The following is a 57,671-nucleotide window of genomic DNA, read 5'->3' on the forward strand; positions in this document are numbered from 1 at the left end:
AGCTTGTTCCATTGGCAATACAGCCATTGGAGAGGCTTTTCGATTAATTCGTCATGGCGGAGCCGATGTCATTATTGCTGGAGGAACAGAAGCGGCTGTAACCGAAGTGTCACTGGCAAGCTTCGGTAATGCGACAGCGTTGTCTACACGAAATGAAGCGTTCCAAGCAGCAAGCCGTCCATTTGATGCAGGGAGAGAGGGTTTTGTCATGGCGGAGGGTGCTGGAATTCTGGTTGTGGAATCACTGTCTCATGCTCTAGCAAGAGGGGCGAATATTCTTGCCGAAGTGATAGGATATGGTGCCAGTTCAGATGCGTATCATATGGTAGCTACCCATCCGGAAGGACGGGGTGCATATCTGGCGATGAAAGCATCACTGAAAGAGGCTCAGATTGGACCTGAAGACATTGATGTGATTAACGCTCATGCCACCAGTACGGAGGCAGGTGATCTGTCTGAGACAAGAGCGATTAAGCAACTTTTCGGGACAGGTGCCTATGATATTCCAGTCACAGCGAATAAGTCCATGACGGGACATATGCTTGGTGCAGCAGGTGGTGCGGAGGCGATCTCACTTATTCAAAGTCTGCGGCATGGCATCATTCCTCCAACCATCAATCAGGAGCAGAGGGACCCCGAATGTGATCTGGATTATGTGCCAAACGAGGCAAGAAAAGCGGATTTGCGGATTGGGATGTCTAATTCCTTTGGTTTTGGCGGTCATAATGCGGTTATAGTTCTTCAAAAATATTCATCTTAAGCAGAAAGAAAGCCGTAGGCAAAGAACAGCACTGCCTGATGGGCTGCGCTGTTCTTTGCTTACTTATGGATCACTCGTAAACACTGTACCTTGGTTAACGGCCGAGTGGTTGTACGCCTCAGGAAGAGAGAGATGTTGATTCCGCCATGCCTTTGCTGCCCCGATTCAACCAGCTCACACGCCAGCGGGATTGCATGAAGAGAACCAGGAACAGGGAAGCTGCTGCAATCAGGCTAAGAATGACAAAACCTGGTGTATAAGATTGATAGCTGCTGTACAGTTGACCGAGAATCAGTGGCAGTGCATACCCGCCCAATCCGCCAGCGGCACCTACAATACCTGTCATCAGGCCAATTTCATTGCCGAAACGTTGGGGAACCAGTTGGAACACGGAGCCATTTCCGGCTCCCAGACACATCATACCGAGGAACAACATGACTACTACCACAGGAAGCGGTGGCATGAAGGATACTCCGATCAACATGATGCAGGCTCCTGTATACAGGAAAGTCAGCATACGTGTTCCGCCAATTTTGTCCGCCAGATAACCCCCTACAGGCCGGAAGAAACTGCCTGCGATTACACAGAAGGTGGTAATGTCTGCGGCACGAACAGGAGAGAGCCCATACTGGGTGTTGAAGAAGATGGTGAGATAGTTACATAATCCAACGAAACCACCAAAGGTTACACAATAGAAGGCACAGAATACCCAAGCATCTTTTTGTTTAAGCAGACTTCCATATTGGGCCAATTTCTTGGGTTCAGGCCGGTTAGGACTATTCTTGGCAAAGATTGAAAAGAGGATGAATACAATAACAATCGGTATAATAGCAAGTCCGAACACAACTTCCCAGCTGCCAAAATGCGTAGCCAAGCGATTGGCAAACAACGTCGCGAGTACGGTTCCGCTGTTACCCGCCCCGGCAATACCCATGGCCAGACCCTGATGCTCCTTGCCATACCATTGGCCTGCCAGAGGTAGCGCAGCAGCAAAGGAGGCGCCTGCGACACCAAGCAAGAGTGCCACCACGTACAGTTGGCTTAAAGAGTCGACCCATAACCAGCCGAGTAACAAAGGAACTAAGGTGACGAGCATCCCGATCTGTGCGGTCAGTTTCGGACCAATATAATCAGACATGAAGCCAAGCACAAGGCGCAGGATGGAACCGCCGAGAATAGGCAATGCGACCAGATTGGCCTTTTCCAGCGGAGTCATCGGATAATCCAACGCTATGACAACTGCGAGTGGACCAAGCATCCCCCATATCATAAAACTGATGTCAAAATACATAAACGCCCCGAAGAGAGTGGGCTTATGCCCGCTTTTCCAAAAACTTTTGCTCTCCATCATCCATCATCGCTCCTCATCCAATTGAGATCTTCGTGATTTGTCTATGTGCTTGTTGAGGCAGAAAAAGGCCGCAATTCGTCCAGATCTGAACGATTTGCGGCCCCGTTGCCGACAGGCGGTACACGTCATTGTGTTCCCGCATCTGAGTTGATCACAGCACTGTGATTTTGATTCAAATTATAATCAAGAGAAAATGTGTATGTCAATAAAAATTACATGATATTTTAAATAATTCATTTTTTAATCGTTATTCGCACTTTTAATGTTAATTTAGTTGACATTAGATTGAGATTCCCTTAATCTGAATCTAATATGAATCCACACAAAGGCGTGTGGATTCCGGAGGCAACGGTGCCCTTTTCCGAATCATGGAGAAGGGATTTTTCTGTTTATTTTCAGGTGAGAGAGATAGGGGGCAGCCCATGAGTAGAAGCAAACTGGTGATTATCGGGAATGGCATGGCTGGAGTGAAGTGTGTCGAAGAGATTATCGCACTGGAGCCTGATACGTATGAGATTGTAATCTACGGCAATGAACCCCGTCCCAACTACAATCGGATCATGTTATCAAAAGTATTGCAGGGTGAGCATTCGTTACAGGATATCATTATCAATGATTGGACTTGGTACGCCGAGCATCATATACGGCTATGTACAGGTGAAACGGTACACCGCATTGATACCCGTGGAAAATATATAGAGACGGAATCCGGACTAAAAGAAACCTATGATGTCCTGATTCTGGCGACAGGGTCTTCACCTTTTATCCCACCGATTCCGGGAATTGATAAAGAGCGGGTCATGTCCTTCCGAACGATTGACGATTGTACGCGCATGTCTGATTATTCTAAAACCTATCGCAAGGCCGCCGTCATTGGTGGTGGATTGCTTGGGCTGGAGGCTGCGCGCGGGTTACTGCATCTGGGCATGGAAGCTGTGGTGGTACATAACGCACCTTACATTATGAACCGGCAGTTGGATCAGAAGGCTGCCACGATGCTTCAGGAGGAACTTGAAGGGCAGGGTATGTCCTTTCTTTTGACCAGAAATACGCAAAAAATCACCGGACGATCGCAGGCGCAGGGGCTGCTCTTCACAGATGGTTCCAAGCTTGAAGCACAGGTTGTCATTGTCGCTGTAGGAATTCGGCCAAATGTGGACCTGGCCAGACGAAGTGGAATCGCCACCAATCGGGCAATTTTGGTAGATGACTATATGCGCACTAGTGTACCGGATATCTACGCAGTTGGGGAATGTGCCGAACATCGTGGAATCAGTTATGGTCTGGTGGCCCCCTTATACGAACAGGGGAAGGTGCTCGCACGTACGCTCTGTGGGCAGGAAACGCCTGAATACAAAGGATCTATTCCCTACTCACAGTTGAAGGTATCGGGGGTTGATGTTTTCTCGGCAGGCGAGATCAGTGGGGAAGGCATGCAGACCGCAATTCAACATCTGGATGGCATTCAAGGCACATATAAAAAAGTACTGATGCAGGCTGGCAAAGTGCGCGGAGCCATTTTATTTGGAGATACAACCGAAGGAACGGCATTGCTTGGACTTGTACAACGAGGCGAAGATGTGGCGGAATTGGCTCCGCGTGAAGGGGCTCCGGACCCGGCTGAGATGGCTGCTGCGGCATTACCGGCTCAGGAGACCGTATGTGCCTGCAACAATGTGACCAAGGCTGCGATTATGAAATCTATTCAGGAACAGGGTCTCGAGACGGCAGATCAGGTGAAGGAGCAGACCAAGGCGTCAGGTTCATGCGGTGGCTGTCGCCCGATGGTGGCTGCTCTGTTGAAACATACGCATAACCTGAAAAATAACAGGGGTACTGGCGTGGTAGCTACACCGGATAAACCTGCTCCAATGCCTGTATGCAGTTGTACGGAGCTTGGGCATGCAGAGTTGAAGGAAATACTGGCTGACATCGAGTTTCTGGAGACAGGGCTACCAGACATATCTTTGATCTTGCAAAAGCTGGGTTGGGGTTCGGAGCTTGGTTGCTCGGTATGTCGCCCCGTAATTCATTATTACTTACAGGTATCCAATCGATCGATTAATGACAGAGAGATCATGAATACGGAATATCGGATAGTTAAACGGAATGGAAATCAGGCTGAACTTTCAAGGGATGATGAGATCGAAGGTCACTCAGAGGTTCAGGTGCGCTGGGATGATCAGATCCCGCTTTCATCCTATGCAAGAGATGCCAGGGGGCTGGCTGCACAGCTTCGTGCGAGTTGGATCGGCGCTGCAATGCCGTCGCCGGTGAATATGGGAGTTGCACCAGGGCCCGGTTCGTTGGTGAGCGCACTGGTGCAGGATATTGGCTTGCTGGCTTCACCAGCTGGGTGGGAGATCTATGCAGGCGGTCATGCAGAGCATCCGGTCAAACAAGGTGGCTTGCTCGGCGTGGCTGAAACAGAGGTGCAAGCGGCCACACTTGCATCAGCCTGCCTTCAATGGTATCGCCAAACCGCTTGGTATGATGAGCCGTTATGGGCATGGACGGAACGATTGGGATTCATGTCGATTCGGGAAACGCTGCTGGATGACCAGTTACAGAAGGAACTTGCAGCTACACTTCAAGCTGATATATAGATGAAAGGCGGAGATGGAAAGATGGGATTATCCGTGAGTTCAGAACCAGCAGCCTCCAAGCTGTATGTAAAGGAGACCCAGTGTCCGTATTGCAGTGTGCAGTGCAAGATGACTGTTGAAGAACTGGCTGCACCTGTTGCAGGCCAGCGTCGTGGTGAGTATACGGTTCAGGGTGTTCCGAATGAAGCCTCTCAGGGCAGGTTGTGTGTGAAGGGTATGAATGCTCATCAACATGCACTCAGTGGTCAACGATTAATGCATCCGCTCATTCGTCGTAATGGCGAGCTTGAACCCTGTTCCTGGAAGGAGGCCATTCAGACCATCGCAGAGCGGTTCCAGGACTTGAAGGATTTATACGGAGCAGATACGGTCGGAGTATACGGAGGCGGATCTCTGACAAATGAAACAGCCTATCTGCTCGGCAAGTTTGCCAGAGTTGCATTGGGGACAAAATATATCGACTATAATGGACGGTTCTGCATGTCAGCTGCGGCTTCAGCTGGCAGTAAAGTGTTTGGGATGGACCGTGGATTGACGTTCCGTCTGTCCGATATTCCCAAGGCAGGTTGTATAGTACTCGCAGGTACCAATATTGCAGAATGCCAACCTACCCTTCTGCCATACTTCAATCAAGCGAAGGAGAATGGAGCCTTCGTTATCGTTATTGATCCACGCAAGACGGCAACCGCTGCCATTGCCGACCTTCATTTGCAGGTGAAGCCTGGCATGGATGCTCTGCTGGCGGATACCATGTTGAAGGTGATTATGGATGCCGGATTGGTGAACCCTCATTTTATAGACGAACGAACGCATGGTTACGATCAATTGATACAAGGGTTGGCTGATCTGCAACTCGAACAGGCGGAAAAAGCGTGCGGGGTTGATCTGGCGCTGATTCGTCAGGCGGCGATGACATACGGTGAGGCAGAGACAGGCATGATCATGACAGCACGTGGTGTGGAGCAGCAGACGGATGGACATATGGCAGTGAGACACTTTTTGAACCTGGTGCTGGCAACTGGCAAAATTGGTAGAGAAGGCTGCGGATATGGTGCCATCACAGGTCAAGGCAATGGGCAGGGCGGACGGGAGCATGGGCAGAAGGCTGACCAGCTACCGGGTTATCGATCCATTGTAAATGAAGCCGATCGTGCCTATGTGGCATCCGTCTGGGGTGTGGACCCTGCAAGTTTGCCAGGCAAAGGTGTATCCGCCTACGAGATGATGGAGAAGGCCCATGATCAGGAGATTCGGGCGTTGCTTGTAATGGGCTCCAACCCGGTCGTATCCAACCCCAATGTGCGTTTGGTGGAAGAAGGTCTGCGCAAGCTGGACTTTCTGATCGTGGCAGACATGTTTCTGTCCGAGACAGCGCGAATGGCTGATCTGGTTCTGCCGGTTACATCTTATATGGAGAATGAAGGTACATTGACCAATCTGGAGGGGCGTGTTCTGCTCCGTGAACAGGGGCGGCCTGCGCCGGGAGAAACGCTTGATGATTGGGATATATTATGCCGGATTGCCGCGCAATTGGGTAGAGCTTCTTATTTTGAATATGACACTGCTGAGGATATCTTTAATGAGCTTCGGGTGGCGAGTCGTGGCGGAGTGGCTGATTACTATGGCATTACCTATGAGCGTTTGCGTAACGAGAAAGGGGTATACTGGCCGTGTTCTGCCCTGGAGGATCAGGGAGAAGGGCTGCTGTTCGGTGAACGATTCGCTCACCCGGACGGCAAAGCGGCATTCACATTTGAATCCAGCCCGGGCTGGAATGATATATCTTCCGAGTTCCCCTTAATTCTCACCAATGGGCGTGTGCTACCTCATTATCTTACAGGGGTGCAGACACATCGAAGTCCGGCACTGGCAGCTCGTGAATTGGAGAACTTTGTTGAACTTCACCCGGCTACCGCTGCCCGTTATCGTATTCACGATGGAGAGTGGGTAGAGATTCAATCGACGTACGGAAGCTTCACGGTTCGTTCGCGCATCAAGGATTCCATTCGGGAGGATACCTTGTTCGTGCCGATGCATTGGGGCGGCATTCAGAATGTGAATCGGGCCACCAGACCAGAGCTAGATCCGTTCTGTCGGATGCCTGGCTTCAAGACAGCAGCTGTAACCATTCGACCGTTGCGTCTGGCGAGATGACTCATAAAATTACAGGTTACCGGCGACATAAACTGTTCTAATGGTAGCTTAGCGGCTGCGCAGTCCATATTTATATGACACTGTGCGGCTTTTTTTGCGTATATGTACGCAAGTAGGCCCTAGTTCCGTGGTTCCACGTAAACATGAGGATTGGCTCATGAATATGGATTGAATTTTAGTTATGATGTTCATTAGGGGTACATATGTACGTATTTTATATTTTATTTAGAGACTGATAATCATTTCGAGTTTAGGTTATTCCGCATCGTGGTATAGATATCGGGGCTTATGGAAGCTTCTTCAAATAGAGCAGGATAAGGGAGGGAATGCAGTGAACGTATGGATAACGGTAAAAAGTCTGGGAAAGCGCAAGCCGGTACTTGCCAAGCAAGCTGCCGAACTTCCGGAAACAACTCATACGTTAAGGCAGCTCATTGAGAACATGGTGGCTGTACAAGTAAAAGCGCTTCAGGAAAAGAAACAACAGGCAGAATTGTTCGCCTACCTGATGCCGGATGATATTGACGCGCAAGGAGCGGTGGGGAAAGTCGGGTTTGGCGCAGTATACAATGAGGGTGTTCCTGATCTGGAAGTTGCGATGGAGACAGCTATAACCGCATATGAGGATGGGTTGTACAAAGTGTTTCTCAACGATGAAGAATTGCAGGAACTGGATGAGTCACTTGTTGTAAAAGACGGAGATAACGTGGTGTTTATTCGTTTTACAATGCTAGCCGGACGTCTGTGGTAGAGAACGATGAAGGAGGAGAACAGGATGAATCAGGAAGAGCAAGTACAGGTGTATATGGATGGATTGCAGGAAAGAGCCAAGTCGTTAACAGGGGTACAGCTTGAGCTGGCAGGCTATGTTGTGGAGATCGCCGGGTCTACGTATTTACGTGGAGACGAAAAGATGTTTTTGAATACTGATAAGTTGCTTGGAAGGTTGGCTGCAGAAACACAGAAACCATTATTCGAGCCACTACTGGATGTGCTCCAGCATCTGGCGAGCGAGTCATTGGTTGCACGATTCCGTTATATCGCAGAGCGTGCGACTCGTTTCCCATACAGTAACAACTATGAACGCCGCCCTTTCCGCACATCCGATCCGGAGCAGCATGTAGAACAAGTCATCCGTAAACTGATGGGATTGTTCCGTATGGAAATGAAAAATTTCTCGCTGGAAGAATATGTGTCACTTCGTGAGTACAAGCTGGATTATTTGCATGAGATCCGTTGGGTCCTGGCGGATTGTATCGCTTATGAACTGGATCATCAGGGCGGAGATATGAAGCAGGCGCTACATGATATTATCTATGGTGACAATCAGACGGCGCTGTTAACCCATGAAATGATCAAAGGTATATTCATGAGCGATCAGGCGGATGCCTATCAGATGGTGGGTGAGCTACTCGTTGCAGCAAGGTTGCAGGAAGGGCTTCGCCAAAGCATTGTGGAGCGGATGGATGAAGGGACACTGGAAGCCTATATTTACATATTAAAAATCATTATCGACAACAACCTGATTCGTTTCAGTTCCGTGGTAAGAGCGCTTGCCGTATGGACGGGGATCGGTATAGAAGCAGCCAACCAGCGTGTTGCGGCACAGTTGATTGAACAGGCCTATCAGGCGCTTGTGCAACCAGAAGTACGCGAGGCCTGGCAGCAGGAAGCTAACGCCAACAAACTCTTTATCAGTCTTTGGGCGACAGCGGTCATTGAAGAGAATGAATTGAAGAGCAAGATAATCGAGATTATGGATCAAGGTCAGTTATATCAGAAGATTGTTGCTCAATATGTACTGGCTAACAGCCAGAACAGGGAGCTTCGTTTGGACATTGCACGTCGTTATCTGGAGGCGCAGGATACCGAGTTGATGCACTGGATTGTGACCAACTATGATGCGATGTATATGTACAACTGGAGTTTCGAGAATGGAGAGAATCAGCGTAGCGTCTACGTGTGGCCATTGCCTGCTCTTGGAGATAAGGGCTTGCGGCGTCAGGATTTTGATCGGTTCAAACAGATGCTGGCTGCCATTCCAAAAGGCGGGTCAGGTGGACCATCGGGTGTACTTGAGTATGTTCACTACCGGATTGATACGGATGATGTAGTCAAGAAAATGTTATATTTGGCCGCTTATGATATGGACCCGGAATGGATCGGGGAGGTCATCGCAATCAAGGACCGTTTAAGCCCGGAACTGCGCGGAGAACTGTTGTCCCAGTTTGTTCAGCATCCCAATAATGAGGTGCAAAGACAGTTTGTGTTTGAGAGTTTGTCTGATAAAAGCATCAGTAATCGGGAGAGTGCACTCGCCAAAGCGAAGCTGCTCACGTTGACGGTTGATGAGATGAAACAGATGGAGGCGTTGATGAAGCTCAAAACAGGCTCACTTCGTCAGAAGGTCATCCATGTATTGTTACTGCAACCCGTGGACCAATTGGAGGTCTCGCTGAAGCGACTTTTGCAGGCCAAGAGTGAACTGCAGCGCTTGGGTGCGCTAGAATTATTGACCGAGATTGCGGCAGATCCAGAGCGGATAGATCAGCAGGAGCAATTGCAGCCATTGGCGCAGCTGATTGAGACACCCACTGCCAAGGAACAGAAACTACTGGATAAGCTGACTGATCAGGGGAGTCGTTTCACAGTTTCTAATGGATTTGGTTTATTTGATCCGAAGCGACGTGAGTCATTGCTGGATGAGAAGCGTGATCTCAAGGGCCATAATCCGAAGGATATCTTTACACTCTCTCTGGATAAGACCAGACCATTTCTGGAGGGACTTAGTGAATTAGTGCATGAACACAGGGATTATGAGTATCAAGTGGAATACTACGCTGGCTATAAAGACACATTGTTAGTCGGAGCGAGTCTTCGCTCCAAGGTTCCGTATGGAGAGCGGAATGAAATGAAGCAGATGGAACAGTTCCCGCTTCATGACGTATGGGAGAACTATATTCAACATGCCGAGTTCAACAGTGTGGAACTGATGCAACTATACATGGCTATACAGCTCGGGGAGTTCAATGGCAATTTGAGCGACCATTACAGTTATTTCCGTGAGCAGTATGACTATGACGAATTGCAGAAGATTCCGTTATTGGAAGGCTGGCGCAAGTCGTTTGCCGAACGGATCTATCCTCTGGATGACATCGAAAAGCTACAGCAGATGCTGGATTCGTTAACGTATAAGGATCAGGTAGTGGCACTGATATCGGCGGCATTTCAGGATAGCGATCCGATCGACACGTTTGAAATAGCTGAGAAAACCTGGGCCTCCATCATCGCAAGTATGCCTGCTGATCGACTCGAAAAAGAGTCAGGCATGCTTCATATTCTGACTGGACCTTGGAATTATGTAGTTCGTGGCAAAATCCATGACGATAACAGCTTCAAACGTTTCTTCCAGACAGCTTACCAGTTCACCAGTCTTGTAGAGAGTAGTCAACCGCTGTCTTTACTGTCACTTGAAGATTTCCTGCGTGCGTACCAGTTGAACCTGATTGATGATCAAGAGATATATCGACAGGTGCTGGTCGGTGGGAATCGTCTGTTGTTTATTCGGGACTTAACATCCACTCGTACAGAAATGATCGCGAGTGATCCGAAGCTTGTTCAATTGCGAGATGCGGTGGTCGATCGCATTCTGGAGATTGAGCTGACCCGGGGAGAACTCTCTACAGAAGTAAGCACACTTGCCATGAAATTGGATCGAATTGAAGGCATGGAACACTGGGTACATCTGGTCTCGGCGATGGATCAGGATACATTTGTCCGTGGATATATCTATAGTTATGGAGACAACACAACACGTAAAGAGACGTTTAGCTATTTAATTCAGAATTGTCATCCACGGGATGGAGAAGATGAGAAGCGTCTTGGGGAGTTGCTCCATAAGTATCCGGTGAATGAGAAAAAATTGCTGGAAGCAGCCATGTACGCCCCGCAGTGGATGGAGATTGTAGCGAAACATCTGGGATGGGAAGGTCTACGCAGTGCAGCCTGGTACTTCCATGCCCATATTAATGAACGCTTTACTGCCGAGAAAGAAACCATCGTGGCCCACTATTCTCCAATCTCACCACAGGACTTTAATGAAGGTGCGTTTGATATCGCATGGTTTGAAGAAGCCTATGCTGCTGTCGGAGAGGAACGATTCAATCTGTTATACGATTGTGCCAAGTACATTTCCGGGGGATCTAACCACCGCAGATCCCAATTGTTCGCAGATGCTGCACTGGGCAAGCTTCGATTGGACGATATGCGTGAGTCCGTGTCAGACAAGCGAAACAAGGATCATTTGTTAACCTACAGTTTGATTCCATTCGCTGTAAATCGCGAACAGGATCTGCGTGAGCGATACGACTTCATTCAGAAGTTCCTGATGCAGAGCAAACAATTCGGTGCGCAACGCCGTGCCAGTGAAGGTGTGGCATCGCAGATTGCACTGGGCAATCTTGCTCGTAATGCAGGTTATGCCGATGTTACGCGGCTGATGTGGGACATGGAAGCACGTAAGTTGGATGAGATGAAATCCTTCTTTGAACCTCATGCATTAGATGCTGACACGACAGCACAATTGATCATTGATGAGGAAGGCCAACCCGAGATGGTTATCGTTAGCAAAGGGAAGACACTCAAATCTGTACCTGCCCGGTTTAAAAAAGATGGATATATCGCTGAACTGAAAGAGCTGAAATCGGATCTGGTGGATCAGTATCGCCGGGCACGACAGGAGCTGGAACGTTCGATGACTGCTGGAACATCCTTTACACGTCAGGAAATTGCCAGTCTGATGCAAAATCCGGTTATACAACCGCTGGTAAGAACACTTGTATTCCAGTCAGGTGACAAGACGGGAAGATTCGATGTATTATCCAATGGTTTGGTTGCACCAGGACCGGAGGGTACGGTCCATGCACTAGCGGAACAGGATCAACTGTTGATTGCTCATCCGCTTCATCTGTATCAGAGCGGAAGCTGGAGTGAATTCCAGCGGGATCTGTTCACCCGTCAGGAGCGTCAGCCGTTCAAGCAGGTATTCCGTGAGCTGTATCTTCCTAACGAGGACGAATTGGCTAATGGTACGGTGTCCCGCCGATATGCGGGGTATCAGATTCAACCGAAAAAAGCAGTAGCTCTGCTTAAAGGACGCCAATGGACTGTCAGTTATGAGGAAGGTCTGCAGAAGGTAAGTTATGAGCATAATCTGATCGCGAATCTCTATGCTATGGCAGATTGGTTCTCACCAGCAGATACCGAAGCACCTACCTTGGAGACGGTGCAGTTCTACGATCGCAAGAGCTACAAACCTGTAGCGCTGCAAGATGTGCCGCTGACGTTCTTCTCGGAAGTTATGCGTGATATCGATCTGGTGGTCAGCGTTGCACATGTGGGAGGCGTAGATCCGGAAGCCAGCCTGACAACAATCGAGATGCGTCACGTCATTGTGAACGAGTCGTTGCGTCTGCTGAAGATCGACAATGTACGTTTGGACGGGAATTACGCACGAATTGATGGTGAATTGGGTGAGTATGCTGTTCATCTGGGGAGTGGTAATGTGTTTAAACAAGCAACAGGTGCACTTCATATTGTTCCGGTGCACAGTCAGCATCGGGGTCGAATCTTCCTGCCATTCCTCGATGAAGATCCGAGAACAGCTGAGATTTTGTCCAAGGTGATGTTGCTCGCCGAAGATAAAAAGATCAAGGACCCGCAGATTCTTGCACAGTTACAGAACTAGAAGTGATTGAACAGAAGTGAGCCGTCCCTCTTGGGGCGGTTTTTTATTTGCTACTCCGATTTCAATGTAACTTCGAATCTCAATATAACGAGTGTAGAACAAGAATCATGGATGGAAAGTGAACAATATGGAGCAATTCCAACATAAAGGCAGCTGAAGAACCTGTTAAAAGGGACCTCAGTTGCTTTTATATTTTTGGATATTTCAATGGACCGGATTGGTTCCGTTTTCAAATAGACTTAGGACCCAGAGTGTGTCGACATATTCCTTAATCTGATAATTAATTGCATTAATTGGTTGATCGGGAGTGGGTCGAACCGACTGTTTTTAAAAGTAAAGAATTTGTTCTAAAGTAGTTACGGAAATGTAAATAATTCGTTTTCTTGTTTTGTTATCTGAATTATTAATATGGTGATTCCAAAGAACTAGGCTTGTTCCAATCGGTCATTTACCAAATTTAAGGGGATGTAATTCATGATCATGTCGGCTATCGTTAGGAAGCGAAATCTGCTGACTTGCTTGCAGGCTGCAGTTTCAGAAGCCATGTGCAGGACGACCTGAATGCTTGAAAGACTGGGATCAAGCCAGTTCGCATTCCCTTGTATACATGTATTCAATATGTGCACAAGAAAAATGATCAAGAGAGAAGGAGAACTTACAACATGAACAGAAGACTCAATCTGATTTTCCTCAAACGATGGTTTATGTTATTAATCATCGTGGCGGTTGCGGCTATGCCGCTGCACGCCTTCGCCGCGGAGGCGGAATCTGGGGCCAATCGGCCTTGGATGAACAAATCTCTATCAGCGGAAGAACGCACCGAGCTGCTGCTCAAGGAGATGACGCTGGAGGAGAAAGTTGGATTCGTAACCGGTAAAGTAAATAACTATTATGGTTTCTATAATGATGAATTGGAGCGCCTCGGCATTCCGGCATTACAGATGGCAGATGGACCCGCAGGAGTACGTGTGGCTAACCCGGATGTGCAGGACAAAAAGTCCACGGCATTGCCTGCACCCATCGCGCTTGCCGCTTCCTGGGATACCAATCTGGCCAAGAAATATGGCGATCTGATCGGTCAGGAAGCACATGATACAACACATAATGTAGTGCTCGGCCCTGGGCTGGATATTGCACGTACACCATGGGGTTCCCGGAACTTCGAATCTCTCGGGGAAGATCCGCTACTGGCTTCCGGCATGGGTGCAGCGTATGTGAACGGGATTCAAAGTAATCCAGTTATCGCTACAGCGAAACACTATATCCTGAACAACCAGGAGACGGAACGTTTCACGACCAATGCAACAGCCAGCGAACGTGCCATTCAGGAAGTCTATGCACGTCCGTTCCAGGCGATGGTCGAAAAAGCGGATCTTGGTTCAGCAATGTGTTCATTTAACCAGGTGAACGGTACATATGCTTGTGAGAACAAGGAGATGCTGACCAATGTCCTTCGGGATCAGTTTGGCTTCGAAGGGTTTGTCATGAGTGACTACGGTGCAAACTTCAGCACAGCCAAGTCCGCCAATGCGGGTCTGGATCTGGAGACACCGGGAGAGCCTTACGGCAAATGGGGAGACAAATTGCTGGAAGCCGTGAACAATGGCGAAGTCAGCGAGCAAACCGTTGATGAGAAGGTTAGACGCATTTTGCTTCAAATGTTCGATAAAGGGCTGTTCGATAACCCTGTAACGAATACACAAATCAATGCTAAGAAAGACGGCAAACAGGCACGTGAAATTGCAGAAGAGAGCATGGTTCTTTTGCAAAACAACGATAATGTGCTGCCGCTGTCCAAGAAAAACGTGAAATCCATCGCTGTCATCGGTCCGGATGCAGATAACGCATCTGCTGCTGGTGGAGGTAGCAGTCTGGTTAATCCGACGTATACTGTAAGTCCACTTCAAGGCATTCGTAACCGTGCCGGTAACGGTGTGGATGTAAAATATGCTGCCGGAACGGATCCTATCTCCGCAGGAGATGCATTTAATGGACCATCCGCCGTACCTTCTACTCTTTTATCACCAGCGGATGCTCAGGAAAGTGAAAGAGACTATGGTACAGATCGTGCGGAATACGGTCTGCGTGCTGAATACTGGACGAATAAAGATATGGAGGGTAATCCTTCTTTGGTCCGTACAGATAATCAGGTCAACATGAATCTTGGATTCTACAACTATGAAGGTTTTAACGCACAGTCTTCCAAGCTTCCAGTGACACCTACGAAATTCAATGCCAAAATGTCTGCTCGTTGGACAGGGGCGATCACAGCACCTCAAACGGGTGAATATAAACTGTCCCTGACCAGTCTAGGTTCTGCGAAACTGTATGTGGATGATAAATTACTCGTAGACAATCAAGGTGAAACATTGAGTACAACGAAGAAAGAAATCACATTCAAAGAAGGTGAGTCCCACAATATTCGAATTGAGTATCGTACGGATTTCCCGGTACAGACCAATCATGATATGGGTGCACAGGTTCGTTTCGGCTGGGAAGCTCCAGACGACGCTGTGGATATTAAAATGCAAAAAGCAGTTGAGCTGGCGAAAAAATCCGATGTTGCCGTCGTGGTAACTCGTACGTATGACAGTGAAGGTTACGTCGACCGTTCCGACCTGGAGCTGCCGAATAACCAGGAGCAGCTGATCCGCAAGGTAGCAGCAGCCAATCCCAAAACGATCGTGGTGCAAATGAGTGGTCGCGCTGTTGAAATGGATTCCTGGCAAAAAGGAGTGCCATCCATCGTTCAGGCTTGGTATGCAGGTCAGGAACAAGGTAATGCAGTGGCACGTGTGCTGTTTGGTGATGTGAATCCATCCGGTAAGTTGCCAGTGACGTTCCCATCAGATGATTCCCAGACCCCGGTATCCACTGCGGAACAATTCCCGGGTGTGAATGGGGTGGGTAACTACTCCGAAGGTATCTTTGTAGGCTACAAAGGATATGACAAAGAAGGCATGACACCGGCGTTTGCCTTTGGACACGGACTGTCTTATACCGATTTTAATTATCGTAATCTGCATGTGAAAAACACAGGTAAAGGCGATAAGGAAACTGTAGAAGTATCGCTGAATCTGCGTAATACCGGTAAAGTTGCCGGTGCAGAAGTTGTACAGGTCTATGTTGGCAATCTGCCAACCAAAGTCGAGACCCCGGAGAAACAACTTGCTGGCTGGGCGAAGGTTGATCTGAAAGCAGGCAAGCAACAACGGGTCAACATTCAACTGGATCGCAGCGCATTGTCCTATTGGGATGAAACATCGCATGAATGGGTAATGCCTAAGGGTAAAGTCCAAGTGTATGTTGGCAGTGCATCGGATGATATCCGTCTGACAGGCAGTGTGAATATCGGAAGCAAGTCCGGTAAATAAAGTTCAATAAGGGAGATTGGAAGGTTTTTCTCCCGGCGAAGTTATTTCGTTAAATGCAGTTTGTTCTACTTCATATAGATTAGGAAAATGAGTCGTGGCCTAGTGGCCGCGGCTTTTTCCGCAATGGAAGGAGAGTGAAGCATGATAAACATAGGTTGGCGAGAATATCCCAAACGATGGATGATCCTGTTGATCGCTGCTGTTTGTTTTGTCGGTATAGGAATCTGGCTTATCTTCAACCGAAGTGAACAACCCGCTCCGCCACCGGTTGTGGACAAACAGAGAACGGCCGAAGTTTGGTTAACCACGGGAGATCAGCAAAATCTGCTTGCACGACAGAAGCCCATTCCAATCACCGATCACCATGATGCAGACCCAAGTTCTTCAGTTTCTTCAACGCAGGAGCCAGACATTTCTTCGTCGGCGTTCACCATACAGATTGACCCGGACAAGACGTATCAGACCATGGCTGGTTTTGGCGCAGCGATGACGGGTTCATCGGCACATCTGATCAACGAGCTCCCAGAGGAACAGCAAGAGCAACTGCTGAAGGAACTGTTTACAACAGAAGGGCTGAACATGGATATGGTGCGTCATACGATTGGTGCCTCCGATTATTCGGTAGATGAAACAGGTGTGGCTTCGAGTTATACCTATGATGATATCGAGTCTGGCAAGGACTATGACATGGATTCCTTTTCGATCGAAAAGGATCAGGAAGTTGTGAATATGCTGGAGCGTGTAGCTGATTTGAAACCGGATCTTAAAGTGCTGGGCACACCGTGGACGGCCCCGGCCTGGATGAAGTATGGGGAGAAGACTACTAACGGTTGGTATCTGGATTACAACGATCCCCAGGTGTATGAAGCGTACGCGAGCTATTTTGTGAAGTATATCAAAGCTTATCAGGCAAAGGGCATTCCCATCTACGGGATGACGTTGCAAAATGAACCGGAGTTCACCTCGGATAAATATCCGAGTATGAGTATGGGATCCGAAGAACAAGCGATGTTCATTCGCGATTATCTCGGCCCGGCGTTACAGGATGCAGAACTGGACACGCGAATCATCGCGTATGATCATAACTGGGATCAGGCGGTTGAATATACCAGCAAGGTGCTTGGTGATGAGCAGGCTGCTGCATATATCGATGGATCTGCTTTCCACTGTTATGCAGGTGATCCATCTGCCATGTCGGAAGTGCATGAGCGCTTCCCAGACAAAAATATTTATTTTACCGAATGTAGTGGTGGGGAGTGGAGTCCTGATTTTGGCGAGAATCTGAGCTGGCAGATGTCCAATCTCATCATTGGTGCACCTCGCAACTGGGCAAAAAATGTGCTGCTCTGGAACATCGCACTCGATCCGCAAGGTGGACCTACGAATGGTGGCTGTGAGAACTGTCGTGGGGTTGTGACGATTGACTCGGAGAATAATGAAATCATTAGAAATGTCGAGTATTATGCGTTAGGCCACATCAGCCGTTATGTACGTCCGGGAGCTTTGAGAGTTGCTTCCACGCAAGAACAGGGCAAGATCGAGAACGTAACCTTCCGCAATCCGGATGGAACGATGGTGCTGGTTGCAGCTAACACGGGTGAGGCAGAAGTTTCCTTTGATGTAGTCATGAGCGGAGATTCGTTTCGATATATACTGCCTTCCCAATCGGCAGCAACCTTCCGTTGGAAGCCAAAAACGGGGGTAGAACGTTGACTCAAGATTGGAAATTATGGGTACAGATTGAATGATGGACATGGTAAAATAAACGTAGAGTTATTTCAAATTTGATGTATTAAACAAGTCCGATCCCAGGATCGGGCTTTTACATAACCTTTTACTTTTAATAGAAAAGGAGCATACGTTGGACATGTTAGTCGTTGAATATCGGGAACAGGATCATGACAAGTTGGTCGAGATCTGGGAGAGTTCTGTTCGGGCAACACATTGGTTAACCACGGGATATAATGACCACGAAGAGGAGTGTGCAGGATGACACAGATCAAGGTGACACCGGAACAACTGGAGACGGTCAGTGGGCAGTTCGCTCAGGCACATCAGCAATTATCGGGCTTCATGTCCACATTGGACGGCAAGATGAGTGTCATGCGCAGCAACTGGGATGGCATGGAGCGTGAGCGTTTTTATAACGATTATTCAACGGCTCAAGGCACGATGAAATCTGTTCTGGAACTGGTTCTGTCCATTCAGTCGGAGCTTAAGAAGATTGCCGAGCGTTTCCGCACGACAGATGAAGAGGCGGTGAGCCAGGCAATCATGACGGCGCTGACCGCAGCGCGGGCGCTATCAACCATGGGCAAAAATAAAGGCGATGATCTGGACAAAACGCCAGGTCCACCAAAGAACATGGATGAATGGGATGAGAAGGATGCCGAGAAATACCAGAACTATGAGGAAATGCTGAAGAAAGCCAAAGAGATGGGTGACGAAGAACTGGCGCAGCAGATTCAGGCCAGTATGAACATCATTCGGCTTCAGTACGAAGATGTAATCTATCAGACTGACCCCAATACTGGCAAGACGGTAAAAATAACCGAGGATTCCATCGTAGGTACGTATCAGGTGAAAAGCGACAAGGGCGAAACGACCACCATCAGTCTGGATAAACAGGGCAATGTGGTGGACTATAGCAAGGATACGGAAAAATATAGGTATTCGGAGCAAACGCACACGACCAGTCAAGGCGAGCATCTCTTTGGCAAAGCAGCACAAACGGCTACAGCCTACGGGATTGGTCTGCTGCTCACAAGCAAGACGGGCTCTGCCTTTACAGAACATGCCCACTGGACTTGGTTCTTCGTTCGTTGCGGACAAGTTCCTGTTCTCTGTGCCGGAAGAAGGCGAGACACGTACGATGATTTACCGTACCAATAAGGAGACGGGCAAAATTGAGAATATGATCGTGGTCACGCGCGGCGACAACGATATTGAATATACTCCGTGGCGGGAGTACTTCTAAGCCACGGATGGGTTGGCAAGCGGGCAACACAGGGCAACCTGATTGCGGCCTGCTTGCCGACCCACCCCCTGGAGCCATGTGATTGTGTATCACATGGCTATGCGTGTGGAGGGCAGGCGGCTTATCCGTGAGCCTGCCTATAGAGAAACACCCCGGCAACCTTTTCCCTGAGATGGGAAGGATGCCGGGGTGTTTTGGATTCTTCTTACCGATTAGCCACGGTCGAAGGACCGGGCCGGAAGGAGGGCTTTTTTTGCCAGAGATTAATGTGTCTCTTCATCCAGAAACGGTTTGTTCACCGCATAATACATGAAGCCCATCAGCAGCACACCACCCACCAGATTACCCAAGGTCACGGGAACCAGGTTGTGAAGCACACCTTCAAATGAGATCGTCCCCGGGTGATTCAGCACAAGTGCAATCGCGAACGTACACATATTGGCGATGCTGTGCTCGTATCCCGAGATGAAGAAGCAGAACACAAAGAGCATCATGGCAAACATTTTGGCTCCATTCTCCTTCATGAACATCGGGACAAAGAACGCCATACATACAAGCCAGTTACACAGGATTCCCCGGAAAAAGAGCTGCATGGTTGGAACTTCCATCTTATGCTCCACCACGCTTAACAGAAAACCGTTCACCTGAGACGAGTCGAACAATCCGGTCAGGTAGATTAACAGGGCAAACACAGCTGCGCCCATCAGGTTACCACTATAACTCGCAATCCACAGTTTGATCACTTCGAACCAGCGCAGTTTCTTGCGCAACGCCGCATACGTGTAATAAAACGTATTGCCCGTGAACAGGTCACCCCCGCCATAGGCGATCAGAATGATGGCCGCGCCAAACGTAATTGCCGCCATCGGATAGGTAAACGGGGACTGCTCCATATAAAAGAAGTTACCTGTCTTAAACGCCACGATGACGCCGAATCCGATAAACATACTGGCCAGCATGGAGCGTGCAAGGTACCTGATTAAACTTTGTTTGTAAATCTTGTGTTTCTTCAGAGCTAGTTGTTCCACGTTGCGTAAAGCTTCCGTTTCCATAATTCTCCTCCAATAGCATGGTGTCTTGCTTACCATTATAACGAAATTATGGAAATTGGGGAGGGTAAACTTGGTTTATTGATTATTACTTCCTTGTTTCAATTGCAGTACCCGCATTGCAGAAGAACCAAAATCAGGATCGGATTGAAGTGATTCTAGCGCGGATGCTGCACCATTAACTTGTTGATGTGCAACAAGAATAGCAAAGGCCGCTCCTCTGACCAATATGTTTTCTTCACCACTGATTTCGTTAAAATCAGGGTGTTCATTGTTGTTATTATGATTCATATCAGACATGTCAGACATATCCTATCGTTCATCTCCTGAAGAATATTAAGATTGGGGTGGAAGAATGATTGGACGGGAAGCCAAGGCTTCTTCCACAATCTGTTCAGGCGTCAGGTCTCGATCATCCCAGAAAATCAGATTACTGATCTCCGCATGTGGTACCTGCTGCTGTAGCTCCGTCAACATGTCATCCAACTCGGCTTCCGTTCCTTCAGAGATCAGTTTGCGGACCAATTCTACCAAATGTAATCTATTGTCCATATCGATACCTCCTGAATGATTCATAGCGTGAACAAATTAGTCATTTCATGGGTTGATTCAATGGATCATACGTAATGAGCGCCGGAAAAAAATTGGGCTCAAGCATCAGACTAATGCGTTGTTCGTCTTGATCAGTATAAGAAATGATATAGTTTCCGAAATGAGACTCGTAGATGAAGTCTTGGAATTGAAAGGAATGTTCGGGATACTTTATCTTCACATATAACGTAGTAACTCCTCGGGCTAAGGTTTCTTTTAACATAGGAATTTGGGCCACAATGATAATAGTAATAAGAACAATTAGTATACGTTTAGCGAGACCGGTCAGATGGATTCACCCCATTATCGTTAATCAATTTTCAACAATTCATGAAGGCCCATCTCAAAATAGATGTCACTCCATAAGGATAGCCAGATTACCAAACTGCTCGCCTTTTTCCATGCGTTCGAATGCTTTTGCTACGTCTTGCAACGGATATACGCCATCAATTACAGGATGTATGTCATGTTGCTCCACGAATTGCAGCATCTGGATAAACTCCTCACGGCTGCCCATAGAGGTGCCGATCAGACTGATCTGCGGGAAGAAGATAGAGCGAATGGGTACAGTCAGATCATCCCCCGAGCTTGCACCATACATCACGATACGTCCACCTGGTCTGATTATATCAAAATATTTTGGGAACATGGCTTGTCCGATGCTATCCCAGATGATGTCCACAGCTTCCATATCGTTCTGCGTACTCCAATCGGCATGACTATCCAATGCATGGGTAGCACCCAAGCGCAGTGCCTCATTTCTTTTGGCTTCACTTCTGGAGGTGACGGTCACCTTGGCACCTGCCGCAACCGCCATGAGCAGGGCATAGGTTGCTACACCACCGCCAATACCGGGAATGAGCACATGTTCACCTTTCTTCAATACACCGCGAGTGAATAAGGCGCGATAGGCCGTCAGGGCTGAAAGGGACAGCACACCTGCTTCCTCCCAGGATAGGTGGGCTGGCTTAGGCAGGGCATTTTCAGCAGGCAACGTTATATATTGAGCCAGTGTTCCATCCATAGGGCCACCAACAATATCGGGTACGGTGGGCACTTCAGATGCATGTTCCCAACCGAGCGTAGGATGGATAATGACTTCATCTCCTATCGCGAACCCTCTTACGCTTTCGCCAATCGCTACGATAATACCTGCTCCATCGGAACCGGGAACGAGTGGGATGTCCTGAGGGCCGCGTCCTGCCATGATGAATAGATCCCGATGATTGATACCAGCGGATTTTAATTGAATCTGCACTTCCCCGGCTTCTGGTGCCCGAGAGATTGACTCTGTATATTGAAGACCTGCAAGGCCGCTCTGGGCCGAATGGACAATAGCTTTCATGTTCAATATTCCTCCTGTCTGTGTAGCTAGATTTCACTACTGAGCCTCATTGTACAGACGGAGCAGATTCACGTAAAATGAACAAAAATGATTGTCAGTATCATTAAAAATAATAGATAAGCACTTTGCATGAATCGGATGATGCAGAATGCCGATATAACGACGAGCAGGTGATCAGGGTATGGATGCAGGTGATTTGAAAATATTTCAGGCGGTTGCCCGCGAAGGTAGTATCAGTAAAGCTGCGCTCTCACTTAATTATGTGCAGTCCAATGTAACAGCACGGATTAAACAGTTGGAGACCCAACTGCAAGTACCGTTATTTCATCGTTCCAATCGGGGGATGTCGCTTACACCAGCAGGAGAGAACCTGCTTGGGTATGCGGATAGAATATTAGAATTATTATATGAAGCAGAGCAGGCCACGCAAGTGGGTAACCCACCAGCTGGCATGCTTCGTCTAGGTGCCATAGAGACAGCAGCTTCTACTTTTCTGACGCCGCTCTTGGCTGAATATACTTCATGTTACCCGGAAGTAAAACATTCGCTTGTCACGGGTGGGACCCATGAACTGAACCAGAAGGTCATCCAACATGAATTGCATGGAGCCTTAATATATGGCCCGATTGATCATCCTGAGCTGAATTATATGAAGATGTATGACGAGGAATTGGTGTTGGTCGCTGAACCTGGAGTACATGAGATGTACACGTTATTGTCCAGGCCGATGTTGTTTTTTGAGATCGGATGCACTCATCGCACTCAGGCGGAATCCTTTTTGAACGATCAGGGTATCCACACGCTTAACATCATGGAATATGGAACACTGGACACGATTCTGAATGGTGTATCTGCAGGGCTCGGTGTATCATTGCTGCCACGTTCTTCGGTTACCAAAGCAAATTTAAGAGGCGAGATTGCAGTGTTATCATTGCCTGATCCTTATTGTCGGTTGGAAGTAGGATTTGTGTATTCCCGTGGTGAACATATATCTAGTGCGCTCAGCGCTTTGGTTGAGATTATTACAGAACCAGACCTATAAGAGGTTGTTCAAAAGTCCGTTTATGAACATGCACTATAAAGGAGTGAGTGATCTTGAAAGAAACTGCGTTAACGTTGGGTGATGCATTTAATCAGGCAGACTTTATTGTAGGTGGTCATGGCAGTCGCCAAGTGAAGGTGCTTCAGAACGTACTGGAGCAGATCGATGGGGAGTTGTTTAGTGACCACTACGGCAACGGCCCCCTCATTGAAGAATTTCAGCAACAGATGGCTGACGTTCTCGGCAAGAAATCGGCGGTGTTTTTCCCAAGTGGAACGATGGCGCAGCAGATTGCATTACGGATCTGGTGTGACCGCAAAGGGGTAAAGCGAGTAGCTTACCACCCTCTGTGTCATCTGGAAATCCATGAGGAAGACGGATTGAAAGAGTTACACCAGATTGAATCGATTTTGCTGGCGGACAAGGATCGTTTGATTCGTTTGCAAGATGTACAAGCGCTTGATCAGGACATTGCCTGTCTGCTGTTGGAACTTCCGCAACGCGAGATTGGTGGGCAATTACCGGCGTATGAAGAACTGGAAGCGATCTCGGCCTATTGCCGTGAACGCGGGATTAAGCTGCATCTGGACGGGGCACGCCTGTTTGAGATTACTCCCTATTATCAGAAAACGTCTGCGGAGATTTGCAGTTTGTTTGATACGGTGTATGTATCCTTTTATAAAGGCATTGGAGGTATTGCGGGGGCTATATTGGCGGGTGATCCGGATGTGATGCAAGAATCGAAAGTATGGAAACGTCGGCACGGCGGAGATCTGATCGGCCTGTATCCGTATATTCTGAGTTCTCAGTATTATTTCAATGAACGGATTGGCAAAATGGAGTTGTATTACGAGCAGGCTCAAGAACTAGCCTTCTTACTGAATGCGTGTCACGGAATACAAACCTTACCCGAGGTGCCGGTATCCAATATGTTCCATGTGAACTTTGCGCTCGCTGCTGCCGAAGTTGAACCAATTCTTGTGCAAATGGCTCAGCAGTATGGCATAGGATTGACTTCATATCTGAACAAAACAAGTGGGAACAGCTGTGCCTTTGAATTGTCTACGGGTGATCGTTATGAGAAAGTTCCTCAGGACAAGTTGCGTGCAGCACTGGAATGGCTGGATCAAGAGTTGCGTAAACAGGTGAGATAAGAAGTTGATTTTAATGCTCGACTCTTGTTTGGGTAAGGTGTTGCGCTTCAAGGAGAACTATTGAATTCACAACGGCTGATCAGTGGGGAAAGGTACCTTAAGGGGGAGTTTAAATGACGTCAATAGAATTGGAACCGATTCGTGATCTTTTGGTAAAAGCCTACGATACAACAATGGGAGAAGGGTGTACTCCTGAAACGCAACAGAGCATTGAGGATTTTGAACAAAAGCATAATGTAAAACTGCCCGCAGCATATCGCGCACTTTTGCTTGAATTCGGTGCATGTAATTTCGGCGACCCTGCCTTGTATTCGGTGAAAGAACTGAGCTGGGCTTATCCGGATTTTTTGGAAGTATACCGTGAATATGAGAAAGAATACGAGCTGCCAGCTGACCTCCAGCCTTTCCCGATTGGTGGATTTGGTGAAGGAAGTATGGCTATACTGGATCAAAATTCAGGCAAGGTGCTGATGTTGATCCACGATGCAGGGGAAACTCCTCTGCGGGAAATTGCTGTGGACTTTAATGAATTGATGACGATGCTGGCTGAGTCGGCAATCTGGGTTCAGGAACAGATGAATTAACAAGGTAGACGGAAGGATGCGCAATTGGCTTATGGATATTCGGAAGTTAAGATACTTTATCACCGTGGCAGAAGAACTTCATTTTCACCGTGCAGCGGAAAAATTAAATATGACGCAACCACCGCTGAGCCAGCAGATTCAGAATTTAGAGGATGAGCTTGGCGTGAAGTTGTTGGAGCGCACCAGAAAAATGGTTCGTCTCACCCCGGCAGGTGCGGTATTTCTGGAACAGGCCAGGCTAATCATGGCCCAGCTCGAACGATCCATTCAGCTTACGCAAAAAGCAGATCAGGGCATCATCGGGCATATAACCATAGCCTTTGTGGATTCGGCTTCGGGGAGCATTATGGTGGATGTTCTTAGGAAATTTCGGGCTGCGTATCCTCAGATTGAATTGACGCTGCGTGAGATGACTTCATCCCAACAATTGCAGGCACTGGAAGACGGACAGATCCATATTGGATTTTTGCGATATCAGGAAGATACTCGTCATGTCTCGTTCCGCCCCTGCCAGATGGAAACGTTGATTGCTGTATTGCCAGATCATCACCCGAAGGCTTCTCAGACTCAAGTTTCAATTCGAGAACTGGCGGATGAAGATTTTATTTTATTCCCAAGGCATCTGGGTTCTCCGTTCCATCGTCTCGTTTTGGATTATTGCAGGGAGCATGGCGTAGATCCTCGAATTACGCAGGAAGCGATCCAAATGTATACGATTGTGAATCTCGTTGCGGCGGGCATGGGCATTTCCATTGTCCCGTCATCGGTGGATGTGTTCCAGCGAAAGGGTGTAGTCTTTCTCCCATTAGAAGAAAATCCGCCCTCCGTACCGTTGTATACGGCATGGCGGACGGATATGAATCAGGAAGTAGTGTCCCGCTTTATGGGTATTGTTGATGAATGTGTTTAACCAGTCTTGGTTGGATCACGCTCAATCCATGGATTCAATATTTCATCAATACGAGTCATGATCGCAGGGTCCAGTTTCACACCAGAAGCTTTAACATTCTCCAATACCTGCTCTGGCCGGGATGCACCGATAATGACGGAACTAACATACGTATGCTGAAGAACCCACGCCACAGCGAGTTGGGGGAGAGTTAGACCAATCTCTTTAGCGAGTGGAACAAGTTGTTGCACAGCGGTAAGAACATCTTCACGTAACCACTGACCAGCCAGTTTATTGAAAAAGGGTGCTCCTGCCTCAGCAGCTGCACGTGATCCGGTGGGCAATGCTGCGTTAGGCGCATATTTGCCTGATAGTATACCCTGAGCAAGAGGAGACCATGTGATCTGTCCCAGCCCTGCTTGATCGCTTGCAGGTACGACTTCTTGCTCAATCACACGCCACAACATCGAATATTGCGGCTGACTTGCAATGAAGGGGACATGAAGTTCCCGCGCCAAAGCGGCTCCTCTTGCAATCTGATCTGCGTTCCATTCACTTACGCCAATGTAATGGACTTTGCCCTGACGCACCAAATCGGAGAATGCCAGAAACGTCTCTTCCAGCGGAGTGTTGTAATCATAACGGTGAGCGTAATAGACATCGATATAATCCGTCTGTAGCCGCCGTAATGAACCATTGCAGGCTTCCATGATGTGTTTACGTGAAAGTCCGCGGTCATTATGACCTGTGCCGGTTGGGTGACAGACTTTGGTGCATAGTTCAATACTTTCTCTTCGTATATCCTTAAGAGCCTGTCCTAACACGGATTCAGCCTTGGTATTTGAGTATACGTCTGCGGTATCAAATGTGGTAATACCTGCATCCAATGCGGTTCGCACACAAGCTTCTGCTATTCCATCCTCGACTTGCGCTCCATGCGTAATCCAGTTGCCCAGTGAAATCTCACTGACGGTTAATCCACTGTTTCCTAATTTGCGATATTCCATTCATGTCGCCTCCCTAAGTCATCTGGACTCCATTGTAACAATGGCAGATTAATAGGTGAAATATCTTTTAACCTCATCTTTGATACGAAAAAAGTATCAGTGAATCTACATTTTCTCCTGGAGGTATTTGCGATAGAGAGCAGGCGTAATTTCCTCGAACTTTTTGAATATTTTGATAAAATATCCCGATTCATTAAATCCCAGCTCATCACTGATCTGTGAGACAGGCATGTCGGTGACCTCCAGCAATTGTTTGGCCCACTTAATTTTGAGTTTAGCCAGGTAGGTTGTGAAGTTTTCACCCGTTTCCTTGGCAAACAGTCTGCTGAAATAACTCGGACTCAGGTGGCATAGATCGGCCATTTGTTTGAGTGAAACTTGTTCACTTTTGTGACTGTGAATGTATTCAAAAGCAGGCTGGAGCACCGGACTGGAGCTTTCCGTGTCACTTGGGCTATTTTTGAGATAAGCATCCGCTATCGCATTAGTCATCTCTTTTTTGATCGACTCGATATTACGAATGGAGTAACCCGGCAGAATGGTGGAGAGGTTCAGAGTCTCCTGATTGCCTGAAGCTTTCTCGAACATTTCAACTAACAGATTTTTGTTTAGCGCTTCTTCCACAATGTAGTTGCAGAGCAGGGATAACATGTTGGAGATTTTCACAATCTCTTCATAGGTCATCACAGGTAGCTGGGCGTAATCATCCTTTAATTCCTCCAGCTTGGCTGCATGCATGGGTACGTTTTTGGACGTGACAATTTGCTCCAAGTCGCTACCCTTTTCCGGATCGGCGAGTTTCACTTGTCCTGCCATGACGGCGCCGATATATTTGCCATCAATTGTGATTGGAATCGCGATATCAATAATATTGAAATGGCATAAATACACATAAGGTTCATTCAACCGGACGGCTTCCAGACCACCGCGTGAATCACATTTTTGACAGTAGGGGAGAAGCTCAGGGTCTTTACGGACATTCTGGCAGAAAGCCTGACAGCTGCTGTGACTGGTTACGGGAATGCCTTTATAATCAACGGTGAGGATCGCCAGTTTGGTTACTGTTGCGAGAGAATCTTGTAGACGCTTCCATTTATTAAGGTCCAGAATTTTATTGATATGCAGATATTCTTTGATCATTGGTGCAACCTCCATAGGCTAACCAGATTCATAATTTAGGCCGTTAAAAGTTAGCAAGTTGTACATATTAAGATGTAATGATGACGGGTAATGTATAATAGGAGGTCAAAATTCAACCATCTCATGACAATAAGATACCATGATTGTGCCAAAAAGCAAAAAATTACGATTGTAAATTATAATAATTTGTTATCAAAGTCCACTGTAAACCTGTTGCTCATGCGTTATATTAAGGTCAATTGTAAGAAATTAAAATTTGATGTAATCACTAAACCAATTCATATCAATAGGAGGCATATAATATTATGAGAAAAGCATTTATCAGCCCAACTAAATATGTACAAGGCGAAGACGAGTTGTTGAACCTGGGGTACTTTGTTAAATCCTTCGGAGAATCTGCTTTGCTGATTGCACATCCAGATGATGTACAGCGTGTCAAAGCAAAGCTGGATGCAACAGCCGAGAAATTTAATATTACGTTTGTTGAAAGCGGTTTTAAAGGGGAATGTTCCCGTGAGGAAGTTGCTCGTCTGCAAGCGATCGCGAAGGAAAAAGGATGTGACTCTACCATCGGTCTTGGTGGCGGTAAAGCCATTGATGCGGCTAAATGTGTAGCAGAAGGCGAAGCACTGATCATCTGCCCAACGATTGCGGCAACAGACGCACCGACAAGTCACTCGGCTGTATTGTACACACCGGATGGTTCTTTTGATGACTATGCTTACTTCAAACAAAGCCCAAGTGTGGTTCTCGTTGATACAACCGTAATTGCCAATGCACCAACACGTTTCCTCGTATCCGGTATGGGAGATGCGCTCTCTACATACTTCGAAGCAAGAGCAACAGCAAAATCCTATTCCCGTGTAAACGCAAGTCTGCCAATGGGTTCCCGCGAAGGATATACCCCATCTGCAGTAGGTACCAATGCGGCGCTTGCACTGGCAAAACTGTGTTATGAAATGCTGCTGACTGACGGTGCAAAAGCAAAAGTAGCCAGTGACAGCAACGTCGTGACTCAGGCGCTGGAAAATATCGTTGAGACCAACATTCTGTTGTCTGGTCTTGGATTCGAAAGTGGCGGTCTGGCCGCAGCACATGCGATCCACAACGGTTTGACTGTTCTGGAAGGCACACATCATTTCTTCCACGGTGAAAAAGTATCCTTCGGTACAATCGCACAGCTCGTCCTTGAAAATGCACCAACTGAAGAGCTGCATGAAGTCATGGACTTCTGTCTCGAAGTGGGACTGCCGATCAGCTTGGCGGATATCGGTGTAGATACGATTAGTCAGGAAGAACTGTTGAAAGTGGCAGAGATCGCTTGTATTCCGGAAGAATCCATTCACGCCATGCCGTTCCCAATCACCGTTCCTGAAGTGGCTGCTGCCATTGCAGCGGCTGACCGAATGGGTCGTGAGTACAAAGCAGCTCGTCGGGAGGTAAAATAATGAAGAAAATTATTAACCAGGCCGAACATGTTGTTATGGAAATGTGCAACGGGATTGCGCTTGCACACCCGGAGCTTGAATTTCTGAAAAAATATAAAGTCATTAAACGCAGAGAGATTCAGGCCGATAAAGTCAGCCTGATCAGTGGCGGAGGCAGCGGACATGAACCGGCTCACGCTGGTTATGTGGGTAAAGGCATGCTGGATGCAGCGGTGTGTGGAGATGTATTCGCATCTCCTTCCCAAATCCAGGTGTATCAAGCGATCAAGGCAACAGCCAGCAATAAGGGTACACTCTTGATCATCAAGAACTACAGCGGCGACATGATGAACTTCAAGAATGCAGCACATCTGGCTGAAGAAGATGGCATCAACGTACAGTATGTACGTGTTGAGGATGACATCGCTGTACAAGACAGTTTGTATACCGTTGGGCGTCGCGGCGTTGCCGGAACTGTACTGGTTCACAAGATCGCCGGAGCAGCAGCCGAAGAAGGCCGCAGTCTGGCAGATGTGAAATCCGTTGCTGAGAAAGCAGCTCAGAACGTGCGCAGTATTGGTTTTGGATTCACATCCTGTACGGTGCCCGCCAAAGGCACGCCTACATTCGAAATTGCTGAAGATGAGATGGAATTCGGCGTAGGGATTCATGGTGAGCCAGGGATTCGCCGTGAGAAATTGGTATCAGCGGATGAATTGGCAGGACGTATGGTCGAAGCATTGCTCGCAGACATGAAGCTGGATAAGGATGCATCTGCTGAGATTGCGGTGCTCGTGAATGGTTTTGGTGCAACGCCACTGCAAGAACTGTATCTACTCAACAATTCCGTTCAGCGTGAGCTTGCTGGACATGCAGGTCTGAAGGTCGCTACTACGTTTGTAGGCAACTACATGACAAGTATCGATATGGCGGGTGCGTCGGTTACGATCCTGAAACTGGATGATGAACTAAAAACGCTGTTGTTCAAGGAAAGTGATACACCTGCATTTAAAGTATCCGGCCCTCCAGCAGCACAAGTGGCGTATTCCGAAGCGCTGGAAGCTGTTGTGGGTGAAGACGCTCCTGTATCTTACGAAGTGGAGACGGATGCATCAGCTGCGGTCATCAAAGGCAATCAATTTTCACTGGACAATGTCGTCTATCTGATCGATAAAATGGGTGAGATCATCATCAAGAATGAAGTACCATTCTGTGAATTGGATTCCCATGCCGGTGATGGCGATTTCGGTATGAGTGTGGCAAAAGGCTTCCGCCAGTTGAAACGCGAATGGAATCACATCATTAACGAAGATAAAAAAGACATCGGATCATTCCTCGATGCATGTTCCTTGGTCATCATGGAATATTGTGGCGGCGCATCCGGCCCAATCTGGGGTTCGGCATTCCGTGCGGCTGGCAAAGCAGTAGGGGATAAACAGCAATTAAACGTTGCTGAATTCGCCGAGATGATCCATGCAGCGGTGCAAGGGATTCAGTCTACAGGAGAACGTTCCTTCGGACGTGGTGCCGTTGTAGGTGATAAAACCTTGATTGATGCACTCGTTCCGTGTGCCGATTCCTGGACTCAAAGTGCGGAGTCTGGCGATGACTTCAAAACAGCATTTGCCAAAGGTGCAGCAGCAGCCGTTGAAGGTGCGAAGAAAACCGAAGACATCGTGGCACGTATGGGACGTGCAGGTGCCGTCGGTGATCGTAGTCTGGGCTACCCGGATGCTGGTGCGTATGCGCTGGGTGTTATTTTCACAGAATTATCTGAGTCGATGAAATAAGAATGTGAAATAAGAATGGTCACGGGTTTGCCCAGCGTCATTCATTAGACAGGTATAGAGATTGAGTCAGCAAACGTTAAGCTACTATGCAGCAAGTGACACAGGTAATGGCGCCGGACGTCCGGCGCCGTTATGTGTGCCTTTTTTAGGCCATACTAAGTCAATTTTTACATGTTATCATTTACATCTAATTTGAATAGCTCTTTGGACGTATCTACAATGCACTATTATTCATTCATTTATCTAGTATTTTATATTTATTAAGGGGACCTTTATGAGAACAGTCACATCATTCTTAAAAAAACCGCAGGGGTTGTTGGTTTTATCACTCGTTTTGGTCATTTTCGGCAGCTTGTTTGCTGGAATGTTCAACTCTTCCTTTTATTCCGTTAAGGTCAAAGAGATCAAATTCCAAGCCGATCACGGCACGCTATCGGGTCTGCTCTACATGCCTAAAGGGGCAGGTGCGGATGATAAACGTCCGGTCATTATTACAACACATGGATATCTGAATACGAAAGAAATGCAGGATGCACCTGCTATTGAGATGTCCCGACGCGGCTATATTGTGCTTGCACTGGACATGTATGACCACGGGGATTCCCGCTGGAGTGCAGATATTCCGGTAAAGGATCTGTTCGGAACGTTCTGGATATACTCGCAGTTTGATGCAGCCAAATATATTTATGAGCAGGACTTCACCAAGAAAGATGAGAAAGGCAATGCCTACGTGGCAGTCAGCGGTCACTCCATGGGTGGGTTCTCAACGCTGTTGTCAATGTACATGGACGAGATGAGTTCCCTTCAAACAGGATACCGTATGATCTACACAGGCATCTCAGCAGGTGCGGATTACTCTTACGCTGCGGCGGTTGCGCCACAGGATCAGCTTCAGGCTGCATTTGGCAGTCGGACGGTGGGCATGGTCGCGGGGAAATATGACGAGTTTTTCTTCAACAAATCAGATGAAGAGAAAACAGCCGCGGAGAAAGAAGTACAAGGTACGGTGACTCGCAAGGATTTTGCAGCAACGGCTTCGGGTAAAGCCTTCCTTGGCCTTGCACCTGATGCGCCAAGAGGTACGACCGATACATTTACCAAAGTACCATCCGGCGATCTGACCGTAGACGGAAAAGTGGTACGTCCTTCCCAAACGGGTGAGCATATTCTGTTTACACCTAATCAGACTCACCCATGGAACCATTTCTCGCGTACAACAACTGGGCATCTAATCGACTTCTATGCACATGCATTTAATGGTGTGACGTCGCCTAATCAGACCAATGTGAATCTGGATTCGGGCAATCAGATCTGGTGGGCGAAAGAGGCATTTAACTTTGTCGCTCTGATTGGATTCTTCTTGATGATTGTGCCGCTGATTACGTTGTTGATCAGACTGCCGTTCTTGCGCAAAACGGTAACGGGAGAGATTGCAACGGTGTCCGCAGCAGTCAGTGGGAAACAAAAATCAATCTATTGGCTTGCTATCGCATTCAGCACCCTGATTCCAGCGGTCTTATTCCCAACCTTGATGGATAAAGAGGCAAATGGATTGAATGTGCTTCGCATCATCGCTCTGATTGTACTTGCCGTGAGTGTGCTTGGAGCCATTATTGGGTTCGTGATGGCTGGAAGCAAGAAGAACGACTATACATCAAGCCGCCGGATGAAAAATATTGCGGTAGGCAGCGTGCTTCTGGCTGTTGTGTCCCTAGTGATGTGGCTTGTCTTCCAATATGCAGACAAGATTGTGGTTACAAGTTCGTACTTCAATGAACCAACAACGAACCAGATTGTGTATTGGGCGTTGGTTTCGGCGTTAATTATGATCCTGGTGACCTTTGCCTTCCATTATTTCTCTAAAAAGGATGCAGGAACCCGTTTCAGCGATTATGGTATCAGCTTGAATCCTGTTACGATCATTGCCAGCTTGGTGACCGCGGTGCTCGCAGTAGTCATCGGATACGCATTGCTGTTTGTAGTGCAGGCGATCTTCGGAACAGATTTCCGGATCTGGACGTTTGCGGTCCGTACGTTCGAGAGTGAACACTTCATTACCGCCTTACGGTATACACCGTTCTTCCTGATTTATTACTTTGTCAGTGCAGTTGCTCTGAATGCCAACACACGCGGCAAACGTAGCGGAACGTTACTGACGATTGTACTGAATGTTGGCGGGTTGGTGCTGTGGTTGCTGGTGCAATACGGCAAAGACTTTATGACAGGTGTGGCGTTGTATCCAGGTCAGGCATTGAATGGCATTTTGCTCTTTGCACTGGTGCCTTGTCTCATCATCGCTGCCGTGTATGCACGCAAAATGTTTGAAAAAACGAATAATGTATGGCTCGCCGCATTTGTGAACACATTATTGTTCACGATGGTTACGGTGGCGAATACCGCCCTGTTCTGGAATTTGGTTTAATGTAAAAAAAGACATGGAATGCACCTAGGACTATACTTGACCACTCCGATTGCAGACCATACTTGATTTGACACTCAGGAACTACACAGACAGAAAACCTTTCGATCTCTCTTATCCCCGGATTTTAATGATTTTCCCCCTGAAGGTAGAAATCCGGTGATAAAGGAGCACGCTTCGCTTCTTCAGGTCCTTTCTGTCTGCTTCGCTCTTGTGTCTATAATAAGTAATATGTCTGCAATCTCCGTTCCGGTGTAATCATAGCTCAAACCATATCCAACGTTACATTAAACGTGGATATAAGTAAGGGACCGCTCTGTAGCTTGGCTTACAGGGCGGTCTTTTTGATATGGGGGAGCGATCTTATGTGCCTTAAATTGGATTCGCAGTTCCAGATAGTGTAATCTGGAGGTTAGGTGCAGATCGGTAAAAAACCATTTGAACGAGAAGGGATCGGGATGATTCAATGACGCAAAAAATCTATTATGACTCTGCTTATACAAGAGAGTGGCATACAACGATTACAGACAGAGTAGACAAGGAAGACGGTGTATATGTCACGCTGGCGGAGACTGCTTTTTACCCGCATGGGGGCGGACAACCTTGTGATCTGGGACAAATTGGTGGCATCGCTGTTCTGGATGTGAACATTGAAGATGGCGAAGTATGGCATAAGCTGGAACGCACCCCTGAAGAGACTGAGGTACATTGTGAGATTGACTGGGAGCGCAGATTCGATCATATGCAGCAGCATACGGGTCAGCATTTGTTATCGGCAATCACTCTAAAGCTGACTGAAGCGATGACCCTCAGTTTCCATCTCGGTACGGAGTATGACACGATTGATGTGGCTACGGCTGAACTGGGAGCGAATCAATTAACCGCCATTGAACAAGAAGTGAATCGTCAGATCTATCGTAACGCTCGCATCAACACGTCTTGGGTTACAGCAGAAGAGGCTGCACAGTTACCATTGGTGAAGCAACCTACGGTAACGGAAGACATTCGCATCGTCGAGATCGAGGGTGTGGAGTATAACGCCTGCGGCGGAACGCATGTGTCGGCGACGGGTGAGATTGGGATCATCAAACTGTTGAAAACTGAAAAAGTGAAGGGCGGCACCCGCATTTATTTCAAATGTGGAACAAGGGCGCTGAATGAATTCACAGCTACACAAAACGTGCTCAATAGCATCATGGTTAAATTAAAGACCAGCAAGGACGAATTATTGGAGCGTATTGAGAAAATGGAACTGGAGCAAAAACAGCTACAAACCGAGCTGAATGCAGTGAAAACAACCAATGATGCCTATTATGCGGAGGAACTTCTGGCCGCTCGGCAAGGGCTGGTGATTGCTCAGGTCTTTGAAAACAAATCACTCAAGGATATGCAGAGCCTGGCTACCAAGCTGACGGCAGACCATGAGGGTCTTGTTCTGTTCGCCAGCATCTCAGAGGCCAAAGTGGTTCTTGCACAGAACGGACAGCCGCCTGAATGGGCTTGTGGACCTTTCTTCAAAGGTAATCTTGGAGCCTATCAAGGCAAAGGTGGAGGTAGTGAAAAGATGGCTCAGGCAGGCTTTGCCAGCAGTGAAGATGCGCTTGCCTTTTACGAATTTACCAAGGACCAGTTGGGACATCACTGATTCGTATTTTCCTTTATGGTACACGCAGGTATTTAAATATGGAGTAAGGGACAAGCACGTCACGTTGTGGCGTGTTTGTCATGGCATGATGAAGCGAGCAGATAGTAGAGGGGGTGGAGGGATGACAGAACGAATTCCGTGTATACGGGAAGGGTGTGCAAATACCATTTTACCAGCAACAGCGTTGAAAACGGGTGGTTATTGTATGCCTTGCAAGCAGGAGATGGAACGCGAGGAGCGTCAGAGATACATTGAAGCGAATCGACGTGACGTGAACTTGTATGCAGGTATTACAGACCCAGTCGAAATTTTGAAAATCATGCACAAACCTCAGGTTCGCGATCCACTAATTCGTTATACGCCCTATGAACAATCCGAGGAACAGGTATATCTATCTTTGTCTGTAGAGCAACAAGATCAGATGAAGGATTACGCGATGCAACGGATTTGTACAGGTGATGAAGATACGGGCAAAGACATTCTGGTATATCTGGTCTGCTACCATGATATATCGTTGACTGCCGAAATTCCTGAGGTGCTGGAACAAGAGATCTATTATCCTGCCATTTTGTATAAAAGTGCCTCGGGTGAGGTTCGTGATCATCTCTTACAGCAGGTGAATACCGATGATGAGAATCGGAACCACATATTGCTCATGCTGGCCCATATCGGAGATGATGTTGTCGTGCGGCAGTTCCGGCAGTGGAGACAATCTCCTCCATCTTGGGCGAACGAATTATACGTGGCACCTGAGCATTACACCACTGAAGCTGGTTGGGAGCTTACAAAAGACGGGCAGCGCAGGGAATTATTCATCACCCCAAGTTATTCACTCTATAAAGTAAAAGAGAATGAAGGACCTAACGTGGAGTTAACCGGAAGTTCACTATCGATGCTGAACCCTAGCACCAATTGCTGTCCATGGTGTGGCAATGCGTTAACCACCTTAATTAGTCTGGATGTTAAGCATCCAGCATTGAATGACGTTTCTTGGCATGCTCAGCAACTTCAGATACGGACTTGCGTGATATGCAGCAGTTACGGTGTGGTTTACATGGAGATGGACGCGGCAGGGGAACCGTTATGGAGTTCACATAATGTCATGCCTGCGGGAATGGACGAGATTGACCTGGACGACTATGGTAAACTTGCAGCGGATGTTGGCCAGCAGTTTCGGATTGCGAATGCATCGCGTCATGCATTCCATGCCAGTGAGTGGGCGATGGAGCCATCGTTATCTCAGGTCGGCGGCCATCCGGGATGGGTTCAAGATGCGGAGTACCCAACATGTCCACGCTGTTCCACGAGAATGAAGGCTGTCGCACAACTGGACTGGGGCGAGGTTGAGAAATATGGTGAGGGTATGTATTACATGTTCATATGTGAGCCGTGTCAGATGACCGCCGTATCGTACCAACAATCTTGATGGTGGAAGCTAGTATAAAACATTATAAGCAATTATAAGCAGTCATCTTATTATAAGATTACACCGCTGTTAAGGTTGGAATGACAGTAGTAGACAGACTATAACAAAGGGGCATCCCGAAGTTCTTGGAACTTCATGGGATGCCCCTTTGCCCTGCGCAGGATGGATGTGAGATATCTTTGCTACAGCCAGTCGTTTATGCTATTTATTTAGCCGCCAGAGTGAGAATGGGTTGTTTTTTCTACGTGCAGAGGCCGCTTGTCGTACTCACACAGTCTAACGAACCTAGCACGTCTTATTGGGTGAATTTGCAGCAGTATAGAATTCTAACGAATCATAGCCACTCTATTTCTCCAATTGTCAGGTTTTTCGAAGAAAATCGAAGGGGGTTTCTGTAATAAGACTGCTCAGATTCGTTAGAATTTCATATGTTTTTAAAACTGCGATATAAGGTGTGTCCGATTCGTTAGCGCTTGGCCCAAACCCAAACTCACCCCATATACTCCAACCGCACATTACCACTCACACATTACCACCTAAGTTACTACTTCGGCGTATGTGCCTCTTCACTACACCCGTCTACAATTCCACAGATGCCTGCTTCAGCAATCCCGCCAACCATTCATAGTCCGGCGTATCTTTTTCCTTGAGTTTGATCGTTTTGCGTTCTTCCGGGCCTTCAAATATCCCATCGGGTAGATCGAGTCCGGTTGCATTGAAGATGGTGAAAGACATGGCTTGTTTGGAAGGCGAGATGACCGCAGCGTACTTTCCGTTTTTCAAAAAATGAGGTTTCTTGTATTGTACGCGTTCTTGTACGTCAGGGATGGTATCATGCACTAACTGGCGCAATTGTTCAGCGATTTCTACTTGCCAGGGGATCTGAATCTGTTCAATAAACGCAGTAACTTCTGCATTCTTGGTCATACTTGTTCACCCTCCGTATGGATCTGATTGTGTGTTTCCCATTCTGGTCTTAGGATTCCCATCATCAAGCGGTCATAACGCTTACCATCACGAAATACAGCTGAGCGTGCCCGACCTTCCAACTGAAAACCAACCTTCTCATAGGAACGGATTGCTTTGGCATTGTAGGCGATGACATCCAGACCAACTCGGTCCAGATTCATCTCATGGAACGCATATCGTAAAATAAGATTCAACGCTTCCGTACCATATCCCTTGTTGCGATGTTTGGCAAGTCCGATGCCAATGGCAAGCTGTCCGCAGCGGTTGTTCCATTCAATGCCATGAATGACGACAAAACCAATCAGCGTATCTTCTTCATGCGTGCGAAGTCTGAAATAAACTTCCTTGTTCTTCGTTTCGCCCTCATCCTCCAACTGTTTCTCCGAATAGGGAATGGCCAGGTCAGTATCCACATTCCGAAGGTACTCCGGGTCTTCGTTCCATTGCAGCATGGTCTGCACGTCTTCAGAGCGTGGTGGCGTCATCTTTAATCGTTTGCTATAAAACAGGTTATCCGTAGTGAGTGTCATAGGGTTCTCCTTTAAATTAAGTTAAGCTTGCTTCACCTTAGTTCCACGTTTAACTCTATGTATATTTCGCAATAGACCTCGCCCCTTTGGCATCTGATAGCCTCATCATACTGGAAATTATAGGTGAATCACAATAGCGTATTTCAGTGGATATAAGTAACCTCTTGTCATAAAACCTAACACGGTAGTAAGATGAAATGATTGATATACATTCAGTGATAAAACCAATAAAAATGTCGGCGGGAGTGGTACGTTATGGAGATCAAAGTGGATGATTTGAGTGGAGTCCAAGTTAAGGCTTTAATTGCGGAGCACTTGCAAGGGATGGCAGCAGATTCGCCTCCAGAAAGTATTCATGCGTTGAATCTGGACGGACTCAAGGAGCCCGAAATTACTTTCTGGTGTGCTTGGGAAGGGGACGACTTGCTCGGCTGCGGGGCTATCAAAGAACTTGATCCAGAGCATGCAGAGTTGAAGTCGATGCGTACCGCTTCGGCTCATCTGAGAAAAGGCGTAGCGAGAAAAATTTTGGCACATATTATGGAGGTTGCCACAGACCGTGGTTATAAGCGAATCAGTCTGGAGACGGGTTCAATGGATTCATTTATCCCGGCAAGGAAGATGTACGAAGATTTCGGATTTGAATATTGCGAACCATTCGCAGATTATGTATTGGACCCGAACAGCACGTTTATGACGAAAAAAATCTAAATGAATTCACATGACAAACCAGTATTCTGTTTTTTTACAGGACGCTGGTTTTTTAATTTTGCAACATATCGTACATTTTAAGAGATGGAAAAAGAGTAGAATAAACTCAATAATACGCATTAAAACAACGTGGCCTTGTGACGAAGAATGTGGAGGGAGTCGTACATGATTTACTGGTGGTTCGATCATATGAATCCGCTGTTTGCTGTCTTGGTGTTATGTCCCATCATTGCTGTGATGCTTGGAGTATGCAGTTATTTTGCCAATTGGTTTAGACTCTGGGTAGCGCTGGTTATATCTTTTATGCTGCCTTTGTTGTATATCGCGAGTGATCTTTCAACATGGGGTAGTAACATAGGCGCTTGGTTCATCTATGGGGCAGGGTACATTTTGCTAACCTGGATTGTACACAGATTGCTTCGTGCCATTGTGGGGTATAAAACATAGGTTATGTCCATATATGTTTGGGATGAATTGGCCATGAGGAACTTCTGGGCTGATTGATGGACAATAGGGTATACTGGACATTATGTCTATGAAACAAGACAGCATTACAGACGTTTTTTACATCAGGAGGACTTGAATTGGCTCAGACAGAAGGAACACTACAGAAGAAGCTTAAACCAAGACACATCAGTTTTATGGCTATGGGTGGTGTCATTGGAACGGGAATTTTTAAAGGCAGTGCAGAGACGATTGGACTCGCAGGTCCGGGCGTTATTGTCACGTACATTTTTGCCGGATTATTGCTGCTGGTTGTTATGGCCGCGATGGCGGAGATGGCTACGGTGTACAAGAACAAAAATATGAAAGACTTCGTGCAGGAGGCATTTGGTAGCAGAGTATCCTTTGTTATGGGATGGATGTACTGCTTTCTATGGTTATCGGTGTGTGTCATTGAGGTGATTGCCGCCGGGAGCTTTTTGCAGTATTGGTTCAGTGAAGTACCGCTGTGGATGCTGAGTCTGGCATGTGCGGCGTTCATTATACTGGTTAATCTGTTAAGTGTAGGTGTGTTCGGGGAATTTGAGTTTTGGCTGGCCGGGATCAAAATTGCCATGATCATTATTTTTATCTTCCTGGGTGCAGGATTGATCTTTGGCATTATCCCAAGTGATAACACCCCTTATCTGCAAAATTATACGCAAGCAGGCGGGTTCTTCCCGAACGGATGGTCATCGATCTTCTCGGCACTGCTTGTGGTTATGTTCTCTTATGGGGGATCGGAGCTGATTGGTCTGACGCTGACCGAGACGGAAAATGCAGAAAAAGTGATGCCAAAAATCGTGGGCAATTTCATGCTCAGAATTATTCTGTTCTTCACCTTGCCGATTCTCATCATCTGTGGTCTTATCCCATGGAATGAGATCGGGCCGGAGAGCAGTCCATTTGTACAGGTGCTTGCATCCACGGGACTGCCGGGAGCAGCACACATAATGAACTTTATTTTGGTGACGGCGGTTCTGTCTGCTGCGAATTCAGGGATCTATGGTGCATCCCGGATGATGCACTCCATGGCAGTAGGCGGTGAAGCTCCAAAGGCATTGTCACAGACGAATCGCAACGGAAGCCCTGTTAACACACTTCTGGTGTGCTCAGTAGTTTTGCTCGGAGGTTCCTTGCTAGGCCTGTTCGCGCAGGATCAACTGTTCCGCGTATTGCTCGCAGTTCCGGGGTTTGTTGTAATCCTTGTGTGGATCTGTATTGCTTCATCACAGCTGAAACTACGGAAGAGATATCCGGTTCAACCGACCTTCAAAGTTTGGGGATTCCCTTACATAACCGGAGTCGTTGTACTATGTCTTAGTGTGATTGCGGTGATGTTTGTGTTTGATGAAGGGAATCGGTTCAGCATTAGCATCTGTATTGCCGTGCTCGCGTTGCTGATTATATGGTCCCTGATTCGATTCAGGAAGACGAATGGACGAACAGTTTAGTATTTTTTACATTCAAATGTAGAACACATCAACATCTCGGCGCTTGAGCCGGGATGTTTTTTTCTATCATTTTTCACTGCAAAGAACCTAAACAAATCCTCCAAAATTATGCCTAGATGCAGCTCCAATGAACAAAGCTACCACGGCCATGATAGCGTTTTTATGTAAACCCAATATTTTCTTGCCTAATTCGACATATTCGTTTACTATTTTCCCATACATAGTGCTTCAAGCATGCGTTTTTTGGGTAGCGCCTAGTCAAAAAGGCTTGGGTTCACGGGAGAGGAAGAGGAGCGGATGATTGGTTTTTTTAGAAAACGTTTGGTTGTGCGCATTGTTGCAGTAGTCACACTGGTCATTACGATTATAGCCGTTGGAAGCATGCTGTTACAGGTGGCCAATATGAAACTAGCTGCGCAGGAGGCCATTTCGAGTTACAACATCCAGATTGCTCAGAGTTATGTGAATCAGCTGGATACAGCATCTTATGCCGAGTTTGCCAAGGACCCCAAGGAGAATGACGAATTCTTGAAGATTCGTGATGAACTGGATGACTTTCGCGTAAGCATTGGTGCAATGTATGTGTATTTCGTCAAAATAGATGACAAAGGTACGCCACTTATTATGGTGGACGGTATGAAGGATGCAGATAAAGCCTCACCGATTAATGAAGTAACGGATGTCCCTCAGGAGGCTGTGCAGAAGCTGTTACAGGGGCAAACAGCCAGTTCTTCGATTATTAACAATGAGGAGTACGGCGACTATATTTCCTCTTACGCTCCCATGCTGGATAGTAACGGTGCTGTAACAGGTGTAATTGGGATCGATACGGCAGTATCGGTGATCGGAAGCATTGAGTCAGATATAATGAAATCGAGTATTCCCTTCTATGCCTTATTGCTACTGATTACACTTATAGGCATTGCTGTTGTCACGTGGTTTATCGTAAGAGGACTGCGGCCACTTCAACCGCTGAAGGCGAGTGTGGAAAAAATGGCACAGGGTGAGCTTGCAGAAGCGAACCGAATTCTGACGTCGTATCGTTTGCGCAGCCAAGATGAGATTGGAACAACATATCAAGCGATGATACATATGTCCGGGAACTTGAATAAGATTGTGAGTAACATGGTTGAAGGCGTAGCAGTAACCACAGATATTTTATCAGAATCAACGAAGGAATTTAATCGCAGTACCGAAGAGATGCTTGAGATGGGCAAGACGGTTGATCAATCTGTCGAACAGATTAGGCAGGGTGCACATACGCAGAAGCAGGGTGCAAGCGATAGCGCGCATGCGATGGAAGAGATCGCAAAAGGCATAACGGATATATCCGAATCCTCGATGGTTGTGTCGGATGCGGCATCAAGTGCGCTTTCTACGGCGGAGTCCGGTAAACAGAGCATGACACTGATGAAAACACAGATGGAGAGTATCTCAAATGTCTCAAGTGAAGTTGTAGCGATGGTTCAGGTGCTGAACAACTACTCCCAGGAAATTGGTGGTGCCCTGCACACGGTTCGTGACTTTGCGAGTCAGACGAAGCTACTTGCGCTTAATGCATCCATAGAGGCAGCACATGCAGGAGAACACGGCAAAGGTTTTGCGGTTGTGGCGGATGAAGTTCGGAAGCTTGCTGAGGCCTCAAGCACATCCATGGAACGGATCTCCGACTTGCTGGTCCGTATTCAACAAGAATCACAACAGATTGGCTCACAGATGGGGGTTACTGCAACCGAGATTGGACAAGGTGTTACGATTACCGCAGAAGCGGAGCAAGCTTTCGCCCATGTAGTTGATGCGTTCCAACTGGTGACCCGTCGCATTCAGGAAGTCTCCGCTGCGGCAGAGGAAATCTCGGCAGGATCGGAAGAGGCTGCAGCCTCCGTCAATACGATCTCGCAGATCTCAGCCGGGGTGTCGGATCATTCGGATGAAATCTATCGCTTAATGCGTGAACAGTCGGCCATGTTCAACAGGGTGGCACAGACCTCCACAATGCTGGAGCAGCAGACGAACGAGATGAGTGAAGCTGTACGTAAAGTTAAAGTATAGTTTGAGTAAGGTGTAGTAATAGTAACGCAAGAGATAGTCAGAAAAGTGTTCCACTCTTGGAGAAGTTGGTGTTCATCCCAAACTTCTTTCAAAGGGTGGAGCACTTTTTTAAATTTAAACTTTTAAATGATCCAGCTCTATCGCCTGTCTGAAGCGTTGGGCGAATCGTTCTGCAGCTACGGCGGACTCCTTGGACTCCGTCTGCACGAAGCCAATCTGCATTTTCGGTTGATCGATTCCAGCGATCTCTACCATCTTCACCAGACCTTCTTTCCATAAGGGATTTTGGTGAAAGGAAAAGTCGTGACCAATCGTGGCGGCAATATCGTTTCTTAACACCATGTTGATGGCTTCTGAATTATTTGTTTTAAACAGAATGGACAGAGGTCCATGATCATAGGTGAATTCCTTGATGAAGTCTTCGATGAAACCATCTCGATACAGTGCCAGCTTGTGTTCTTTTAATTGATCCGGTGTAACACGGCTGTGCTTGGCAAGTTCAGACAGGTGATGAGTACCAACTACCAGCTTACCCGAGTACATGGGACTGAAGTGAAGTCCATCGAATTCCCGCAATTGTTTCGCATAGATCGCGATAAAGCCCAGATGGGTTTTGTTATTGCGAATATCTTCGATAATTTCCATGGACCCTTTCTCTTCAATGGAAATGTTAAGTTGCGGGTGCTCACGCTTCATATCTGCAGCAGACTGGACAAGATAGGGCATGACACTTGGAAAAGTAGCTACATGAAGCTCTCCGCTAAGAGAGGAGGCTTCGGCGTTCAGGGATTTCAATTCATCAATCCGCTGCAAAATGTCCAGTGCCTTGGCAATGAATTGTTTGCCTTCGGGAGTGGGATGAGTACCCTGCCGCGAGCGTTCGAACAGGATGATACCCAATTCTTTCTCCAGACGATGCACCGATTGGCTGATCGCCGATTGAGTGACATGTAGATGCTCAGAGGCGGCGGAGAATGATTTCGTTTTCGCAATTTCAACGACATATTCGAGCTGTTCCAGATTCATGATTTCATCTCCGTTTAGCATTAATACAACTAATGTTAACATTAGTATCTATAAATATGAATAATACATGAACAGCGATATAATATATAGACAATCATACAAAGGGGATGAACTTCATGAAAGCAGCAGTATGGTATGCCCATAAAGACGTGCGTGTGGAAGAGCGGGAGGTTCCGGTTGCTCAAGCGGGTCAAGTCAAAATCAAAGTGGAATATGCAGGGATCTGCGGCAGTGACTTGCATGCCTATCATCATGGTGTAGGAATTCAAGAAGGCGAGAATCATCCGCTCTCAGGACAGAAAGCACCGTTGACATTGGGTCATGAATTTGCAGGAACCGTAAGTGAATTGGGGAGTAATGTAAGCGGTGTCAGTGTAGGGGATCGAGTTGTGGTAGAGCCGTTGTACCATTGTGGAAAATGTGAGTACTGTATCCAGGGTCGCTATAACCAATGTACTCAATTTGGATTCGTTGGACTGAATGGTGATGGTGGTTTTGCGGAGTATGTTGTTGTTGAAGCATATATGGTTCATCCCATACCGGATAACGTATCTTTCGAAGAAGGTGCGCTTGTAGAGCCTACAGCCGTAGCCTTTCACGCGGTTCGTCACAGCAAGCTGAAAGTGGGGAACAAAGTAGCCGTATATGGAGCAGGTCCAATTGGATTATTGACCATTCTGTCTGCCAAAGCAGCAGGAGCCTCTGAAATCTATGCAGTCGATGTATTTGAGGAACGTCTGGACCTGGCAGCCAAACTGGGAGCCATTCCGGTGAACAGTGCCAAAGTCAATGCAACAGAGGTGATCTTGCAACAATCGGGCGGTATTGATGTGGCTTATGAAGCAGCGGGTGTGCAGCCAACGATGGATAGCGCCATTGCGGTTGTCAAAAAAGGTGGAGAAGTTGTTGTCATCGCAGCGATACCAAATCCGCTTCAGGTGAACTTCTTCGATCTTCTGGTCAAAGAAGCGAATCTAACGGCAACGCTGGCATATCGCCACATTTTCCCTGAAGTGATTTCATTGATTGCTGAAGGGTCGCTCGATGTGAAACAGGTCATCACCAAGAAAATCAAACTGGACGATATCGTGCAGGAAGGGCTTGAGCTGTTAATGAGCGACAAGAGCCATGCGAAGATTTTGGTAGAGATTGGCGGTTAAAAAATCAATAGCGATGTATTATTTCAAATGCTATATAAGTTGAACTAAAGATTGTTTACACTGACACTAGGATGACAGAATAACCTTCCAATCGCTGTTATCCCCAGATTTTTTCAATTCCCTTTTCTCAAGGGGAAATCCGGGGATAAAGGCGAACGCTTCGCTTTTTCAGGTTTTTTCTGTCCTCTCCGTTATCGTGTAAATGATTAGTGCAACTTATATAATTGATATTTATAAACGTAAAAGACCGTTCATGATGATGAACGGTCTTTTACGTTTCATTCTCCGCTCGCGGGTTGCTGTTAGCCAACACTAGGAATCATAACGGTAACATATTGCCTTGCCCCCGCTACTCTCGGAGCTGAATTCCTCATCCTCTGTAAATCCAAAACGCTCATATAACCGGATGGCATTGACCATCTGACCGCCCGTATATAAATACACCGTATTTTTGCCCATCTCCTTGGCAGAATCTACGCATTGCTGGAGCAATACTCTGGCAATTCCGTGACCTCTCCATTTTGGATCAACACCCAACAGCCGAATAAACGGATAATCGATTGGCAATTCAAAGTTTGGATAAGCCTTGCGTGCTGTTTCGAATAATTGGACTGTACCGACAATCTGATCATCAATCTTCGCGATCCATAATTGTGTCAGGTACGGATTAACCACAGACTCTCGAATATCTTTTAGGTAGGCCTCCCATCGTTCATTTTGCTCAAAAGTCTCCCGATACTCGGCATAACTTGCAACAAGGATATCTACAATCTCTGGATGGTCTGCTTCTGTGGCAGGGTGAATCGTAACGGCAGCCGTTGTCATCTTATAATTCCCCTTCTCTTATGGGTTAAGTATGGAATATAGTTTTCTTGCATTTTACCATAACGGATTCAATCCGATTCATTCAAATTTTCTATAGGTAACTCAGTCATTTCTATAGATCGTAGCGCATCAGCGATTGAGCTGTGTGGAATACAGATGATTGCGATATTCGGTTGGCGTATTGCCTTCGTATTGTTTGAACATGCGCAGGAACAGCTTGTAGTCGGAGAAGCCGCACTGTCCGGCGATTTCTTTTACACTGGCATTGGTGTTGAGCAGCAATTGTTTTGCCCGGCGAATACGTTCTGTGAGGATATAGGTTTTGAGTCCAGTACCTTTCTCGCGCTTCACCATTTTGGAGATATAGTCTTTGTTAAAATTAAAATTTTCTGCAATCTGACTCACCGTGATGTTTGTATGCAGATGAATATCGACCCACTTGCAGATATGGTCCACAATTGCATTATGCGGGCGATAATCCGCCTCTATATTGCGCTCCAGCTCCTTGAACAACAGTAACAAAGCAGCGTCGGCTTCTCCTGGTGAGAAGGATGACACATGCAGCAATTGCTTGAATAACTGATTGGCCATGGAAGGTACCTGAATGGTGGCATGTGTCCTAAACTGGTTGAATTCTGCCTGCACGGCATCATAGTGAACCCAGTAGAAACTGACGGGTGTGTCGCTAATCTGGTAGCCGTAATGGGTGCGACCGGCGCGCAGAAACAACAGATCGTTGGCACGAACTACATATTGTTCCTCTTCTTCCGCGATGTACATCTCACCTTCCAGCATCAAAATGATCTCATGCACAGGCATGCTGCGTCTCATATGGCTCCAGTTGCCTTCGGATATGAACTTGCCGCACAGGTAATGTTCCAGTGGCTTTTGCATAGGACGGATTTATCCACCTTTTCTTGGATTATGAGTCTGATGTAATTGTATTTTATTTGATAGTATGGGGATATTCAAGCTCTACAGTAGATTGATGAGTATTAGTCATATGGAACAGAACACGGATTTTACCCCTCAATAATCAATGGATATCTATTACATCCCGAGAAGGAGTGAGTGTCATGTTTGATACGAAAAAAGGATTTCTGGGACCGGAACATGTAGATCTGTTAAATGGTGTGTTCCAAACATCACAAGAGGTGGGGGAGCGTTACCTGTTATCGCTGGATATTGATCGATTCCTGGCTCCATGCTTCGAAGCGCATGGTTTACCTGCCCGAAAAGAGCGCTACGCGGGTTGGGAGGCACGTACCATCAGCGGACATTCTCTCGGACATTATCTGTCTGCCCTGGCTGTGACGTATCAGGCAACCGGGAATATCACGTTAAAAGAAAGACTGGATTATGCGGTCACCGAACTGGCGAGAATCCAGCAGACCACGGGGAGCGGATATATCGGTGGTTTGTCCGAAGAACCTTTCCACATGGCTTTTCGAGCAGAGAATATCGGTGGATTCAATATCGGTGAATACTGGGTTCCCTGGTACAGTGTGCACAAAATCTATCGCGGCCTGATTGATGCCCATAAACTCACTGGCAACGGACAGGCACTTGAGGTGGTTACTCGATTTGCAGACTGGGCGGTCGGAGGTTTGCTTCCGATGACAGAAGAACAGATGCAGACGATGCTTCAAAGTGAACACGGGGGCATGAATGAAGTATTTGCACATTTGTATGGGATTACCGGCAAAGCCTTATATCTTGAGATCGCTAACAAGTTCACCCATCAATTGATCCTGAGACCCTTGGAGCACAAGCAGGACGATCTTCAAGGCAAACACGCCAATACGCAGATTCCCAAAGTGATAGGTGCAGCCGAAATCTACAATCAGGACCATACCCATGAGAGTTATCGGACAGCAGCAGAGTTTTTCTGGAACACCACGGTGCATCATCGTTCTTATGTATTTGGTGCGACGAGCATTTCAGAGCATTACGAAGCAAAGGGTATGGAAAGTCTGGGCATCAAAACAGGAGAGAGCTGTTGTACTCACAACATGTTACATCTAACGAAGCAACTCTTCGCCTGGAATCCCGATAGCGCCTACATGGACTATTATGAAAACGCCATCTATAATCACATCCTCGGCACGCAGGACCCCGATACAGGGAACAAAACGTATTTTGCATCAACGCTGCAAGGCCACTACAAAATCTATGGTACTCACGATACCGCTTGGTGGTGCTGCACAGGATCAGGCATGGAGAACCCGGGCAAATATGCCGAGGCGATTTATTTTGAGGATGAACAGGACCTGTACGTCAACCTGTATATCGCTTCCCAATTGGATTGGGCGTCACAGGGATTATCCCTGAAGCTTGAAACCGACTTTCCTTATTCGGAAAAGGTAACCCTGACGATCACCGGAGGCAACGCCTCGGCTCATCTAAGATTACGTGTGCCCTCATGGCTGCAACAGCCAATGACGGCAACAGTTAACGGGGATACGGAACATCCGTATACACGGATGGAACCCGGCTATCTTTCCATCGAGCGCACATGGACAACGGGCGATGTCATCACCATCACACTGCCGATGTCACTCCGCCAGTACACTGCCAGGGATGATTCCCACAAGGTGGCATTCCTGTACGGCCCAATAGTACTCGCTGGTGCACTAGGAAACGAGGGTCTTCCCGAGGATACGATCGTGGACGAAACAGCATTGAATCCCAAGACTGCACCTGTACCTGTGATCTGGACGGAGCAGGAGGATGTACGAGAGTGGATCAAGGTTGTGGATGCAGACACGTTAACATTTGAGCTTAGCAAAGATGTTACTTCCACAGGCGAAGCCGTGAAGCTCATTCCGTTCTATGATGTGCATCACGAATTTTATACTGTGTACTGGCCGTTTAACGATGAAGGGGACGCCCTGGAGAAAGAGTTGAACGATATTACGATCGACAGGGTTCAGGCGGATGGTCAGCAGGATGAGATCGGACATCAACTGGATAGTAATTGCCGTGGGGAGCATCATAATGGTTCTACCACGGATGGCCGTAAGAAGTTGCATATGTGGCGAGAGGCTTTTGGCGTCAGTGGAGCTTACTTCAGTTACCAACTGGCGGTGGATCGTAAAGCAACCAATTATCTATGTGTGGCCTATTGGGGCGGAGATCATTCCGCGTTTAAACGGGAAGGTAAGTTATATGACAGACAATTCGCTATTACCGTGGATGGAACACTCATTGGCGAGCAGAGAATTCACATGAATAAAATTGGCGACGTGTTCTATGTGACCTACGATATTCCTGAGGCCGTAACATCAGGCAAAAACAGCGTTACAGTAATGTTCCAGGCGAAGGGAGACAATGGCTGTGCCGGGAAAGTTGTAGAGGTGCGCACCACGCGAAGTAAACGGGAATCCATCTTTTCATAATAAGAGGCATGGTGTGAAAAGGCGCAAACACAATGTTATAATGAAAATAAATTACGGTTAGTGAAAGAGGAGGTTGGAAGTGTGGCAAAACCCGATAATAAAGGTACTTATAACTTTCAGGATTGGTTAACTTGGGAGGGGGCATGGGAATTAATTAACGGCAAAGCTTTTAATATGTCCCCAGCACCCACTTCATTGCACCAGTTTATTGTGGGTGAGCTGCACTTCTCTTTACGGACTTTTTTTCAGAATCGGAAATGTTTCGTGTTTGTTGCCCCTTTTGATGTGTATTTTAGCGAAAATGAACAATATGACCTACCAGATCAAGCCTGATTTATCGGTAGTGTGCTCCAAAGACCAGATATCCAAAAGTGGCTGTCACGGTGCGCCTTCTTTAATTATTGAGGTGTTATCACCTTCGACTGCGTTAAAGGATTTTAACGAAAAATTTAACTTGTATCAGAAATATGGTGTGAACGAATACTGGATTGTTGACCCCGGGAATCAAACCGTCCATGTGTACACGCTGGAGGATGGCAGCTACCAGACCCGTCATCTGTATACAGAGCAGGAAACGATTCAATCTGTTATATATCCTGAATTGGTAATTCCGTTGGATTCGCTGTTCAAGTTCAGGTAGTGCGAAGCGTCAATCTGTCTACTACAGACGAAGCAATAAGGCGGCCATTTTTTTATTCTAACGAACCACACACACACCTTATATCGGGAATTTAGGTGAGTTGGAAAATGTAACGAATCTCAGCGAAGTTATTTCATTCGAAATAAGCGCTAAACAACGTTTTTACACCTAATACACGAATATAACGGGTCTCAGGTTCATTACATTTTCAGATGAGCTGAAATGCACCAAATAACCTCACCTCAGTTCGTTAGCTGTAGAATAAGGCATTAAAATTTTAATAAGAACACGAAAAATAATGAACCAACGCATAAGGGACGAAAGCGGATGATCTCCGATTCGTCCTTTTTGCTTTGCTCCTTTTTCAGACAAGTCTTATATAAAAAATGACACGCATAGCTATTTTCCACGTATTACCTGATAACATTTCTTCTCCACAATCTGCTGTCTCGTAAAGCTCACTTTTTATGGATTGACCACAAAATTTCCTGCCAAGTTCCACGTTGTCCCTGAAAATATGAAATGGGATAAGCCCAAACCACGTATATTATGAGTATTCAAATATCCAATCATATCCACCTGAGAGCGTTAACATCATGTACAATAAGAATAAGTTGAACAGGAAAATTACGACATGAAGCACCAATATATAACATGAAAGGAGGTCGGATGATTGAACATGATTAAGTACATAAAATTGTTGGGGTTGGTCCTCGGTATTGTGGCTGTGAATGTTCTCGCATTCTCACCCGGCTTTATCGGGCTGAATTTCGGGGAGGGCGCATTCACAACTGCGCTATCCGTTACCCTTCTGTTCGGCAGTGCAATGGCACTCTTATATGGAAGTTACACCTTGCTGTTCAGACAACCGGTAGTCCTGCCCGTGAAGCATATCGAAACGCATGAAGATTATGTGGAGGCACTATCTTTTTATAGACGCATCAAAGTCCTCGAAGAAGATATTACGCTGGGGCTGTCCCAACTTAGTCGAATGAAAAAGAAAAAAGAAACACTCCTGAACGTGCTTCATCAACGGTTTGATCCAGGGGAACTGAGCTACAAGAAATTTGCTTCGGTCACATTGGAAGTGGAGAAGTTGTTATACCTGAACATCCGCAGTGTACTGAACCGGTTGAATGTATTCGATGAAGCCGACTATGCCAACATGATGAAATCCAAATCCTCCACACTTCCCCAGAAGCTTTTTCAGGAAAAAACCAAGGTATACAACGATTATCTGTCTTATGTGAAGAATTCGCTCCACACCAATGAGGAAATTTTGCTCAAGCTCGATCAGTTGTTACTCGAGATTTCACGCCTCGACAGCTTTGAAGCCGGAGATATTGAACAGATGCCTTGTATGCAGGAGATTGATCAGTTAATCAAGCACACCAAATTATACAGACAGTGAGGGGTTGCTCGTATGGCCAAGAAGGGAAAGTTTTTTTTCATATCGATTGTAATGCTGGTACTTGTATTTGGTCTGGTCTATGCAGGGATTACACTGACGTCGAACTTTGGCAAGTCAACCACACAGGTGAGCACAGAGAATGCAGGTAAGGAACTGGGAAAACTGTACGCGGACATTGCGCCAGCGACGGCGGAACCGGTCAAAGGACAGATTGATCTTGATCCGGTCGACGTAGCAGAATCACTACCGGATATCTCGAAATTTCCGATTGCTGTAGAGAATACAACGAATGATTACGTCGAAATTTTCTCTTCCCCAGAGAAGTCGGGCAGCGGGGTAGACGGCTGGTTAACCGAAGTGGGCGAGGAGTTCAACAAAGCAAATATTACCGTTGGTGGGAAACAGGTATCGGTCAAAATCCGCAACATTGCCTCCGGAACAGCCACCGATTATATCAAGTCCGGTAAGTATATGCCGGATGCCTTCACACCTTCCAATGAACTGTGGGGCGAGATGGTTGAGGCCAGTGGAGTGAAGACAGAGATGGTATCCGAGCGACTGGTCGGGAATGTTCCGGGTATTGTCATCTCCAAAGCCAAATATGATGCACTGGTTGATACGTACGGCTCCGTTAATGTAAAAACCGTAACCGAAGCGATTGCCAACAATGAACTCGCGATGGGATATACCGATCCATTTGCCAGCTCCACAGGACTGAATTTCCTGGTGACCGCACTGAATACGTATGACAGCGCCAACCCGCTTGGCGAGAAGGCTATTGAAGGGTTCGAAAAATTCCAGACGAATGTACCGTTTACAGCGTCGACAACGATTCAGATGAGGGAGGCTGCCAAGTCCGGCAGACTGGATGCCTTTGTACTCGAATACCAGACGTATGTGAATACCGCTGATCTGAAGAGTGGTTACGTCTTTACACCATTTGGTGTGAGACATGACAGTCCGCTGTATGCACTCGGTCAACTGCCGCAGAACAAACAGGAGATCGTCCAAAAGTTTGCGGAATTCGTAACCCATGCGAAGTACCAACAATCGGCGGAGGAGTTCGGTTTCAACGGGTTGCAGGATTACAAATCCGAACTGGCTACTGTGGATGGCGGCACGTTGTTGTCTGCACAGAAAGTATGGAAAGAGAAGAAGAATGGCAGTAAACCTATTGCTGCCGTGTTCGTGACAGACGTATCCGGAAGCATGGACGGCGAACCGCTTAACCGACTGAAGGAGTCCCTACGCAAAGGTCAGAAGTACCTGGGCACTGAGAATAGTATTGGCTTGGTTTCTTATTCTAGCGGGGTAACCGTGAATCTGCCGATTGCCAAGTATGATACGAACCAGCAGTCCATGTTTGTCGGAACAGTTGATAGTCTGCAAGCTGGCGGTGGTACGGCGACCTTTGACGGGATCGTGGTGGCGATGAAGATGCTGGAAGATTATATGGCTGCTGATCCAAACGTGAAGCCGCTGATTTTTGTCCTAAGTGATGGCGAGACCAACGAAGGTCATACCCTGAAGGATATCCGGGATCTGGTTGAAACGTACAAAGTGCCAATCTATACGATTGGATACAACGCGGACATCAAGGCTTTGGAGAGCATCTCCAGCATTAACGAAGCGGCAAGCATCAATGCCGATACCGACGATGTCGTGTACAAGATTGGTAACCTGTTTAACGTACAGATGTAAATTTATAACACGAAGACGTAGAGTGCAGAACCGATCTGAAGAAGCGTAGCGGTCGCCTAAAAGCTTTCTGAAAGAAAGCTGCTTCGGAAGCATACGCTATCACCAGATTTCAACCGATTAATGAGGAAAATGAAGAAATATGGGGATAACAGCGATCGGAGGATGGTGCTGCAATCGGAGTCACTCGCGTGGAATATCAATCATTTTACAGCACGTATTTAGAGGGGGAACTGTAGATGTCATTTTCAATGGAAATACCGAGCCAGAAGGAAATTCAGAAGGTGATTGAGGAAGAGGTGAAACCCGTGCCCGCTGAGGTCGCGGAGCTTCAACAAGTGGCAAATGCCAACGTAGAGATGATCATGACACTGGATCTCGAATCCCTGGAGAAGCGCAAAGAAATTCTGCAATCCATTGACGGCTTTGGCATGAACACGATGAGATCCTCTTCTGAGAAAAACGCCTTGCTTCAAGTCTCTGTTGGACATCTGTCCAAGACGGGAGACGAGGGCGGTCAGGTCGCCAAAGGTTTGACCGAGCTGCATATGCAACTGAAGGATCTCGACCCAAGCGTGGTCGACTTTGCCAAGACCGGTTTCCTCGGGAAATTGTTCAATCCGCTTCGCGCCTATTTCCTGAAATATCAGAAGGCGGATGCAGTCATTGCTGACATCGTAACTTCTTTGGATAAAGGCAGATCCACCCTGCGTAACGATAATACAACCTTGGAGATTGAACAGCAGAACCTGCGGGAACTCACCAAACGACTGCAAAAGGAGATTCAGCTTGGCGTGCTCATGGATGAGTCCATCGACGCGCAGATTGAAGCCGCCAAGGTCCGCAATGAGGACCCTGAAAAAGTCCGGTTTATTACGGAAGAAGTGTTGTTCCCACTCCGTCAGCGGGTGATGGATCTACAGCAGATGTTAGTCGTGAACCAGCAGGGTATCATGGCGATTGAAGTGGTGATTCGCAATAATAAGGAACTGATCCGAGGCGTAGACCGTGCGAAGAATGTAACCATCTCTGCATTGAAAATTGCCGTTACAGTAGCAAGCGCTTTGTATAATCAGAAGATTGTATTGCAGAAAATTGAGCTGCTGAACCAGACAACCAACGATCTGATCGCCGGAACATCCAAGATGCTCAAGGATCAGGGGATTGCCATCCAGAAGCAGGCGTATGAAGCCAGCATCTCCGTGGATACGATGAAACAGGCGTTCACCGATGTGCTGTCGGCACTGGATTCGATCAGTCTTTATAAGCAGGAAGCTCTGCCAAGAATGCGCGAGACGATTAACCAGTTCCGTGAACTTGCGGATACCGGAGAGCAGCAGATTCAGCGGTTGGAGAAAGGGCAGAAGCTGGGCCTGTGATAAGGAGAGAGAGAAATAAATACCTATTTGATTGTCCTCTTTATTTATAATTAGAAAAAGCGACCGTTCCTCATTAAACATGAGGAACGGTCGCTTTTTGGGCTTCTATGAAGATAGGTACTAACTGTCATACCCCAAGCTTCTTGCATAGGCGTATAACTGTTGTTCGCATTGATCCATTAGAACACTAGCGGTGTTTACTTTGGCATTACCCTGTTTTAGTAACGTGTAATTCACTTTGTTCTTGGATACTGCCTTTTGGTACAACAGGTACCCTTCGAGCTGAGTGTAACTTGCCTTAACAAATGTAGCGTGGATTTTCTTGATTTGCGGGTTGGTAGGCTTGATTTGTTTTGCCTTGGATACCAATTTTGTATAATTGGGGATCACCGTATTCGTAAGTTTAAGATACATGGACTTGCGATTGGTTGAAGTTACCTGGGTGTCGATGCTTTCCAAAGCTGTGAAGGCTTTGGCCTCATAAGTTTCAAGAGCAAATAACTGATTAGTGTACTCTTTAAATTCTGCATAACTCTGATCCAAATCTGAATATGTAGAGGTTGCTACTTTGGCTGTATCAGCAGAAGCGGCTGGAGAGAGAAGCACTCCGCCAAGCAAAACAAAACTGGTAATCAATGATATAATCCACGACTTCTTCAAATGTAATGTCATCCTCCTTTTGTTATATTCCATTGGATAACCTAACATATCATTACCAGAAATTACAGGAATACATTTACATAATTTTAGTGGTAAAGCTTTCTTAAAATTCCTCTCAATCAACCTACTCTAGGGAAGTAAAACGATTCAAAAAATCTCAGTTTTTTAACACGACATTATCCGGCTTGTAATGGATGATCTTGAACAACTCCTCGGCCATGTAGGCGGGGCTGTGCTTGAAATCCTGTCTGATCCACTCCATGATCATGCCAAATATCGCATGAGATTGGTAACTTGCCAATATTTCATGGTTGATGTGCGGAGGGAAGATATGGTTCAGATCCTGTAAAGCAAGATCCCGAAGGACATCACAGATCATACGCTGGAAGTTGGAGGAGGCCTCAGATTTCACAACCAGTGTGTAGAATTGTGCGTGCTGGTGTACATGCTCAAATATAGTGATAGCCGAAGAGGGCATCAGATTGACTTCGAACTTTTCCTCATCCTGATAAGGTTTGCGGAAAGAAGTTACCAGATCCTGAATCACATCATCGATAATTTCGTTGAACAGGTCTTCTTTGTACTGATAATGCCTATAGAAAGTTCCCCGATTCAGATCGGCTCGCTGCACAATATCCGTAATCGATATTTCTTTAAAGGGATGTTTTTGCATCAAATGGATGAGTGCATCCTTCAGTGCAGCTTTTGATTTCTTGATTCTTCGGTCCATTGAATTCATAGTTTCAGACATCTATTTACCTCCTCGCGAGTTCACTTTATTAGTTAAAGTACATTCAGGCTTAGTAGTGTTGTTTAACGTACAATTGGACAAGCTTTTACTGATTGAAGTGAAACGCTATGACTTATTATACTAAGGATAAGAGTTAATGAACATTTGTTTGTTAACTTATTGTAAACGAATACACAAAGGAGGATACATGGAATGAAACTTCAAGATAAAGTTGCAGTTGTTACAGGTGCTGGTTCAGGTATGGGGAAAGCAATTGCCACGTTGTATGCTCAAGAAGGCGCGAAAGTCGTTGTATCGGATATTAACGAAGAATCCGCACAAGCGGTAGTCAATGATATTAAAGCACAGGGCGGAGAAGCGATTGTCGTTCTGGCCAATGTGGCTAAAGAAGAAGATGTGCAAAATCTGATCGATACGACGGTGAGCACATATGGTACAGTAGATATTCTAATTAACAATGCGGGAATTATGGATGGTATGGAGCCGGCAGCTGATATAACGGATGAGAAGTGGGAGAGATTGTTTGCTGTGAACACAACCAGTGTGATGCGGACAACACGTAAAGTATTGCCGATCTTCCTGGAAAAACAAAAAGGTGTTATCGTGAACATTGCTTCGGCAGGGGGCCTACACGGCGGACGTGCAGGAGCAGCCTATACGGCGTCCAAACATGCGGTCGTGGGCTTCACCAAAAATACAGGGTACATGTATGCTGAGCAAGGCATTCGCTGTAATGCGATCGCTCCAGGCGCTGTGGCAACCAATATCAGCTCCTCCATGACAGGTATTAGCCATTTCGGTGCAGGGCGGCAACAGCTTGGGATGGCAATCAACCCACGCATCGGGACGAGCGAAGAGATCGCCAAAGTGGCTTTGTTCCTTGGATCTGACGAGTCCAGCTTCGTGAACGGAACTGTCGTTACAGCTGATGCAGGCTGGAGCTCTTATTAATCCATTGAAGTGTAGCCAAGCATGGAGTACGGAAATAGTGTGTGAATTAAGGAAGCCGCATGAGTATATGCGGCTTCTTTTTTTGCACCTATGCACCTACGTACGGTGGATAACAGCATCATATTCCGTGTAGGACAAACGTTTGCATTACTACACGGATACCCGAAATGAATCAATCTGAGGGTGGCCTTGGTTTGGAAAAGAGTGAGGATTCACGCACGATCAGACGATGGGGGATAATGACCGGATTATGAAGCTGTGGTTCCCCACTAAGAATTTTTAACAATACCTGAACGGCTGTATAACCAAGCTGATAAGTCCCGATGTCGATAGAGCTTAGGGGTGGAGAAGCCAGTTCCGATAATGCAATATTGTTAAAACTGACCACACTGATATCTTCAGGCACCAGATAATGAAGCTCGGCAAGAGCTCTCAATACCCCAAAGGCCACATTGTCATCGATGACAACAATTGCGGTGGGTCTGTCCGGCAAGGACATGAACAGCGACATCGCTCTGAATCCACTTTCCTGCAGAAATTCGCCTTCCACAATCCAATCACTATCCGCATCCAGCCCGGCTTGGGCAAGCGCTTTTTGGTATCCTAACATACGATCATGCGATAACGTAATGTCCGGAGGACCGCTGACAAATCCGATTCGCGTATGTCCTTGGGCGATCAGGTGATGAGTCGCATCATAAGCAGTCTGCACATTATCGTTATCCACCATGGGGGCATTTGGATGAGCTTCACTGCGACCGATTAACACAAAAGGAAACTTTTCCGCTTCCAAAAATGAAATGATGGGATCATCTCGCTTAGACCCAAGCAGCAGAATACCATCGACCCTTCGGCCATGCACAAGGCGTGATATCGCATGCAGTTCATTGTCTGATGATGTTTCAGTTGTTAGCAGCAATTCATAGTTCATTCGGGTGGCATGTGTAATAATACCTCGGAGCAGTTCCCCGAAAAAGTAATTTTGAAACAACTCTTCTGCAGGACGCGGAAGCATAATCCCAAGGGTATGTGTTGTTTTGGAAACCAGGCTCTTCGCGATGATGTTGGGATGGTAGTTCAATTCTTTCATAATTTGC

Annotated in this window: 45 protein-coding genes (2 of these 45 only partly in view); 30 read left to right on the plus strand and 15 right to left on the minus strand. The window is 46.9% G+C overall.

The genetic code is table 11. From position 1 onward, the window contains the following. A protein-coding gene (gene fabF / locus V6668_RS04710) for a beta-ketoacyl-ACP synthase II (protein ID WP_338707822.1) crosses the window boundary here: on the plus strand, positions 1-760 show its 3' portion. 479 nt of this gene lie to the left of the window's left edge; 760 of the gene's 1,239 nt are visible here — the last part of the coding sequence; its start codon lies off the left edge, out of view; the stop codon is at positions 758-760. A gap of 118 nt (positions 761-878) precedes the next feature. Here the strand turns inward: fabF and V6668_RS04715 are convergent, their stop codons facing one another. After that, positions 879-2,108 carry a nitrate/nitrite transporter gene (locus V6668_RS04715; protein WP_338708891.1) on the minus strand — a complete coding sequence of 410 codons (1,230 nt, stop codon included), beginning with the start codon at positions 2,106-2,108 and terminating at the stop codon, positions 879-881. Between the two features lie 425 nt (positions 2,109-2,533). On the opposite strand from V6668_RS04715, the gene nirB reads away from it, so the two are divergent. The 8 genes from nirB to V6668_RS04755 all read left to right on the plus strand — a co-directional run bounded on the left by nirB (position 2,534) and on the right by V6668_RS04755 (position 18,883). Further along, a complete protein-coding gene (gene nirB, locus V6668_RS04720) occupies positions 2,534-4,717 on the plus strand; it encodes a nitrite reductase large subunit NirB (protein WP_338707823.1) in 2,184 nt (727 codons plus the stop codon). 21 nt (positions 4,718-4,738) lie between these two features. After that, entirely contained in the window at positions 4,739-6,871 is a 2,133-nt protein-coding gene (nasC, locus tag V6668_RS04725) for an assimilatory nitrate reductase catalytic subunit NasC (RefSeq protein ID WP_338707824.1), read from the plus strand. 331 nt (positions 6,872-7,202) lie between these two features. Beyond that, a complete protein-coding gene (locus V6668_RS04730) occupies positions 7,203-7,622 on the plus strand; it encodes a hypothetical protein (RefSeq protein ID WP_036606163.1) in 420 nt (139 codons plus the stop codon). A gap of 24 nt (positions 7,623-7,646) precedes the next feature. Beyond that, entirely contained in the window at positions 7,647-12,617 is a 4,971-nt protein-coding gene (locus tag V6668_RS04735) for a DUF4132 domain-containing protein (RefSeq protein ID WP_338707825.1), read from the plus strand. A gap of 662 nt (positions 12,618-13,279) precedes the next feature. Beyond that, positions 13,280-15,991, plus strand: a complete 2,712-nt coding sequence (locus tag V6668_RS04740) for a glycoside hydrolase family 3 C-terminal domain-containing protein (RefSeq protein WP_338707826.1) — start codon at positions 13,280-13,282, stop codon at positions 15,989-15,991. Positions 15,992-16,132: 141 nt separating this feature from the next. Then, on the plus strand, positions 16,133-17,704 hold the full coding sequence (locus V6668_RS04745; protein WP_338707827.1) for a glycoside hydrolase family 30 protein: 1,572 nt from the start codon (positions 16,133-16,135) through the stop codon (positions 17,702-17,704). A gap of 154 nt (positions 17,705-17,858) precedes the next feature. Continuing rightward, positions 17,859-17,984, plus strand: a complete 126-nt coding sequence (locus tag V6668_RS04750) for a hypothetical protein (protein WP_282615757.1) — start codon at positions 17,859-17,861, stop codon at positions 17,982-17,984. Next, a complete protein-coding gene (locus tag V6668_RS04755) occupies positions 17,981-18,883 on the plus strand; it encodes a WXG100 family type VII secretion target (protein WP_338707828.1) in 903 nt (300 codons plus the stop codon). Before V6668_RS04750 ends, V6668_RS04755 begins: the two co-directional genes overlap by 4 nt. 348 nt (positions 18,884-19,231) lie before the next feature. Here V6668_RS04755 and V6668_RS04760 read toward each other — a convergent pair whose 3' ends face one another. From V6668_RS04760 to V6668_RS04775, 4 genes are all read right to left on the minus strand, one after another. Further along, positions 19,232-20,020 carry a formate/nitrite transporter family protein gene (locus tag V6668_RS04760; protein WP_017690511.1) on the minus strand — a complete coding sequence of 263 codons (789 nt, stop codon included), beginning with the start codon at positions 20,018-20,020 and terminating at the stop codon, positions 19,232-19,234. Positions 20,021-20,095: 75 nt separating this feature from the next. Next, positions 20,096-20,317 carry a hypothetical protein gene (locus V6668_RS04765; protein ID WP_338707829.1) on the minus strand — a complete coding sequence of 74 codons (222 nt, stop codon included), beginning with the start codon at positions 20,315-20,317 and terminating at the stop codon, positions 20,096-20,098. A gap of 36 nt (positions 20,318-20,353) precedes the next feature. Next, positions 20,354-20,569, minus strand: a complete 216-nt coding sequence (locus tag V6668_RS04770) for a hypothetical protein (RefSeq protein ID WP_338707830.1) — start codon at positions 20,567-20,569, stop codon at positions 20,354-20,356. 394 nt (positions 20,570-20,963) lie between these two features. Next, positions 20,964-21,953 carry an NAD(P)-dependent alcohol dehydrogenase gene (locus V6668_RS04775; RefSeq protein ID WP_338707831.1) on the minus strand — a complete coding sequence of 330 codons (990 nt, stop codon included), beginning with the start codon at positions 21,951-21,953 and terminating at the stop codon, positions 20,964-20,966. A 181-nt stretch (positions 21,954-22,134) separates the two neighbouring features. Here V6668_RS04775 and V6668_RS04780 point away from each other — a divergent pair, with 181 nt between their 5' ends. The 4 genes from V6668_RS04780 (at position 22,135) to V6668_RS04795 (ending at position 25,643) form a co-directional block, all read left to right on the plus strand. Then, complete coding sequence (locus V6668_RS04780; RefSeq protein ID WP_338707832.1) at positions 22,135-22,995, plus strand: LysR family transcriptional regulator; 861 nt, start codon at positions 22,135-22,137, stop codon at positions 22,993-22,995. 53 nt (positions 22,996-23,048) lie between these two features. Next, the gene (locus V6668_RS04785; RefSeq protein ID WP_338707833.1) at positions 23,049-24,149 is read left to right on the plus strand and encodes a threonine aldolase family protein; all 1,101 of its coding nucleotides are present in this window, start codon (positions 23,049-23,051) and stop codon (positions 24,147-24,149) included. Between the two features lie 113 nt (positions 24,150-24,262). Then, a complete protein-coding gene (locus V6668_RS04790) occupies positions 24,263-24,733 on the plus strand; it encodes an SMI1/KNR4 family protein (protein WP_338707834.1) in 471 nt (156 codons plus the stop codon). A gap of 31 nt (positions 24,734-24,764) precedes the next feature. Continuing rightward, on the plus strand, positions 24,765-25,643 hold the full coding sequence (locus V6668_RS04795; RefSeq protein WP_127550536.1) for a LysR family transcriptional regulator: 879 nt from the start codon (positions 24,765-24,767) through the stop codon (positions 25,641-25,643). Here the strand turns inward: V6668_RS04795 and V6668_RS04800 are convergent. Together V6668_RS04800 and V6668_RS04805 are read right to left on the minus strand one after the other, a co-directional pair. Further along, positions 25,640-26,629 carry an aldo/keto reductase family protein gene (locus V6668_RS04800; protein ID WP_338707837.1) on the minus strand — a complete coding sequence of 330 codons (990 nt, stop codon included), beginning with the start codon at positions 26,627-26,629 and terminating at the stop codon, positions 25,640-25,642. The two genes, V6668_RS04795 and V6668_RS04800, sit on opposite strands and share 4 nt — an antisense overlap. 105 nt (positions 26,630-26,734) lie before the next feature. After that, positions 26,735-27,769, minus strand: a complete 1,035-nt coding sequence (locus V6668_RS04805) for a PocR ligand-binding domain-containing protein (RefSeq protein ID WP_036606178.1) — start codon at positions 27,767-27,769, stop codon at positions 26,735-26,737. Between the two features lie 305 nt (positions 27,770-28,074). Between V6668_RS04805 and V6668_RS04810 the strand changes: the two genes are divergently transcribed. The 5 genes from V6668_RS04810 to V6668_RS04830 all read left to right on the plus strand — a co-directional run bounded on the left by V6668_RS04810 (position 28,075) and on the right by V6668_RS04830 (position 36,476). After that, entirely contained in the window at positions 28,075-29,217 is a 1,143-nt protein-coding gene (locus V6668_RS04810; RefSeq protein WP_017690500.1) for a glycerol dehydrogenase, read from the plus strand. Further along, positions 29,217-30,986 (plus strand): dihydroxyacetone kinase subunit DhaK, encoded by a 1,770-nt coding sequence (gene dhaK / locus V6668_RS04815; protein ID WP_338707838.1) that lies wholly within the window; start codon positions 29,217-29,219, stop codon positions 30,984-30,986. The genes V6668_RS04810 and dhaK overlap by 1 nt, the downstream gene beginning before the upstream one ends. Positions 30,987-31,260: 274 nt before the next feature. Continuing rightward, positions 31,261-33,408 carry a hypothetical protein gene (locus tag V6668_RS04820; protein ID WP_076329779.1) on the plus strand — a complete coding sequence of 716 codons (2,148 nt, stop codon included), beginning with the start codon at positions 31,261-31,263 and terminating at the stop codon, positions 33,406-33,408. A 463-nt stretch (positions 33,409-33,871) separates the two neighbouring features. Continuing rightward, entirely contained in the window at positions 33,872-35,050 is a 1,179-nt protein-coding gene (locus V6668_RS04825) for an alanyl-tRNA editing protein (RefSeq protein WP_338707839.1), read from the plus strand. Between the two features lie 121 nt (positions 35,051-35,171). Next, positions 35,172-36,476, plus strand: a complete 1,305-nt coding sequence (locus V6668_RS04830; RefSeq protein WP_338707840.1) for a DUF1963 domain-containing protein — start codon at positions 35,172-35,174, stop codon at positions 36,474-36,476. Positions 36,477-37,055: 579 nt separating this feature from the next. Here V6668_RS04830 and V6668_RS04835 read toward each other — a convergent pair. Further along, positions 37,056-37,403 (minus strand): DUF1801 domain-containing protein, encoded by a 348-nt coding sequence (locus V6668_RS04835; RefSeq protein ID WP_338707841.1) that lies wholly within the window; start codon positions 37,401-37,403, stop codon positions 37,056-37,058. Continuing rightward, entirely contained in the window at positions 37,400-37,975 is a 576-nt protein-coding gene (locus tag V6668_RS04840; RefSeq protein WP_338707842.1) for a GNAT family protein, read from the minus strand. The genes V6668_RS04835 and V6668_RS04840 overlap by 4 nt, the downstream gene beginning before the upstream one ends. 255 nt (positions 37,976-38,230) lie before the next feature. Here V6668_RS04840 and V6668_RS04845 point away from each other — a divergent pair, with 255 nt between their 5' ends. The 4 genes from V6668_RS04845 to V6668_RS04860 all read left to right on the plus strand — a co-directional run bounded on the left by V6668_RS04845 (position 38,231) and on the right by V6668_RS04860 (position 42,675). Further along, positions 38,231-38,686, plus strand: a complete 456-nt coding sequence (locus V6668_RS04845; protein ID WP_036606187.1) for a GNAT family N-acetyltransferase — start codon at positions 38,231-38,233, stop codon at positions 38,684-38,686. Between the two features lie 165 nt (positions 38,687-38,851). After that, entirely contained in the window at positions 38,852-39,133 is a 282-nt protein-coding gene (locus V6668_RS04850) for a hypothetical protein (protein ID WP_036606188.1), read from the plus strand. Positions 39,134-39,270: 137 nt separating this feature from the next. Continuing rightward, positions 39,271-40,623 carry an amino acid permease gene (locus tag V6668_RS04855; RefSeq protein WP_036606189.1) on the plus strand — a complete coding sequence of 451 codons (1,353 nt, stop codon included), beginning with the start codon at positions 39,271-39,273 and terminating at the stop codon, positions 40,621-40,623. A gap of 297 nt (positions 40,624-40,920) precedes the next feature. Then, positions 40,921-42,675 (plus strand): methyl-accepting chemotaxis protein, encoded by a 1,755-nt coding sequence (locus V6668_RS04860; RefSeq protein WP_036606190.1) that lies wholly within the window; start codon positions 40,921-40,923, stop codon positions 42,673-42,675. A 114-nt stretch (positions 42,676-42,789) separates the two neighbouring features. On the opposite strand, the gene V6668_RS04865 is transcribed toward V6668_RS04860, so the two are convergent. Next, positions 42,790-43,701 carry a LysR family transcriptional regulator gene (locus V6668_RS04865; RefSeq protein WP_036606191.1) on the minus strand — a complete coding sequence of 304 codons (912 nt, stop codon included), beginning with the start codon at positions 43,699-43,701 and terminating at the stop codon, positions 42,790-42,792. A 116-nt stretch (positions 43,702-43,817) separates the two neighbouring features. Here V6668_RS04865 and V6668_RS04870 point away from each other — a divergent pair, with 116 nt between their 5' ends. Further along, positions 43,818-44,861, plus strand: a complete 1,044-nt coding sequence (locus V6668_RS04870; protein WP_338591189.1) for a 2,3-butanediol dehydrogenase — start codon at positions 43,818-43,820, stop codon at positions 44,859-44,861. 312 nt (positions 44,862-45,173) lie between these two features. Here V6668_RS04870 and V6668_RS04875 read toward each other — a convergent pair whose 3' ends face one another. Next, a complete protein-coding gene (locus tag V6668_RS04875; RefSeq protein ID WP_338591194.1) occupies positions 45,174-45,686 on the minus strand; it encodes a GNAT family N-acetyltransferase in 513 nt (170 codons plus the stop codon). Positions 45,687-45,815: 129 nt separating this feature from the next. Beyond that, positions 45,816-46,580 carry a helix-turn-helix transcriptional regulator gene (locus V6668_RS04880; RefSeq protein ID WP_253505819.1) on the minus strand — a complete coding sequence of 255 codons (765 nt, stop codon included), beginning with the start codon at positions 46,578-46,580 and terminating at the stop codon, positions 45,816-45,818. Positions 46,581-46,762: 182 nt separating this feature from the next. On the opposite strand from V6668_RS04880, the gene V6668_RS04885 reads away from it, so the two are divergent. The 6 genes from V6668_RS04885 to V6668_RS04910 all read left to right on the plus strand — a co-directional run bounded on the left by V6668_RS04885 (position 46,763) and on the right by V6668_RS04910 (position 54,212). Beyond that, a complete protein-coding gene (locus V6668_RS04885) occupies positions 46,763-49,084 on the plus strand; it encodes a beta-L-arabinofuranosidase domain-containing protein (protein WP_338707843.1) in 2,322 nt (773 codons plus the stop codon). An 81-nt stretch (positions 49,085-49,165) separates the two neighbouring features. Beyond that, positions 49,166-49,417 carry a Uma2 family endonuclease gene (locus V6668_RS04890; protein ID WP_338707844.1) on the plus strand — a complete coding sequence of 84 codons (252 nt, stop codon included), beginning with the start codon at positions 49,166-49,168 and terminating at the stop codon, positions 49,415-49,417. Continuing rightward, positions 49,386-49,724, plus strand: coding sequence for a Uma2 family endonuclease (locus V6668_RS04895; RefSeq protein WP_338707845.1), 339 nt, complete (start codon positions 49,386-49,388; stop codon positions 49,722-49,724). The genes V6668_RS04890 and V6668_RS04895 overlap by 32 nt, the downstream gene beginning before the upstream one ends. A gap of 679 nt (positions 49,725-50,403) precedes the next feature. Next, complete coding sequence (locus tag V6668_RS04900; RefSeq protein ID WP_338707846.1) at positions 50,404-51,135, plus strand: hypothetical protein; 732 nt, start codon at positions 50,404-50,406, stop codon at positions 51,133-51,135. A gap of 12 nt (positions 51,136-51,147) precedes the next feature. Then, the gene (locus V6668_RS04905) at positions 51,148-52,836 is read left to right on the plus strand and encodes a VWA domain-containing protein (RefSeq protein WP_338707847.1); all 1,689 of its coding nucleotides are present in this window, start codon (positions 51,148-51,150) and stop codon (positions 52,834-52,836) included. 236 nt (positions 52,837-53,072) lie between these two features. Beyond that, on the plus strand, positions 53,073-54,212 hold the full coding sequence (locus V6668_RS04910) for a toxic anion resistance protein (protein ID WP_017690481.1): 1,140 nt from the start codon (positions 53,073-53,075) through the stop codon (positions 54,210-54,212). A 120-nt stretch (positions 54,213-54,332) separates the two neighbouring features. On the opposite strand, the gene V6668_RS04915 is transcribed toward V6668_RS04910, so the two are convergent. Together V6668_RS04915 and V6668_RS04920 are read right to left on the minus strand one after the other, a co-directional pair. Next, complete coding sequence (locus tag V6668_RS04915) at positions 54,333-54,884, minus strand: hypothetical protein (RefSeq protein WP_143781107.1); 552 nt, start codon at positions 54,882-54,884, stop codon at positions 54,333-54,335. 145 nt (positions 54,885-55,029) lie between these two features. Beyond that, positions 55,030-55,623 (minus strand): TetR/AcrR family transcriptional regulator, encoded by a 594-nt coding sequence (locus V6668_RS04920; RefSeq protein WP_076329763.1) that lies wholly within the window; start codon positions 55,621-55,623, stop codon positions 55,030-55,032. Positions 55,624-55,815: 192 nt separating this feature from the next. On the opposite strand from V6668_RS04920, the gene V6668_RS04925 reads away from it, so the two are divergent. Next, positions 55,816-56,574, plus strand: coding sequence for an SDR family oxidoreductase (locus V6668_RS04925; RefSeq protein ID WP_076329762.1), 759 nt, complete (start codon positions 55,816-55,818; stop codon positions 56,572-56,574). Positions 56,575-56,746: 172 nt separating this feature from the next. On the opposite strand, the gene V6668_RS04930 is transcribed toward V6668_RS04925, so the two are convergent. Further along, on the minus strand, positions 56,747-57,671 hold the 3' portion of the coding sequence (locus tag V6668_RS04930; RefSeq protein WP_036672606.1) for a LacI family DNA-binding transcriptional regulator. Its footprint extends 110 nt past the window's final position; 925 of the gene's 1,035 nt are visible here — the last part of the coding sequence; the start codon falls outside the window, past its right edge; it ends in the stop codon at positions 56,747-56,749.

Source organism: Paenibacillus amylolyticus (genome assembly GCF_036894225.1).
GTDB lineage: Bacteria > Bacillota > Bacilli > Paenibacillales > Paenibacillaceae > Paenibacillus > Paenibacillus amylolyticus.

Excerpts from the sequence above, each read along its gene's own strand:
- V6668_RS04715 (WP_338708891.1), bottom strand. The coding sequence starts at position 2,108 with ATGGAGAGCAAAAGTTTTTGGAAAAGCGGGCATAAGCCCACTCTCTTC.
- nirB (WP_338707823.1), top strand. The coding sequence starts at position 2,534 with ATGAGTAGAAGCAAACTGGTGATTATCGGGAATGGCATGGCTGGAGTG.
- nasC (WP_338707824.1), top strand. The coding sequence starts at position 4,739 with ATGGGATTATCCGTGAGTTCAGAACCAGCAGCCTCCAAGCTGTATGTA.
- V6668_RS04735 (WP_338707825.1), top strand. The coding sequence starts at position 7,647 with ATGAATCAGGAAGAGCAAGTACAGGTGTATATGGATGGATTGCAGGAA.
- V6668_RS04740 (WP_338707826.1), top strand. The coding sequence starts at position 13,280 with ATGAACAGAAGACTCAATCTGATTTTCCTCAAACGATGGTTTATGTTA.
- V6668_RS04745 (WP_338707827.1), top strand. The coding sequence starts at position 16,133 with ATGATAAACATAGGTTGGCGAGAATATCCCAAACGATGGATGATCCTG.
- V6668_RS04750 (WP_282615757.1), top strand. The coding sequence starts at position 17,859 with ATGTTAGTCGTTGAATATCGGGAACAGGATCATGACAAGTTGGTCGAG.
- V6668_RS04755 (WP_338707828.1), top strand. The coding sequence starts at position 17,981 with ATGACACAGATCAAGGTGACACCGGAACAACTGGAGACGGTCAGTGGG.
- V6668_RS04760 (WP_017690511.1), bottom strand. The coding sequence starts at position 20,020 with ATGGAAACGGAAGCTTTACGCAACGTGGAACAACTAGCTCTGAAGAAA.
- V6668_RS04765 (WP_338707829.1), bottom strand. The coding sequence starts at position 20,317 with ATGTCTGATATGAATCATAATAACAACAATGAACACCCTGATTTTAAC.
- V6668_RS04770 (WP_338707830.1), bottom strand. The coding sequence starts at position 20,569 with ATGGACAATAGATTACATTTGGTAGAATTGGTCCGCAAACTGATCTCT.
- V6668_RS04775 (WP_338707831.1), bottom strand. The coding sequence starts at position 21,953 with ATGAAAGCTATTGTCCATTCGGCCCAGAGCGGCCTTGCAGGTCTTCAA.
- V6668_RS04780 (WP_338707832.1), top strand. The coding sequence starts at position 22,135 with ATGGATGCAGGTGATTTGAAAATATTTCAGGCGGTTGCCCGCGAAGGT.
- V6668_RS04790 (WP_338707834.1), top strand. The coding sequence starts at position 24,263 with ATGACGTCAATAGAATTGGAACCGATTCGTGATCTTTTGGTAAAAGCC.
- V6668_RS04795 (WP_127550536.1), top strand. The coding sequence starts at position 24,765 with ATGGATATTCGGAAGTTAAGATACTTTATCACCGTGGCAGAAGAACTT.
- V6668_RS04800 (WP_338707837.1), bottom strand. The coding sequence starts at position 26,629 with ATGGAATATCGCAAATTAGGAAACAGTGGATTAACCGTCAGTGAGATT.
- V6668_RS04805 (WP_036606178.1), bottom strand. The coding sequence starts at position 27,769 with ATGATCAAAGAATATCTGCATATCAATAAAATTCTGGACCTTAATAAA.
- V6668_RS04810 (WP_017690500.1), top strand. The coding sequence starts at position 28,075 with ATGAGAAAAGCATTTATCAGCCCAACTAAATATGTACAAGGCGAAGAC.
- dhaK (WP_338707838.1), top strand. The coding sequence starts at position 29,217 with ATGAAGAAAATTATTAACCAGGCCGAACATGTTGTTATGGAAATGTGC.
- V6668_RS04820 (WP_076329779.1), top strand. The coding sequence starts at position 31,261 with ATGAGAACAGTCACATCATTCTTAAAAAAACCGCAGGGGTTGTTGGTT.
- V6668_RS04825 (WP_338707839.1), top strand. The coding sequence starts at position 33,872 with ATGACGCAAAAAATCTATTATGACTCTGCTTATACAAGAGAGTGGCAT.
- V6668_RS04830 (WP_338707840.1), top strand. The coding sequence starts at position 35,172 with ATGACAGAACGAATTCCGTGTATACGGGAAGGGTGTGCAAATACCATT.
- V6668_RS04835 (WP_338707841.1), bottom strand. The coding sequence starts at position 37,403 with ATGACCAAGAATGCAGAAGTTACTGCGTTTATTGAACAGATTCAGATC.
- V6668_RS04840 (WP_338707842.1), bottom strand. The coding sequence starts at position 37,975 with ATGACACTCACTACGGATAACCTGTTTTATAGCAAACGATTAAAGATG.
- V6668_RS04845 (WP_036606187.1), top strand. The coding sequence starts at position 38,231 with ATGGAGATCAAAGTGGATGATTTGAGTGGAGTCCAAGTTAAGGCTTTA.
- V6668_RS04850 (WP_036606188.1), top strand. The coding sequence starts at position 38,852 with ATGATTTACTGGTGGTTCGATCATATGAATCCGCTGTTTGCTGTCTTG.
- V6668_RS04860 (WP_036606190.1), top strand. The coding sequence starts at position 40,921 with ATGATTGGTTTTTTTAGAAAACGTTTGGTTGTGCGCATTGTTGCAGTA.
- V6668_RS04865 (WP_036606191.1), bottom strand. The coding sequence starts at position 43,701 with ATGAATCTGGAACAGCTCGAATATGTCGTTGAAATTGCGAAAACGAAA.
- V6668_RS04870 (WP_338591189.1), top strand. The coding sequence starts at position 43,818 with ATGAAAGCAGCAGTATGGTATGCCCATAAAGACGTGCGTGTGGAAGAG.
- V6668_RS04875 (WP_338591194.1), bottom strand. The coding sequence starts at position 45,686 with ATGACAACGGCTGCCGTTACGATTCACCCTGCCACAGAAGCAGACCAT.
- V6668_RS04880 (WP_253505819.1), bottom strand. The coding sequence starts at position 46,580 with ATGCAAAAGCCACTGGAACATTACCTGTGCGGCAAGTTCATATCCGAA.
- V6668_RS04885 (WP_338707843.1), top strand. The coding sequence starts at position 46,763 with ATGTTTGATACGAAAAAAGGATTTCTGGGACCGGAACATGTAGATCTG.
- V6668_RS04895 (WP_338707845.1), top strand. The coding sequence starts at position 49,386 with ATGAACAATATGACCTACCAGATCAAGCCTGATTTATCGGTAGTGTGC.
- V6668_RS04900 (WP_338707846.1), top strand. The coding sequence starts at position 50,404 with ATGATTAAGTACATAAAATTGTTGGGGTTGGTCCTCGGTATTGTGGCT.
- V6668_RS04905 (WP_338707847.1), top strand. The coding sequence starts at position 51,148 with ATGGCCAAGAAGGGAAAGTTTTTTTTCATATCGATTGTAATGCTGGTA.
- V6668_RS04910 (WP_017690481.1), top strand. The coding sequence starts at position 53,073 with ATGTCATTTTCAATGGAAATACCGAGCCAGAAGGAAATTCAGAAGGTG.
- V6668_RS04915 (WP_143781107.1), bottom strand. The coding sequence starts at position 54,884 with ATGACATTACATTTGAAGAAGTCGTGGATTATATCATTGATTACCAGT.
- V6668_RS04920 (WP_076329763.1), bottom strand. The coding sequence starts at position 55,623 with ATGTCTGAAACTATGAATTCAATGGACCGAAGAATCAAGAAATCAAAA.
- V6668_RS04925 (WP_076329762.1), top strand. The coding sequence starts at position 55,816 with ATGAAACTTCAAGATAAAGTTGCAGTTGTTACAGGTGCTGGTTCAGGT.